The sequence below is a fragment of the Streptomyces sp. NPDC004051 genome (assembly GCF_053604275.1).
In genome coordinates, this window is sequence record NZ_JBSGHG010000044.1 from 1 (window position 1) to 55898 (window position 55898).

The 55898-nt window shown below is 70.7% G+C and carries 54 protein-coding genes and 3 pseudogenes; 23 read left to right on the top strand and 34 right to left on the bottom strand.

What is annotated here, in order from left to right:
* Positions 1 to 611: 611 nt before the first annotated feature.
* The 7 genes from ACWEQO_RS30375 to ACWEQO_RS30405 form a co-directional block, all read right to left on the bottom strand.
* Entirely contained in the window at positions 612 to 1157 is a 546-nt protein-coding gene (locus tag ACWEQO_RS30375) for a GNAT family N-acetyltransferase (RefSeq protein WP_361458593.1), read from the bottom strand.
* A gap of 327 nt (positions 1158 to 1484) precedes the next feature.
* Positions 1485 to 2078: a sigma-70 family RNA polymerase sigma factor gene (locus ACWEQO_RS30380; protein ID WP_452985953.1), complete on the bottom strand. Its 594-nt coding sequence runs from the start codon at positions 2076 to 2078 to the stop codon at positions 1485 to 1487.
* Positions 2079 to 2367: 289 nt separating this feature from the next.
* The gene (locus ACWEQO_RS30385; protein ID WP_452985954.1) at positions 2368 to 3069 is read right to left on the bottom strand and encodes a hypothetical protein; all 702 of its coding nucleotides are present in this window, start codon (positions 3067 to 3069) and stop codon (positions 2368 to 2370) included.
* A gap of 240 nt (positions 3070 to 3309) precedes the next feature.
* The gene (locus tag ACWEQO_RS30390; protein ID WP_361458587.1) at positions 3310 to 4761 is read right to left on the bottom strand and encodes a sensor histidine kinase; all 1452 of its coding nucleotides are present in this window, start codon (positions 4759 to 4761) and stop codon (positions 3310 to 3312) included.
* A complete protein-coding gene (locus tag ACWEQO_RS30395; RefSeq protein ID WP_452985955.1) occupies positions 4762 to 5646 on the bottom strand; it encodes a response regulator transcription factor in 885 nt (294 codons plus the stop codon).
* A gap of 206 nt (positions 5647 to 5852) precedes the next feature.
* Entirely contained in the window at positions 5853 to 6602 is a 750-nt protein-coding gene (locus ACWEQO_RS30400) for a CE1759 family FMN reductase (protein WP_452985956.1), read from the bottom strand.
* Positions 6599 to 7684 carry an LLM class flavin-dependent oxidoreductase gene (locus tag ACWEQO_RS30405; RefSeq protein WP_361458581.1) on the bottom strand — a complete coding sequence of 362 codons (1086 nt, stop codon included), beginning with the start codon at positions 7682 to 7684 and terminating at the stop codon, positions 6599 to 6601. The genes ACWEQO_RS30400 and ACWEQO_RS30405 overlap by 4 nt, the downstream gene beginning before the upstream one ends.
* A gap of 98 nt (positions 7685 to 7782) precedes the next feature.
* On the opposite strand from ACWEQO_RS30405, the gene ACWEQO_RS30410 reads away from it, so the two are divergent.
* Positions 7783 to 8118 carry a YnfA family protein gene (locus tag ACWEQO_RS30410; protein WP_361458579.1) on the top strand — a complete coding sequence of 112 codons (336 nt, stop codon included), beginning with the start codon at positions 7783 to 7785 and terminating at the stop codon, positions 8116 to 8118.
* 103 nt (positions 8119 to 8221) lie between these two features.
* On the top strand, positions 8222 to 8998 hold the full coding sequence (locus ACWEQO_RS30415; protein ID WP_361458577.1) for an SDR family NAD(P)-dependent oxidoreductase: 777 nt from the start codon (positions 8222 to 8224) through the stop codon (positions 8996 to 8998).
* Positions 8999 to 9055: 57 nt separating this feature from the next.
* Here ACWEQO_RS30415 and ACWEQO_RS30420 read toward each other — a convergent pair whose 3' ends face one another.
* A complete protein-coding gene (locus ACWEQO_RS30420) occupies positions 9056 to 10249 on the bottom strand; it encodes an RtcB family protein (RefSeq protein WP_452985957.1) in 1194 nt (397 codons plus the stop codon).
* 215 nt (positions 10250 to 10464) lie between these two features.
* Between ACWEQO_RS30420 and ACWEQO_RS30425 the strand changes: the two genes are divergently transcribed.
* The 3 genes from ACWEQO_RS30425 (at position 10465) to ACWEQO_RS30435 (ending at position 13996) form a co-directional block, all read left to right on the top strand.
* Positions 10465 to 11373: a DUF3558 domain-containing protein gene (locus ACWEQO_RS30425; RefSeq protein ID WP_361458573.1), complete on the top strand. Its 909-nt coding sequence runs from the start codon at positions 10465 to 10467 to the stop codon at positions 11371 to 11373.
* A gap of 158 nt (positions 11374 to 11531) precedes the next feature.
* A complete protein-coding gene (locus ACWEQO_RS30430; protein WP_452985958.1) occupies positions 11532 to 12413 on the top strand; it encodes a DUF3558 family protein in 882 nt (293 codons plus the stop codon).
* A gap of 149 nt (positions 12414 to 12562) precedes the next feature.
* Positions 12563 to 13996: a DUF2637 domain-containing protein gene (locus ACWEQO_RS30435; protein WP_452985959.1), complete on the top strand. Its 1434-nt coding sequence runs from the start codon at positions 12563 to 12565 to the stop codon at positions 13994 to 13996.
* A gap of 270 nt (positions 13997 to 14266) precedes the next feature.
* Here ACWEQO_RS30435 and ACWEQO_RS30440 read toward each other — a convergent pair whose 3' ends face one another.
* The gene (locus ACWEQO_RS30440; protein WP_361458567.1) at positions 14267 to 14752 is read right to left on the bottom strand and encodes a hypothetical protein; all 486 of its coding nucleotides are present in this window, start codon (positions 14750 to 14752) and stop codon (positions 14267 to 14269) included.
* A gap of 275 nt (positions 14753 to 15027) precedes the next feature.
* Positions 15028 to 16779: a lysine--tRNA ligase gene (gene lysS / locus ACWEQO_RS30445; RefSeq protein ID WP_452985960.1), complete on the bottom strand. Its 1752-nt coding sequence runs from the start codon at positions 16777 to 16779 to the stop codon at positions 15028 to 15030.
* 188 nt (positions 16780 to 16967) lie between these two features.
* Here lysS and argS point away from each other — a divergent pair, with 188 nt between their 5' ends.
* Entirely contained in the window at positions 16968 to 18725 is a 1758-nt protein-coding gene (argS, locus tag ACWEQO_RS30450) for an arginine--tRNA ligase (RefSeq protein ID WP_452985961.1), read from the top strand.
* 68 nt (positions 18726 to 18793) lie between these two features.
* Here argS and ACWEQO_RS30455 read toward each other — a convergent pair whose 3' ends face one another.
* Complete coding sequence (locus ACWEQO_RS30455) at positions 18794 to 19255, bottom strand: peptidoglycan-binding protein (protein WP_452985962.1); 462 nt, start codon at positions 19253 to 19255, stop codon at positions 18794 to 18796.
* 288 nt (positions 19256 to 19543) lie between these two features.
* On the opposite strand from ACWEQO_RS30455, the gene ACWEQO_RS30460 reads away from it, so the two are divergent.
* On the top strand, positions 19544 to 20398 hold the full coding sequence (locus ACWEQO_RS30460; protein ID WP_452985963.1) for a peptidoglycan-binding protein: 855 nt from the start codon (positions 19544 to 19546) through the stop codon (positions 20396 to 20398).
* Positions 20399 to 20402: 4 nt separating this feature from the next.
* Positions 20403 to 20588 (top strand): hypothetical protein, encoded by a 186-nt coding sequence (locus ACWEQO_RS30465; RefSeq protein ID WP_361458557.1) that lies wholly within the window; start codon positions 20403 to 20405, stop codon positions 20586 to 20588.
* Positions 20589 to 20638: 50 nt separating this feature from the next.
* On the opposite strand, the gene ACWEQO_RS30470 is transcribed toward ACWEQO_RS30465, so the two are convergent.
* The 3 genes from ACWEQO_RS30470 to ACWEQO_RS30480 all read right to left on the bottom strand — a co-directional run bounded on the left by ACWEQO_RS30470 (position 20639) and on the right by ACWEQO_RS30480 (position 23406).
* Complete coding sequence (locus ACWEQO_RS30470; RefSeq protein WP_452985992.1) at positions 20639 to 21505, bottom strand: SAM-dependent methyltransferase; 867 nt, start codon at positions 21503 to 21505, stop codon at positions 20639 to 20641.
* 164 nt (positions 21506 to 21669) lie between these two features.
* Entirely contained in the window at positions 21670 to 22674 is a 1005-nt protein-coding gene (hemB, locus tag ACWEQO_RS30475; protein ID WP_452985964.1) for a porphobilinogen synthase, read from the bottom strand.
* A 63-nt stretch (positions 22675 to 22737) separates the two neighbouring features.
* Positions 22738 to 23406, bottom strand: coding sequence for a TetR/AcrR family transcriptional regulator (locus ACWEQO_RS30480; RefSeq protein ID WP_452985965.1), 669 nt, complete (start codon positions 23404 to 23406; stop codon positions 22738 to 22740).
* A 113-nt stretch (positions 23407 to 23519) separates the two neighbouring features.
* Here ACWEQO_RS30480 and ACWEQO_RS30485 point away from each other — a divergent pair, with 113 nt between their 5' ends.
* Complete coding sequence (locus ACWEQO_RS30485; RefSeq protein WP_452985966.1) at positions 23520 to 24854, top strand: NAD-dependent succinate-semialdehyde dehydrogenase; 1335 nt, start codon at positions 23520 to 23522, stop codon at positions 24852 to 24854.
* Positions 24855 to 24862: 8 nt separating this feature from the next.
* Here ACWEQO_RS30485 and ACWEQO_RS30490 read toward each other — a convergent pair whose 3' ends face one another.
* The 3 genes from ACWEQO_RS30490 to ACWEQO_RS30500 all read right to left on the bottom strand — a co-directional run bounded on the left by ACWEQO_RS30490 (position 24863) and on the right by ACWEQO_RS30500 (position 27296).
* Positions 24863 to 25453 (bottom strand): hypothetical protein, encoded by a 591-nt coding sequence (locus tag ACWEQO_RS30490; RefSeq protein WP_452985967.1) that lies wholly within the window; start codon positions 25451 to 25453, stop codon positions 24863 to 24865.
* A 171-nt stretch (positions 25454 to 25624) separates the two neighbouring features.
* Complete coding sequence (locus ACWEQO_RS30495; RefSeq protein WP_452985968.1) at positions 25625 to 26509, bottom strand: DNA-processing protein DprA; 885 nt, start codon at positions 26507 to 26509, stop codon at positions 25625 to 25627.
* 154 nt (positions 26510 to 26663) lie between these two features.
* Entirely contained in the window at positions 26664 to 27296 is a 633-nt protein-coding gene (locus ACWEQO_RS30500) for a lamin tail domain-containing protein (protein ID WP_452985969.1), read from the bottom strand.
* A 514-nt stretch (positions 27297 to 27810) separates the two neighbouring features.
* Between ACWEQO_RS30500 and ACWEQO_RS30505 the strand changes: the two genes are divergently transcribed.
* Positions 27811 to 28425 carry an RraA family protein gene (locus ACWEQO_RS30505; protein WP_452985970.1) on the top strand — a complete coding sequence of 205 codons (615 nt, stop codon included), beginning with the start codon at positions 27811 to 27813 and terminating at the stop codon, positions 28423 to 28425.
* A gap of 135 nt (positions 28426 to 28560) precedes the next feature.
* On the opposite strand, the gene ACWEQO_RS30510 is transcribed toward ACWEQO_RS30505, so the two are convergent.
* From ACWEQO_RS30510 to ACWEQO_RS30520, 3 genes are all read right to left on the bottom strand, one after another.
* A complete protein-coding gene (locus ACWEQO_RS30510) occupies positions 28561 to 29046 on the bottom strand; it encodes a hypothetical protein (protein WP_452985971.1) in 486 nt (161 codons plus the stop codon).
* Complete coding sequence (locus tag ACWEQO_RS30515; protein WP_452985972.1) at positions 29037 to 29249, bottom strand: hypothetical protein; 213 nt, start codon at positions 29247 to 29249, stop codon at positions 29037 to 29039. Before ACWEQO_RS30515 ends, ACWEQO_RS30510 begins: the two co-directional genes overlap by 10 nt.
* 88 nt (positions 29250 to 29337) lie before the next feature.
* Positions 29338 to 30339, bottom strand: coding sequence for a helix-turn-helix domain-containing protein (locus ACWEQO_RS30520; protein ID WP_452985973.1), 1002 nt, complete (start codon positions 30337 to 30339; stop codon positions 29338 to 29340).
* Positions 30340 to 30691: 352 nt separating this feature from the next.
* Here ACWEQO_RS30520 and ACWEQO_RS30525 point away from each other — a divergent pair.
* A pseudogene (locus tag ACWEQO_RS30525) lies at positions 30692 to 31219 on the top strand (SMI1/KNR4 family protein).
* Positions 31220 to 31277: 58 nt separating this feature from the next.
* Here ACWEQO_RS30525 and ACWEQO_RS30530 read toward each other — a convergent pair.
* Together ACWEQO_RS30530 and ACWEQO_RS30535 are read right to left on the bottom strand one after the other, a co-directional pair.
* On the bottom strand, positions 31278 to 32081 hold the full coding sequence (locus ACWEQO_RS30530; RefSeq protein ID WP_452985974.1) for an SDR family NAD(P)-dependent oxidoreductase: 804 nt from the start codon (positions 32079 to 32081) through the stop codon (positions 31278 to 31280).
* Positions 32082 to 32115: 34 nt separating this feature from the next.
* Positions 32116 to 32994: a hypothetical protein gene (locus tag ACWEQO_RS30535; RefSeq protein ID WP_452985975.1), complete on the bottom strand. Its 879-nt coding sequence runs from the start codon at positions 32992 to 32994 to the stop codon at positions 32116 to 32118.
* Positions 32995 to 33096: 102 nt separating this feature from the next.
* Between ACWEQO_RS30535 and ACWEQO_RS30540 the strand changes: the two genes are divergently transcribed.
* Genes ACWEQO_RS30540 through ACWEQO_RS30550 form a run of 3 tightly spaced genes read left to right on the top strand, consistent with a single transcriptional unit; the run spans position 33097 to position 36395 of the window.
* Complete coding sequence (locus ACWEQO_RS30540; protein WP_452985976.1) at positions 33097 to 33501, top strand: restriction system modified-DNA reader domain-containing protein; 405 nt, start codon at positions 33097 to 33099, stop codon at positions 33499 to 33501.
* Positions 33502 to 33556: 55 nt separating this feature from the next.
* Positions 33557 to 35212, top strand: a complete 1656-nt coding sequence (locus tag ACWEQO_RS30545; protein ID WP_452985977.1) for a DUF262 domain-containing protein — start codon at positions 33557 to 33559, stop codon at positions 35210 to 35212.
* Positions 35202 to 36395 carry a type II toxin-antitoxin system HipA family toxin gene (locus ACWEQO_RS30550; RefSeq protein ID WP_452985978.1) on the top strand — a complete coding sequence of 398 codons (1194 nt, stop codon included), beginning with the start codon at positions 35202 to 35204 and terminating at the stop codon, positions 36393 to 36395. Before ACWEQO_RS30545 ends, ACWEQO_RS30550 begins: the two co-directional genes overlap by 11 nt.
* Positions 36396 to 36520: 125 nt before the next feature.
* On the opposite strand, the gene ACWEQO_RS30555 is transcribed toward ACWEQO_RS30550, so the two are convergent.
* Together ACWEQO_RS30555 and ACWEQO_RS30560 are read right to left on the bottom strand one after the other, a co-directional pair.
* Positions 36521 to 37513 carry a transcriptional regulator gene (locus ACWEQO_RS30555; RefSeq protein WP_452985993.1) on the bottom strand — a complete coding sequence of 331 codons (993 nt, stop codon included), beginning with the start codon at positions 37511 to 37513 and terminating at the stop codon, positions 36521 to 36523.
* A 90-nt stretch (positions 37514 to 37603) separates the two neighbouring features.
* Positions 37604 to 38146: pseudogene (locus ACWEQO_RS30560) on the bottom strand (helix-turn-helix transcriptional regulator); the annotation flags it as partial.
* On the opposite strand from ACWEQO_RS30560, the gene ACWEQO_RS30565 reads away from it, so the two are divergent.
* Positions 38033 to 38491 (top strand): hypothetical protein, encoded by a 459-nt coding sequence (locus ACWEQO_RS30565; RefSeq protein WP_452985979.1) that lies wholly within the window; start codon positions 38033 to 38035, stop codon positions 38489 to 38491. The pseudogene ACWEQO_RS30560 and the gene ACWEQO_RS30565 sit on opposite strands and share 114 nt — an antisense overlap.
* 130 nt (positions 38492 to 38621) lie before the next feature.
* On the top strand, positions 38622 to 39287 hold the full coding sequence (locus ACWEQO_RS30570) for a class I SAM-dependent methyltransferase (protein ID WP_452985980.1): 666 nt from the start codon (positions 38622 to 38624) through the stop codon (positions 39285 to 39287).
* 269 nt (positions 39288 to 39556) lie between these two features.
* Here ACWEQO_RS30570 and ACWEQO_RS30575 read toward each other — a convergent pair whose 3' ends face one another.
* Positions 39557 to 39979, bottom strand: a complete 423-nt coding sequence (locus ACWEQO_RS30575; protein WP_452985981.1) for an ATP-binding protein — start codon at positions 39977 to 39979, stop codon at positions 39557 to 39559.
* Between the two features lie 162 nt (positions 39980 to 40141).
* Here ACWEQO_RS30575 and ACWEQO_RS30580 point away from each other — a divergent pair, with 162 nt between their 5' ends.
* The 4 genes and pseudogenes from ACWEQO_RS30580 to ACWEQO_RS30595 all read left to right on the top strand — a co-directional run.
* Complete coding sequence (locus ACWEQO_RS30580) at positions 40142 to 40975, top strand: helix-turn-helix domain-containing protein (RefSeq protein WP_452985982.1); 834 nt, start codon at positions 40142 to 40144, stop codon at positions 40973 to 40975.
* A complete protein-coding gene (locus ACWEQO_RS30585; RefSeq protein WP_452985983.1) occupies positions 40972 to 41178 on the top strand; it encodes a DUF397 domain-containing protein in 207 nt (68 codons plus the stop codon). Before ACWEQO_RS30580 ends, ACWEQO_RS30585 begins: the two co-directional genes overlap by 4 nt.
* A 271-nt stretch (positions 41179 to 41449) precedes the next feature.
* Positions 41450 to 42178 carry a TSUP family transporter gene (locus ACWEQO_RS30590; protein ID WP_452985984.1) on the top strand — a complete coding sequence of 243 codons (729 nt, stop codon included), beginning with the start codon at positions 41450 to 41452 and terminating at the stop codon, positions 42176 to 42178.
* A gap of 598 nt (positions 42179 to 42776) precedes the next feature.
* Positions 42777 to 42975: pseudogene (locus ACWEQO_RS30595) on the top strand (nucleotidyltransferase family protein); the annotation flags it as partial.
* 111 nt (positions 42976 to 43086) lie between these two features.
* Here ACWEQO_RS30595 and ACWEQO_RS30600 read toward each other — a convergent pair.
* The 5 genes from ACWEQO_RS30600 to ACWEQO_RS30620 form a co-directional block, all read right to left on the bottom strand.
* A complete protein-coding gene (locus ACWEQO_RS30600; protein WP_452985985.1) occupies positions 43087 to 44802 on the bottom strand; it encodes a uroporphyrinogen-III synthase in 1716 nt (571 codons plus the stop codon).
* Positions 44799 to 45758: a hydroxymethylbilane synthase gene (hemC, locus tag ACWEQO_RS30605; protein ID WP_361458530.1), complete on the bottom strand. Its 960-nt coding sequence runs from the start codon at positions 45756 to 45758 to the stop codon at positions 44799 to 44801. Before hemC ends, ACWEQO_RS30600 begins: the two co-directional genes overlap by 4 nt.
* Positions 45755 to 47578: a glutamyl-tRNA reductase gene (locus tag ACWEQO_RS30610; protein WP_452985986.1), complete on the bottom strand. Its 1824-nt coding sequence runs from the start codon at positions 47576 to 47578 to the stop codon at positions 45755 to 45757. Before ACWEQO_RS30610 ends, hemC begins: the two co-directional genes overlap by 4 nt.
* Positions 47575 to 48375 (bottom strand): redox-sensing transcriptional repressor Rex, encoded by an 801-nt coding sequence (locus tag ACWEQO_RS30615; RefSeq protein ID WP_452985987.1) that lies wholly within the window; start codon positions 48373 to 48375, stop codon positions 47575 to 47577. The genes ACWEQO_RS30610 and ACWEQO_RS30615 overlap by 4 nt, the downstream gene beginning before the upstream one ends.
* 352 nt (positions 48376 to 48727) lie before the next feature.
* The gene (locus ACWEQO_RS30620) at positions 48728 to 49015 is read right to left on the bottom strand and encodes a glutaredoxin family protein (RefSeq protein WP_452985988.1); all 288 of its coding nucleotides are present in this window, start codon (positions 49013 to 49015) and stop codon (positions 48728 to 48730) included.
* Positions 49016 to 49217: 202 nt separating this feature from the next.
* On the opposite strand from ACWEQO_RS30620, the gene ACWEQO_RS30625 reads away from it, so the two are divergent.
* The 3 genes from ACWEQO_RS30625 (at position 49218) to ACWEQO_RS30635 (ending at position 52905) form a co-directional block, all read left to right on the top strand.
* On the top strand, positions 49218 to 50129 hold the full coding sequence (locus tag ACWEQO_RS30625; protein ID WP_109377658.1) for an HAD family hydrolase: 912 nt from the start codon (positions 49218 to 49220) through the stop codon (positions 50127 to 50129).
* A gap of 460 nt (positions 50130 to 50589) precedes the next feature.
* Positions 50590 to 51399, top strand: coding sequence for an ECF subfamily RNA polymerase sigma factor, BldN family (locus ACWEQO_RS30630; protein ID WP_361458522.1), 810 nt, complete (start codon positions 50590 to 50592; stop codon positions 51397 to 51399).
* A 252-nt stretch (positions 51400 to 51651) separates the two neighbouring features.
* The gene (locus ACWEQO_RS30635) at positions 51652 to 52905 is read left to right on the top strand and encodes a DUF5667 domain-containing protein (protein ID WP_452985989.1); all 1254 of its coding nucleotides are present in this window, start codon (positions 51652 to 51654) and stop codon (positions 52903 to 52905) included.
* A gap of 92 nt (positions 52906 to 52997) precedes the next feature.
* Here the strand turns inward: ACWEQO_RS30635 and ACWEQO_RS30640 are convergent, their stop codons facing one another.
* The 4 genes from ACWEQO_RS30640 to ACWEQO_RS30655 form a co-directional block, all read right to left on the bottom strand.
* Positions 52998 to 54137, bottom strand: a complete 1140-nt coding sequence (locus ACWEQO_RS30640) for a lysophospholipid acyltransferase family protein (protein ID WP_361458518.1) — start codon at positions 54135 to 54137, stop codon at positions 52998 to 53000.
* 14 nt (positions 54138 to 54151) lie between these two features.
* On the bottom strand, positions 54152 to 55216 hold the full coding sequence (locus tag ACWEQO_RS30645; RefSeq protein WP_361458516.1) for an NAD-dependent epimerase/dehydratase family protein: 1065 nt from the start codon (positions 55214 to 55216) through the stop codon (positions 54152 to 54154).
* Between the two features lie 186 nt (positions 55217 to 55402).
* Positions 55403 to 55501, bottom strand: a complete 99-nt coding sequence (locus ACWEQO_RS30650) for a 30S ribosomal protein bS22 (RefSeq protein ID WP_003948845.1) — start codon at positions 55499 to 55501, stop codon at positions 55403 to 55405.
* A 155-nt stretch (positions 55502 to 55656) separates the two neighbouring features.
* Positions 55657 to 55869, bottom strand: a complete 213-nt coding sequence (locus ACWEQO_RS30655) for a helix-turn-helix domain-containing protein (protein ID WP_157842153.1) — start codon at positions 55867 to 55869, stop codon at positions 55657 to 55659.
* Positions 55870 to 55898: the final 29 nt, after the last annotated feature.

The following is a 55898-nucleotide window of genomic DNA, read 5'->3' on the forward strand; positions in this document are numbered from 1 at the left end:
ACGGCAATACCAGGCCCGCGTCAGTCACTACAAGCGGCGCGGGCACAGTCCCTGAAACTGGTCAGCAATCAGCATAAGTACCGTTGCAGTACTAGCCCCGCTCCTCGACCGCCCCGTGTTCTCGCCCCACACCCGTGGATGGCACGCGGCGAAGTCCCGCGCCGTCGCGGCGCACTCCGGATCGTCCAGCGGCACGAGCCCCACGCCGTGTCCGGTCGGCCGGTCGTGCTCGCCGGGTGGTGACCGCCTCGCCGGTCACCACCCGGGAGATGCCGAACTGCCGTCCGCCGCGTGGAAGGCGGACGCCTCCGCGTGCACGGACGGATCACCGTCCCCCGCATACGGCGGTCGCGGCCCCGGCCACCGCCCTCGGCGAGCCCGCGCGGGCCTCCGTGAGGGCGGTGGCGAGCCAGGAACGGGCCGTTTCCTGATCGATCGACTCCATGCGGCCGGTCTCCCGTGAAGCCACGCGGTCCCGCGGACAGCGCCCCGTCGGAACCGCCACATGCCTCACGCCTCACAAGGCGAACATCGCCTGATGCGGCACCGACCTGATGGTCACCTGCGAAAGGGCCTGGGATGAAAGGCGGTTCACCCACCCCGAGCAGGCCTCACCCCGACACGGGCTCCGGGTCCGTAGCCAGGCGGGCGTGGAGTTCCACGTCGTAGCGGACGCCGTCGTATGCGAGTTTCTGCCGTTGCCGTCCCTCCACCGCGAAGCCGGCGGCGCGGGCCACCGCGCACGAGGCGGGATTGTTCACCCGGTGTCCGAGCTCCAGCCGGAAGAGTTCCGCGTCGTCGAAGGCCCAGCGGGCCGCAGCACGGCAGGCACGGGAAGCCGTACCTCGGCCACGAGCCGTCGCCGTCGTCCAGTAGGACACCCATCCGGTGGCATGCCGCCGGTCCACCGGACCGACACACACCTGGCCGAGCACGAGGTCACCGCCGTCGACGACGGCGAAGGAATGGGCGGAGCCCGCGGCCCACTGCTCATCACGAGCCGCCGTCCACCGCTCGGCGGCCCGGACGGAGTCGACCGGCTCGCCGGACTGGCCCCGCATGAGCGGATCCGCGAACGCGGTCATCACCGCCCGGGCGTCCTCGGCCCTCCATCTCCGCAGCACCAGACCGGAGGAGGCGTCCACACGATCACGCACGACGCGAGTCTTCCCCAGCCGGCATCACCTGTCACGTCGGTTTTCCGACCGTCCGGGGCACCGACGAGTCATGTCCCGCCCCGCGGCGCGGGGACCTTTGCGGTTCCCGCGCCGCGGGGCCGGGGACGGGGTCGTGCCGAAAACCGTGAGCAGTCGGCGGGCATCTGTCACCTGAGCGGTATCAGGACAGCCTTGGTCGAAGTGCTCACGGTTTCGGGACGGTGTGTCCTCCCCGGGGCATGGGCACCTGTCCCGGCGTCACCCCCATCGAGCGCCGGGCGGCACGGTCGGTCCGGCCGGCCGTGCCGCCTCCCGGGGCCTGGTTCGTCAGGCTGCCGCGCTCAGGGGTTCGGCTCGGTCGGCCTCGTGCAGGGACTGGATGAGTGCGGAGCGGGCCCGCGCGACGCGGGAGCGGACCGTACCGACCGGGCAGTCGCTGAGCTCGGCCGCCTCCGCGTAGGGCAGACCGAGGAGTTGGGTGAGGACGAACGCCTCGCGGCGTTCCGCGGGCAGCGCGTCCAGCAGTCCGGTGAGCGCGACGCCGTCGTCGAAGCCCGGCAGCCCGCGCTCCTGGGCGCACTCGGCGACGGTCCGCCAGTCGTCGGTGTCGAGGAGACGGGGGCGGGCGGACGCGTGCCGGTAGCTGTCGATCACCGCGCGCCGGGCGATGGAGAGCAGCCAGGTACGGGCGGAGGAACGCCCCTCGAAGCGGTGCAGGCTGCCGAGGGCCCGCAGGAAGGTGTCCTGGGCGAGGTCGTCGGCGGCCTGGGGGTCGGCGCTGAGGTGGGTGACGAAGTGGCGGACGTCCCGGTGCAGGGCGCGGACGAAGTTCTCCACGGCTTCCGGGTCGCCGGTGCGGGCGGCGAGTGCCCAGGTCGTGGTCGACTCGTCGAGGGCCGCCCGCTCGTCACGGGTTCTCACGGTGTGCGGCGTCGTGTCGGATGCGACAGACGATGCGGCGGTCGATGCGGCAGACAGGGCAGGACTGGTCACCTGATGTCCTTCTCGGGAGTCCGGAGGTCCGGCATGCGGGAACCCGGCGAGCAGAGCGGAGATCCGGCGTGCGGACCGGCCGCGCACGGCGCGCGGCGGATCCGGCGGTGGGGTGGGGTGGCGGACCTACGCACGGCGCACACGGCGGCGTACGTCCGTTGCCCGAGCCGCCGTCCGGGCGCGGGGCGCCCTGGGCGGTGTCGGGGAACCGGCTGTCTCAGACGACAGCGGTCCCCGCCGGCGGGCCCCGAGGAGTGATCGCGTGGACGAGGAGCAGCCGGCGCGGCCGGTGGGCCGTGCGGCTGTGGCGGGGGGTGACGCGCGGGCGGCGCGGTGGTGCGGCGGGAGCGAGCGGCAGCCGCAGCGGTGCGGCCAGCCATCCGGCGACGGCCCGCAGGATGCGGAAGGCCGCGCGTTCGCCGTACGCGAGCCACAGCCCGCTCAGGAGCGCGGCCAGCAGGTGGGCGGCGAGCATGCCCGCGGAGGACAGGGACGTCCCGTCCATGGCGTGGCCCGCCCCCGCCATGGAGTCGATCGCGTCCATGGGGACCGTCGGCTCCGCGACGGGGCCGCCATGGGCTGCGTGGCCCGTGTGGCCCATGGGGCCCATGTGACCCATCGGGTGTGCGCCGTCGGTCGTGTCGTCCGTGCTGGACGCCGGCGCGAGTTCCTGCGCGTACGAGAACCACAGGTGGAGTGCCGCCTGCGCGGCCGTCACGACGGAGGAGACGAGGACGAGCCCGCGCTCCCGGCCGGCCAGGCACCACGCAGCGCCGCCGGTCACCGCCGCTCCGGCGGCGAGGGACCACCACGGCACTCCGGTGCCCGACATCAGGACGTGCCCCAGGGCGGCGAGCAGCACGCAGACGGCCGCGAACACCGCGGCCCGTGTCGTGCGGAAGCACCACCCGGCAGTCATGGCGGCTCATCCTCGCATTCCGGCCTCGCTCTCACGAGGGGGTACGGAAACCTCCCCGGCCCGGCACTCAGCACCGTCCCGGTGATTCACGTCACCTGACACCGCATCACTTCGCGCCGACCGTGCGCAGCACCGTGAGGGTCAGGGTCCGGGCCACCGCCACCGTCTCCCGCGGGGAGACCTGCTCGCGTGGGCTGTGGGTCACCTCGATGTCCCCCGGCGCCCGTCACCCGTCGGACGTCAGGGGCCCGGTTCCGTGTCGTGGTGGGTCAGGGGGACGCCGCCCACCGTGAAGCCGATCACCGTGCCGCCGCCGGTCCGGCGTACCGCGTACGGTGCGCCCCCGTGGGCCAGGGCCACCTCGCGCACGATGGACAGGCCGAGGCCCGAACCGGGCAGGGAGCGGGCGTCGGCGGCGCGGTAGAAGCGGTCGAAGACGCGGATCAGGTCGGCGGCCGCGATACCGGGCCCCCGGTCGCGGACCTCCACCCGCACCGTGCCCGGTCGCGCGGGTCCCGCGACGGTGATGTCGATGGGCGCCGTGCCGTCCCGGTCGAACTTGACCGCGTTCTCGACCAGGTTGGACACCGCCCGGGTGAGCATCCCGGGCCGTCCGTCGGTCGTGGTGTCGCCGCTCGCACGGACGATGATCTTCCGCCCGTTGCGGCGCCGGGCCAGTCCCGCCACGTCGTGGGCGATGTCGGCGAGGTCGACGCGCCGCGGCGGCTCGGTGTCGGACTGACCGGCCGCCAGCTCGACGAGTTCGTTGACCAGGTCGGTCAGTTCACGGGCCTCCTGGGAGAGATCGGCGACGAGTTCCTCACGGGTGTCCGGCGGGAGTTCGTCGATACGCCGCAGCAGGGAGATGTTGGTCCGCAACGAGGTGAGCGGGGTGCGCAGTTCGTGCCCCGCGTCCTGGACGAGCCGGCGCTGGTCGTCCTCGGACTGGGCGAGCCGGCCCAGCATCCGGTCGAAGGCGCGGCCGAGCCGCCCCACCTCGTCCCGGCCGGCGACGGGCACCTGGATGCCGAGCCTGCGGGTGCGGGCGACGTCCTCGGCGGCGTCGGTGAGGACGACCAGGCGCCGGGTGATGCGCCGGGCCAGCCACCAGCCGAAGAGACCGGCCCCGACCACCACCGCGGCCATCAGGACGAGGGTGCGCTGCTGGAGGGCCCGCAGCAGGTCCTCGGTGTCGCTGAACTCCTGCGCGATCTGGACCGCGCCCCGGCCCTCGCCCAGGGCGACGGTCGCGACGCGGTAGACGTCGTCGCCGACGTCGACGTCCGCGTGCTCGACCACCCGCCCGGCCGTGGCGGCCCCCGCGACCGCGCGGTCGGCGTCGACCACCGGCAGCCCCGGGTCGCCCGGGTCGACGATCCGGCCGTCCGGCCCGAGCACCTGGACGTCCGTCCGGGCCGGCCGCACCAGGTCGTGGCCGGGGGCGGCGGAGGAGAAGTCGAGCGGTGTCATCCGGTTCGACCTGACCTCGTCGCGCAGGTCCTCCACGACCTCGTCGAACACGCTCTGCTGGTCCACCCGTACGAGTCTCGCGGCGGCGCTGTACGACAGGATGCCGACCAGGACGGTGACCGTGGCCGTCACGGCGGCGAACGCCACCGTGAACTTGGTGCCCAGCGACAGCAGCGGCAGCCGGCACCGCCGGGTCCGCGGCGGGGGCCGGTCCGGCGCCACTCAGTCCTCCCGCAGCACGTAACCCACCCCGCGCACCGTGTGGATCAGCTGCGGCGCGCCGGGCTCGTCGAGTTTGCGGCGCAGGTAGCCGACGTAGACGGCGAGGTTCTTGGAGCCGGGGCCGAAGTCGTAGCCCCAGATGCGGTCGTAGATGGTGGGGTGGTCGAGGACGATGCCCGCGTTGCGGATCAGCAGCTCCAGCAGTTCGAACTCGGTGCGGGTCAGCTCCAGTTCCCGCTGTCCGCGCCAGGCGCGGCGTGCCTGCGGGTCCATGCGCACCCCGGCCGCGGTGATGTATCGCCCCGGAGCGGCGTTCGGGGCCCCTCCCGGCTTCCCCTGGCCTCCCGGCTTTCCCTGTTCCCCCGGTTCTCCCTGTTCCCCCGGTTCTCCCGGTTCTCCCGGCTCCCGCGTGTCCGGCTGCCCCTGCGCCGTCGGCGCCCCGTCGGGCGCGGGGACGGGTGCGGGGGCGGGGGCGGAGGCCGGTGCGGGGGCGGGGGCGGGGGCTGCCCGGCGGAGCAGGGCTCGCAGCCGGGCGAAGACCTCCTCGACGTCGAACGGCTTGACGACGTAGTCGTCGGCGCCCGCGTCCAGTCCGGCGATCCGGTCGGCGGTCTCCACCAGCGCCGTCAGCATCAGCACGGGGGTGCGGTCGCCCTCGGCGCGCAGCGCCCGGCACACCTGGAGCCCGTCGATGCCGGGCATCATCACGTCCAGCAGCAGGACGTCGGGCCGGCTGCGGTGGGCCTGCGCCAGCGCCTCGACGCCGTCGGCGACCGCCGTGACCCGGTAGCCCTCCAGGGTCAGGGCGCGCTTCAGGGCGTTGCGGATGGCCCGGTCGTCTTCGGCGAGCAGCACGGTGGGGGTGCGGGGCGCGGTAGGGGACACGGTGCCAGTGTGCCAAGCACCGCCGTCCGGCGGACGGAGCAGTGATCGAAGGGGCGCCTTCTTACCCCGCTCTCACCTCGCCGCGGTCCGGTCGCGGGTGTCCCTTCCCGCGACCGGACCCTCGCGAACGACCGGATTCGGTCGTCTCACCCGGCGGCCGCTGTCCTGGAAGACCGCCGGGAGTCGTGGGGGTTGTGGAGGGCGCCTCAGCCGGCCGACCGCAGCGCGGCCAGCTGCTCCTCGAACGGCACCACGTTGCGCGCGTCGAACTTGTCGGCGGCGGCGCCCCCGTCGGTGACACGGATCGCGTCACCGCCCGCCTCGCCGCCGTTGCCGTTGCCGTTGCCGTTGCCGTTGCCGTTGCCGTTGAGCGTCCCGTCGCCGGCGGCCGGCAGGGCGCCCGCCAGGGCGGCCAGCTCGCCCGCCGCCCGGTCGATCCGGGCGTCCAGGCCCTTGTCGCCCCAGTCCTGGGACGCGGCGTAGACCCCGGTGGGGACGACGACCGCGCGCAGGTGGGCGAAGAGGGGCCGCAGGGAGTGCTCCAGCACCAGCGAGTGCCGGGGCGTGCCCCCGGTCGCGGCGATCAGCACCGGCTTGCCGGCCAGGGCCTCCCGGTCCCGTGCGCCGAGCACGTCGAAGAACGACTTGAACAGCCCGCTGTACGACGCCGAGAACACCGGCGTGACCACGATCACCCCGTCCGCCCCGGTCACCGCGTCCATCGCCTCGGCGAGGGCCGGAGCCGGGAAACCGCTGGTGAAGTTGTGCGCGATGTCCACCGCGAGGTCCCGCAGTTCGATCACCGGCACCTCGGACGGGGCCCGCCCGGTGGCCGCGGCGGCCAGCCGCTCCCCGAGCAGGCGGGTGGACGACGGCACGGTCAGCCCGGCCGACACCACGACGATGTTCCCGGCGTTCCCGGTGTTCACGGTGTTCACGGTGTTCAGGTCGTTCACGCCTTGCTCGCTTCCCGGCCGGCCAGCCGCGAGGAGTGCGTCGGCGCGTCCGGCACGTCGGCCGGGCGGTCCTTGGCGAACTCCTTGCGCAGCACCGGCACCACTTCCTCGCCGAGCAGGTCGAGCTGCTCGAGCACGGTCTTCAGGGGCAGGCCCGCGTGGTCCATGAGGAACAGCTGGCGCTGGTAGTCGCCCGCGTAGTCACGGAAGGACAGCGTCTTCTCGATGACCTGCTGCGGGGAGCCCACGGTCAGCGGGGTCTGCGCGGTGAACTCCTCCAGCGACGGCCCGTGCCCGTAGACGGGGGCGACGTCGAAGTACGGACGGAACTCGCGCACGGCGTCCTGCGAGTTCTTGCGCATGAACACCTGCCCGCCGAGGCCGACGATCGCCTGCTCGGCCGTGCCGTGCCCGTAGTGCGCGTACCGGGTCCGGTAGAGCTCGATCATGCGCTTGGTGTGGTCGGCCGGCCAGAAGATGTTGTTGTGGAAGAAACCGTCACCGTAGTAGGCGGCCTGCTCGGCGATCTCGGGCGAGCGGATCGACCCGTGCCAGACGAACGGCGGTACGTCGTCCAGCGGGCGGGGCGTGGAGGTGAAGCCCTGCAGCGGGGTGCGGAACTTGCCTTCCCAGTTGACGACGTCCTCGCGCCACAGGCGGTGCAGCAGGGCGTAGTTCTCGATGGCGAGGTTGATGCCCTGGCGGATGTCCTGGCCGAACCAGGGGTACACCGGTCCGGTGTTGCCGCGCCCCATCATCACGTCCATCCGGCCGTCGGCCAGGTGCTGGAGCATGGCGAAGTCCTCGGCGATCTTCACCGGGTCGTTGGTGGTGATGAGGGTGGTGGAGGTGGAGAGGATCAGCCGCTCCGTGCGCGCGGCGATGTAGCCGAGCATGGTCGTCGGCGAGGACGGGACGAACGGCGGGTTGTGGTGCTCGCCGGTCGCGAACACGTCCAGGCCCACCTCCTCGGCCTTCAGCGCGATGGCGACCATGGCCTTGATCCGCTCGCGCTCGGTCGGGGTGCGCCCCGTCGTGGGGTCGGGCGTGACGTCGCCGACGCTGAAGATCCCGAACTGCATGGCCGTTCACCCTCCAAATTGGTTGACAGTTCAACTATACCCGGGCCAACGACCCACCCTCCCCCCTTATTCCGCATCCGGTCTGCGAAGCTGCCCGCATGCTGATCGCCCGCTCCGCCGCCCTGTTCGTCCTCGCCGCGATCCTGGAGATCGGGGGCGCCTGGCTGGTCTGGCAGGGCGTACGGGAACAACGCGGCTGGATGTGGGCGACCGGCGGCGTCCTCGCCCTCGGCGCGTACGGGTTCGTCGCCACCTTCCAGCCCGACGCGCACTTCGGCCGCGTCCTCGCCGCGTACGGGGGCATCTTCGTCGCCGGGTCGATCCTGTGGGGCGCGCTCGCGGACGGCTACCGCCCGGACCGCTGGGACGTCACCGGCGCCCTGATCTGCCTGGCCGGAATGGCCGTGATCATGTGGGCGCCGCGCAACGGCTGACCGCGCGCCCGCGCTCCCGGGCGGGTCCGGACCCGCCCCGGCGGCCCGCATATGCTGGCCCGGCACGGCACCGTCCGCACGGATCCCACCGGAGGAGCACCCCATGGCCACCGCCGCACCGTCCGCAGCGTCTCGTATCGCCGTCGTCACCGGCGCGAGCAGCGGTATCGGCGCCGCCACGGCCCGCGGGCTCGCCGAGGCCGGTTACCGCGTCGTCCTCACCGCCCGCCGCAAGGACCGCATCGAGGCGCTCGCCGAGGAGATCAACGCGGCCGGCCACGCGGCGACCGCGTACCCGCTCGACGTCACCGACCGCGCGGCCGTCGACGAGTTCGCCACCGCGTTCCGGGCCATCGGCGTCCTGGTCAACAACGCGGGCGGCGCGCTGGGCGCCGACCCGGTCGCGACCGGCGACCCGGACGACTGGCGCCGGATGTACGAGACGAACGTCATCGGCACCCTCCACCTCACCCAGGCCCTGCTGCCCCGACTGGAGGCGAGCGGCGACGGCACGGTCGTCATCGTCTCCTCGACGGCCGCCCACGCCACCTACGAGGGCGGCGCGGGCTACGTCGCCGCCAAGCACGCCGAGCACGTCCTGGCCGAGACCCTCCGCCTGGAGATCGTCGGCCGGCCCGTGCGCGTCGTCGAGATCGCGCCGGGCATGGTGAAGACCGAGGAGTTCGCCCTCACCCGCTTCGACGGCGACGCGGAGAAGGCCGCCAAGGTGTACGAGGGCGTCGCCGAGCCGCTGACCGCGGACGACGTCGCCGACACCATCACCTGGGCGGTGACCCGCCCGAGCCACGTCAACATCGACCTGCTGGTCGTGCGCCCCCGGGCCCAGGCGTCGAACACCAAGGTCCACCGGGAGCCGTGACGGCCGCGACCGCGGGCAGGTCGGCCCTTCACACCAGCCCTTCGCCCAGCCCCTCGCTCAGCCCTTCACACAGACGACCTGCTTCAGCTTCGCCACGACCTCCACGAGGTCCCGCTGCTGGTCGATGACCTGCTCGATCGGCTTGTAGGCGCCCGGGATCTCGTCCACGACACCGGAGTCCTTGCGGCACTCCACGCCCCGGGTCTGCTCCTCCAGGTCCTTCGTCGAGAAGCGCCGCTTCGCCGCGTTGCGGCTCATGCGCCGGCCGGCGCCGTGCGACGCCGAGTTGAACGAGTCGGCGTTCCCGAGGCCCTTGACGATGTACGAGCCCGTGCCCATGGAGCCCGGGATGATCCCGAACTCGCCGGAGCCCGCGCGGATCGCCCCCTTGCGGGTGACGAGCAGGTCCATGCCGTCGTAGCGCTCCTCGGCCACGTAGTTGTGGTGCGCGCTGATCTCCGCCTCGAAGGCCGGCTTCGCCTTCTTGAACTCCTTGCGGATCACGTCCTTCAGCAGCGCCATCATGATCGAACGGTTCCGCCTCGCGTACTCCTGCGCCCAGAACAGGTCGTTCCGGTAGGCCGCCATCTGCGGGGTGTCCGCCACGAAGACGGCGAGGTCGCGGTCGACCAGGTCCTGGTTGTGCGGGAGCTTCTGCGCCACCCCGATGTGGTGCTCGGCCAGCTCCTTGCCGATGTTCCGGGAACCGGAGTGCAGCATCAGCCAGACCGCGCCGGTCGTGTCCGTGCAGACCTCGACGAAGTGGTTGCCCGAGCCGAGCGTTCCCATCTGCTTCGTGGCCCGCTCCTGGCGGAACCTGACCGCTTCCGCCACTCCGTCGAAGCGCCCCCAGAAGTCGTCCCAGCCGCCGGTGGTGAAGCCGTGCAGCCGGGTCGGGTCCACGGGGGAATCGTGCATCCCGCGCCCGACCGGGATCGCCTGCTCGATCCTCGAGCGCAGCCGGGACAGGTCGCCCGGCAGGTCGTTGACCGTCAGGGACGTCCGCACCGCCGACATCCCGCAGCCGATGTCGACCCCGACCGCCGCAGGACACACCGCACCCCGCATCGCGATGACCGAGCCGACCGTCGCGCCCTTCCCGTAGTGCACGTCCGGCATCACGGCCAGGCCCTTGATCCAGGGCAGGGTCGCCACGTTCCGCAGCTGCTGGAGGGCGACCTCCTCCACCGTCGCCGGGTCCGTCCACATCCGGATCGGCACGTTCGCACCCGGCATCTCCACGTACGACATATCTTCCTCATTCCCCCGAACGGCAACATAAGCGTAAAAGAGCAAAAGCCGTCGCTCAGGTCGACGAAAAGGACTCCGGACCGGCGTTCACGGCAGTGCGTGCGATACACATTGTCTGCCGGGGGAGCCCCCGTGCGGCAAGCGATTAACCAGCGGGGACACTGAGAGACCCGGCGGGCTGTGGCCCGCACCCGCCCGTCGAGAGGAGCCCGGCCGTGCAACGGAGGGCATACGTACCCGGCGTCGCCGCGCTCCTCGCGGCCCTGCTGGCCGGATGCACCGGAAGTCCGGGCAGCGGAAGCCAGTCGGACAACTCCAACCCGGGCAGTGCCGGCACCGCCTCCCCGGCGGCCCAGCCGGGCAGGTACGCCACGCTTCCCGAGCCCTGCGGCACGATCCGCACCAAGACGCTCGACGAACTCCTGCCCGGCATCAGGGAGATGGCCGACCAGACGCAGCGCGAGAAGGCGTACGCGGGCGAGCCGGCCCTCACGTACGACACCGACCGCAAGGTGGGCTGCCGCTGGAAGGTGGAGTCGTCCCAGGCCACCGATCGCCTGGTGATCGACCTCGAACGGGTCGTCTCCTACGACAACGCCGTCAGCGACGACAACCAGGCCCAGCGACTCTTCGCGACGAAGCAGGAAGCGGCCGACCTCCCGAAGCCGACGGCCACCCGGTCCGGCTCCGCCGACCCGGACACACCCCCCTCGCCCCCTTCCTCCGGCTCTCCCGAATCCCCCGACCCTTCCAACTCTGCCGGTTCCACTGATTCCACCGGCTCTTCCGGTTCCTCCGCTCCGTCCGACGCCGCGTCCTCGGCTTCCGGCTCACCGTCCGACGGCGGCTCCTCCCCCACGTCGCCGTCCGCCTCGCCCTCCGGCCTCCAGCCGCGCGTCCTGGAGGAGTTCGGCGACGAGGCCTTCATCGACGACGAACTGAGCAGCTCCGGTTCGACCGCCGAGCAGCGCACGGTGACTGTGGCGTTCCGCACGTCCAACGTGATCGTGACGATCGAGTACACGGAGCAGCCGGCGACCGTCGGCGCCGTCCCGGACAGCAAGGAAATGCAGGACAGGGCAAGGAAACTGGCCTCCCTACTGGCCGATTCGCTGAGCGGCTGAGGCGCACTCACACTCCCTCCACCGCTCTGCGCAAAGCCCCCGAAGCAAGACCACACGAACGACGCACCGCGTACGGTGACCCCTCGGACCCCTTTTCGACCACGGATTCGACCACGGGTTCGACCGCAGGGAACACGAGCGTCATGAGTGAAGGAACCATGCAGCGACGAGCACAGCGTGCCCACCAAGCCAAGCGCTTCAACCGCGTTCTTGTCTGCGCGGCAGCCGTCCCCGCGATGCTGATCGCCACCGGTTGTTCCTCGGACTCCGGCTCCGAGGGCGGCGAGGACAAGGCGGCCGACACCTCCGCGTCGGCCTCCGCGAGCCCGTCCCCGACGGTCCGGGCGGCGGTGTACACGGACCTGCCGGCGGCGTGCGACGTCCTGGCGGAGAAGACCCTGGACGACCTCGTGCCCAAGGCGAAGTCGGGCAAGGAGGGCCAGTCCGACGACATCGCCACGCGCGCCAGCTGCTCCTGGGACAGCCTCACCGACAACGGTGTGGACGGTTCGCAGTTCCGCTGGCTGAACGTGTCGATGCTGCGCTTCGACTCGGACGTCGCACGCGGCGCGGGCGACGAACTGGCCAAGGAGTACTACGCCAAGCAGGTCAAGGACGCCCAGGCCGCCGACGGCGCCAAGGGCGTCGAGGCGGAGCCGCTCTCCGGCACCGGCGACGAGGCGACGGCCGTGCGCTACGACCTGAAGAAGAAGGAAGGCACCTTCAAGCAGCAGACGGTGGTGGCGCGCGTCGAGAACGTGGTCGTCACCCTCGACTACAACGGGGCGGGCCTCGCCGGGGACAAGACGCCGAGCGCCGACGACCTGATGAAGGACGCGAAGAAGGCGGCCGCGGAAGCGGTGAAGTCCGTGACCGGAACCAAGGATGACAAGGCCGGCAAGGGCGACAAGGCCGGCGGGGACGACAAGGCCGACGAGACCGGCAAGCCCGACGGGGACGACAAGAGCGGAAAGAGCGGCAAGGACGACGGAGGCGGCGGGTCCTCCGGGAGCGGCGCGCCGCTGGAGTCGAAGAGCTGACGAACAGGCACGGAAGCGTGCGCGGAGACGTACCCGAAGGCGCACACGGGAACGTGCGGTGAGGCTCTGATACGGAACCGGCCACCCGTCCTCCGCACATATGTGCCACTCTGTTGCGCGCAACAACACGCAAGAGGAGGGGAGTACGGGTGGCCGCGCCCATTCAGCTGACACGGACGCACCGGGTTCTCATCGGCGTGGTCGTCGCCGGAGCCGTGATCATCGCCGGGATCGGCTTCGCGGGTTCGTACGCGGCCGTCCGTGAGCTGGCCCTGCAGAAGGGCTTCGGGAACTTCAGCTACGTGTTCCCGATCGGCATCGACGCCGGTATCTGCGTCCTGCTGGCCCTGGACCTGCTGCTGACCTGGATCCGCATCCCCTTCCCGCTGCTGCGTCAGACGGCGTGGCTGCTGACGGCGGCCACCATCGCCTTCAACGGCGCGGCGGCCTGGCCGGATCCGCTCGGTGTGGGGATGCACAGCGTGATCCCCGTCCTGTTCGTGGTGTCCGTGGAGGCCGCCCGGCACGCGGTCGGCCGGATCGCCGACATCACCGCCGACAAGCACATGGAGGGCGTCCGCCTCACCCGGTGGGTGCTGTCGCCGATCCCCACGTTCCTGCTGTGGCGGCGGATGAAGCTGTGGGAGCTGCGCTCCTACGAGCAGGTCATCAAGCTGGAGCAGGAACGTCTCGTCTACCAGGCCCGGATGCGCTCCCGCTTCGGCCGGAGCTGGCGCCGCAAGGCCCCGGTGGAGTCCCTGATGCCGCTGCGCCTGGCCAAGTACGGCGTCCCCCTCGCCGAAACGGCCCCGGCGGGTCTGGCGGCGGCCGGCATCGAACCGGCCGTGCTCCCGCCGGACCCCGGGCACCGGACGGCGGCCGTGGACGGCGGCCCGGCCGTGACGTCCTCGGCGCCCGCCCTGCAGCAGGCGGCCCCTCCCGCCGAACGGCGCCCCGAACTGACGGGCGACCCCGGCGCCGCGGACCCCAGGAACTCCCAGACCCCCCAGGCCCTTCAGGAGTCCCAAACTCCCCAGGCCGCCCAAGCCCTCCAGGACCTCCGCAAGTCCCCGGCCGCGCAGGAGCCCACGGCCCAGCCCCCGTCCGACCGGCAGCCCGCCCCGGACCAGAACCAGTGGCTGCACGCCCGGGACCCGCAGACCGTCGAGTACCACGGCGGCTACGACCCCGCGTACGACCCGGACGCCGCGTACGCCCAGTGGTACGCCGAGCAGGAGCAGGCCGAGCAGTACCGCCGGCAGTTCGAGGAGGCGCCCCCGCTGCAGGAGCCGTCCCCGGAGGACACCGGCACCTTCCCCATCCCGGTCGGCCCCGGCCGCACCCGTGAACTGGGCGAGGGCGGCGGCCCTCCGGAGCCCCAGGTCCAGGCCCCTGACACCGAGGAGTACTACCGGCTGTTCAAGCAGTCGATAAGCGGCGGCGGCTACCCGACTCCGCGCGAGTTCGGCGAATACGTCGAGGCGACGTACGGCCACGCCCTGCTGGACGCCGACGCCAAGCGCATGGTCCTGGACTTCCAGAACCGCCACTCCCTCGAGCTGGAGGAAGACCACATCGCGTGACCCGCACGCAGGCGAGTGCGCGGTACGACGACGGGGCGAACAACCGTGCGTCCTGCCCTGACCGTCGGCCGCCGCGCTCGGCCTCGGCCTGCTGGACGCACCGGGCTGGCACGACGTCGCCCGCAAACGCCTGCAGGCTGGGGAATCCCTCAGCCTTGCCCTGCTGTCAACGGTCTGCGAAACCGCATGAGCGAACCGCCGTCCACAAGCACAAGGCTTCTGGACGGCGGTCGCGTCCGTCAAGGGGTAAGGGGTAAGGGGCACCGGTGCCTACGGCTTCACCGGATCACCGTTCCCCATGCTCAGCCACCACACATCGTCGTCGCGGGTGAGGTCGAGCACCTGCTGCCGGCCGTCACTGAAGCGGAGTTCCACAGTGGCCAGGCCCGGTGCGACGGGGTCGGCCACGACTGCTTCGACCGGCTTGTCGGCGTGTGCGCCGAACTCGACGATCAGGCGTTGTGCGGCCTTCTCCCGGCCGGTGTACCACGGGGCACCGACCCCGGCCAGGTCCGCAGCGTCACCGCCCCGGAGGCGTTGGACGTACACCTCGAGGAGCAGTTCGACCTCGCGAGCGACCTCCTCGGCCTCGGGGTAGGTGGACTCCGCGGCGCGGACCGTCACCTTCACCTCGGGGGTGTCCCGCAAGGCGTAGGGCGCCGGTTCACGGAGCAGCCACCATGCGAGAACGCCTCCGCCCAGACACAGGGCGACGAGTGCCGCCATGAGCGACTTGGCTCCTGAGGTCTTGAGCATCAGTACCACTCCGGCCTGACACGGGGGATGTTCGCCCACGTGCTCCTCCGGCTCCGGATGTAGGTGTCGAGACGCTGGTTGGGTCTATGTCCCTTCTTCATGCTGGATCCCCCCCATTCACGGAAAAGAATAGGGAGTGCCCTGACCAGGCACCGGAAAGGCCGACGGGGTGACGGCTAGTCACTCGACCCGCACGCGGACGAGCGCGCACACGAGGACGGGGGCGCCCGGTGTCTCACCGGGCGCCCCCGTCCTCGTGCGTGTCGATGTGCCGGTCAGTGACCGAGCAGCCTCCGTACCCGGTCCTGCCCCACCGCGAGCAGCAGGGTGGGCAGGCGCGGACCGGTGTCACGGCCGACCAGCAGGTGGTACAGCAGCGCGAAGAACGACCGCTGCGCGGTCTTGATCTCCGCCGGCAGCTCCTTCGGCGTGGCGTCCGCGGGGAAACCGGCCTGCACCTTGGGCACCCCGTACACGTGGTGCGTGAGCCCGTCCAGCGACCAGTGGTCGGCCAGCCCGTCGACCAGCAGCCGCAGCGACTCGCGCCCCTGCTCGTCCAGCGACTTCAGCAGCTCCTCGTCCGGCTCCGTACGGACGATGGTCCGCTGGTCGGCCGGGACGTGGAGGGAGATCCACGCCTCGGCCTTGTCGTAGCGCGGCCGCGCCTCGTCCAGGGAACCCAGCGGGTTCCCGGGGTCGAAGTCGCTGAGGATGCGCAGCGCCTGGTCCGGGTGCCCGCCGGTGATGTCGGCGACGGAGGCGAGGGTGCGGTACGGCAGCGGCCGGGGCGTCCTCGGCAGCGCGCCGCTCGCCGTGCCCACCGCGCGGGAGTGCGCGGCGACGTCGGCGGGCAGCGCGGTGCCCTCGGCCACCTTGGCGTCGAGCCGGTCCCACTCGTCGTAGAGGCGCTGGATCTCCTGGTCGAAGGCGATCTTGAAGGACTGGTTGGGCCGGCGGCGGGCGTACAGCCAGCGCAGCAGCTGCGGCTCCATGATCTTCAGCGCGTCGGCGGGGGTCGGCACACCACCGCGCGAGGACGACATCTTGGCCATGCCGCTGATGCCGACGAACGCGTACATCGGGCCGATCGGCTGCTTGCCGCCGAAGATCCCGACGATCTGCCCGCCGACCTGGAACGACGACCCCGGGGACGAGTGGTCGACGCCGGACGGTTCGAAGACCACGCCCTCGTACGCCCAGCGCATCGGCCAGTCGACCTTCCAGACCAGCTTGCCGCGGTTGAACTCGCTCAGCCGGACCGTCTCCGAGAAGCCGCACTCGGTGCAGGCGTAGGTGAGCTCGGTGGAGTCGTCGTCGTAGGCGGTGACGGTGGTGAGGTCCTTCTCGCAGTTGCCGCAGAACGGCTTGTACGGGAAGTAGCCGGCGGAGCCGAGGCTGCCGTCGTCCTCGGCGGCGGCGCCGGAGCCCTCCGCCGCCTCCAGCTCGGCCTCGTCGACCGGCTTCTGCTGCTGCTTCTTCGCCGGGGCCGCGGCCTTCTTGGTGCGGTACTGGGCGAGGATCGCGTCGATGTCGCCGCGGTGCTTCATGGCGTGCAGGATCTGCTCGCGGTAGGCGCCGGAGGTGTACTGCTCCGTCTGGCTGATCCCGTCGAACTCCACGCCCAGCTCGGCGAGCGACTCGATCATGGCGGCCTTGAAGTGCTCCGCCCAGTTCGGGTGCGCCGAGCCCTTGGGAGCCGGGACCGAGGTGAGCGGCTTGCCGATGTGCCCGGCCCACTCCTCCTCGTCGACGCCGTCGATGCCCTTGGGCACCTTGCGGTACCGGTCGTAGTCGTCCCAGGAGATCAGGTGCCGGACCTGGTGGCCGCGGCGGCGGATCTCGTCGGCGACCAGGTGCGGGGTCATGACCTCGCGGAGGTTGCCGAGGTGGATCGGACCCGACGGTGACAGTCCGGACGCGACGACGACGGGTTTGCCCGGGGCCCGACGCTCCGACTCCTCGATGACGTCATCCGCGAAACGGGAGACCCAGTCGGTGGTCTCGGTGCTCTGAGCCACGATCGGCACGTCCTTCTTTCTGCTCGGGCAGCCGGTACGGTCGCACGGCTGACCCTTCCATTCTCCCAGCCCGGACCGCATCCGCGAAAACCGCTTTTCACCGGTGCTCCGGAGGAGCGGGCCAGGAAAACGCCGTGCCGCCCGTGGGATACTGACCAGGTCTATCTGAACCCACGAGGAGAACGGCACTCACCCCTATGGCCTCGGTCACATCGCTCACCGATCTCGTCAACCGGCAGCTCGCGTCCGCCCTCTCCGCCACCCGGCCGGAGGCGTCCGCGGACCCGCTGCTGCGACGAAGCGACCGGGCGGACTACCAGGCCAACGGCATCCTGGCGCTGGCCAAGAAGGCGAAGGCGAACCCGCGGGAGCTGGCCGCCGAGGTCGTGGCGCACATCACGACCGGTGACCTGATCAAGGACGTCGAGGTCTCCGGCCCCGGCTTCCTCAACATCACCGTCGCCGACCGGGCGATCACCGAGAACCTCGCCGCGCGGCACGCGGACGGCGAGCGCCTCGGCGCGCCGCTGAACGAGAACGCGGGCGTCACGGTCGTCGACTACGCCCAGCCGAACGTGGCGAAGGAGATGCACGTCGGCCACCTGCGGTCGGCGGTCATCGGCGACGCCCTGCGCGCCCTGCTCGACTTCACCGGCGAGAAGACGATCGGCCGGCACCACATCGGCGACTGGGGCACCCAGTTCGGCATGCTCATCCAGTACCTGTTCGAGCACCCGGGCGAGCTGGCCCCCGCGGACGAGGTCGACGGCGAGCAGGCCATGAGCAACCTGAACCGCGTGTACAAGGCGTCGCGCGCGCTCTTCGACTCGGACGAGGAGTTCAAGGAGCGGGCCCGGGGGCGGGTCGTCGCCCTCCAGTCCGGTGACAAGGAGACGCTCGAGCTGTGGCAGCAGTTCGTGGACGAGTCGAAGGTCTACTTCTACTCCGTCTTCGAGAAGCTCGACATGGAGATCCGCGACGAGGAGATCGTCGGGGAGTCCGCGTACAACGAGGGCATGCCCGAGACCGCCCGGCTCCTGGAGGAGACGGGCGTGGCGGTGCGCTCCGAGGGCGCGCTCGTGGTGTTCTTCGACGAGATCCGCGGCAAGGACGACCAGCCGGTCCCGCTGATCGTGCAGAAGGCCGACGGCGGTTTCGGCTACGCGGCCTCGGACCTGACGGCGATCCGCAACCGCGTCGTCGACCTGCACGCGACCACGCTGCTGTACGTCGTCGACGTGCGCCAGTCGCTGCACTTCAGGATGGTCTTCGAGACGGCCCGCCGGGCCGGCTGGCTGAACGACGACGTCACCGCGCACAACATGGGCTACGGCACGGTGCTCGGCGCGGACGGCAAGCCGTTCAAGACGCGTGAGGGCGAGACCGTACGGCTGGAGGACCTGCTGGACGAGGCGGTGCAGCGGGCCGCGCAGGTCGTACGGGAGAAGGCGCGGGACCTCACCGAGGACGAGATCCGGGAGCGGGCCGCACAGGTCGGCATCGGAGCGGTGAAGTACGCGGACCTGTCGACGTCGCCGAACCGGGACTACAAGTTCGACCTCGACCAGATGGTCTCCCTGAACGGCGACACGTCGGTCTACCTCCAGTACGCCTACGCCCGTATCCAGTCGATCCTGCGCAAGGCCCCCGACGGCGTACGCCCCTCGGCGCACCCGGAACTGGCCCTGCACGAGGCCGAGCGGGCGCTGGGCCTGCACCTGGACGGGTTCGCGGAGACGGTGGCGGACGCGGCGCGGGAGTACGCCCCGCACAAGCTGGCCGCCTACCTGTACCAGCTGGCGTCCCTGTACACGTCGTTCTACGACAAGTGCCCGGTGCTGAAGGCCGAGTCGCCCGAGCAGGTGGCCAACCGCCTGTTCCTGTGCGACATCACGGCCCGCACCCTGCACCGGGGCATGGCCCTGCTGGGCATCCGGACCCCCGAGCGGCTCTGATCCGCACCGACGGCACGAGCGCGGCCCGTTCTCTCCCCGAAGAGAGGACGGGCCGCGGCCGTGGGCGCCTAGTACGTGTTCACGCACCAGTTGGCGAAGGTCTTGAACGCCGCCTGGGTGCCCGAGCCGGCGACTCCGTCGATCGCGCCGGTGTAGCCCCAGCCGTTGTTCTTCAGGAAGCGCTGGAGTGCCGAGACCGTCCCGCTGCCGACGACCCCGTCGATGGCGCCGGTGTAGCCGTGGTGCGTCTTGAGCATGCGCTGGAAGGCCTTCCAGCTGTTGGGGCCGAGCTCCCCGTCGATCGAGTCGGTGTAGTTCCAGTTCGCCCGCAGCCAGCGCTGGACGCCCTTGGCCTGGGTGGCGTTCAGGCCGAGGTTGACCACCGCGAGCGGAGCGACCGCCTCGGCACTCGCCACGGCCTTGGTGTCCTGCGCCGGAGCCGCGAAGCTGGTGCCCGCGGTGGCCAGGCCGCCGGCGGCGATCCCCACAGCCGTAGTGACGCTGACGAGCGCCTTGGTCATGGCTCGCATGACTGTCCCCTTCGAATGGGCGGTGCCGACCGGAGCGGCCGGCTCGGAAACGAGACTGCCGGGTCGGTGCCGGGCCCGGCCACGATTGCCGCTGAAGTGACGACGGCACGGGACACCCCGGTACGGGACCTGCGGGGCCGTGTCCCGCCGGGACGGTGCCGCGGGACGGGGCGGGACGGGCGATGGCCGAATCGACGTGGGGGCGGGAACCGCGTCACCGGGCACACTGTGGATGCTGCCGCACAATGCGACGGGGACGGAACCGAGCACACGCGAGTGGGGGGGAGCATGTCGCGTTGGAAGGGCTTGCCCGCGGAACTCGATCCGAGCGTCCGGAACCTGGTGGTGCGATTACGGCGGCTGAAGGACCACAGCGGGCTGAGTCTGCGGCAGCTCGCGGCGAAGACCGGCTACAGCTCCTCGTCGTGGGAGCGCTACCTCGGCGGCAGGTCGCTGCCGCCCCGGGACGCCGTCGAGGCGCTGGCGTCGGTCACCGGCGAGGAGCCGACCCGGCTGCTGGCCGTGTGGGAGGTCGCGGCGGAGGCATGGAGCGGCCGCACGGCGACGGCGCCTCCGGGTCCGGCCCCGGCTGCCGCTCCGGCTCAGGCTCAGGCTCCGGAATCCGTCGCGGAACCCAGGAGTGCGGAGCCCGAAAGGGCGGAACCCGTCGAACCCGTCGATCCGATCGGTCCCGCCGCCCCCGCGGCTGAACCGACGCGCGGGCGGGCCTTCCACGTGGCGGTCGCCGCTGGGCTGGCTTCCGTCGTGCTGGCCGCGTCGGCAGTGGTGGTGCTGGTCGGCAGGACGGGCGCGGACCGCGATCACGGCGTCGCCGCGCCGTTCGCCTCGCCGCCCGCGTCACCGGGGTCCGCGCCCGCCTACACCTGCCGGGTGAAGCGGATCGACGGCCTCTGGTACGCGGGGCTGAGCGCCACGCGCGACGCGATCGTGGCGAACGGTCACGCCGGTCCGGAGGCCGCCGAGGTGCAGTGTCTGCTGGTCCGGGCGGGCTACTCCCCGGGGGACGTCGACGGCATCTTCGGACCGAGGACCGAGCGGGCCGTCAAACACCTGCAGGTGGACGCCGATCTGGTCGTGGACGGCGTCGTCGGCCCGCACACCTGGGGGGCCTTGCGGCAATGACGTCATGGGCGACCGGGTGGAGCTGACCGCGGCCGGCCCCACCCGCTCCGCCGAGATCATGGACTCCCTCGACGCGAAGGCGTACGTCTGCACCCCGAGGACGAGCCCCCGCCCCGGCACGGTCGTACGGGCCTGCTTCCACTCCGAGAGCCGGAACGAACCGGAGTGCCACGAGGCCACCGTGCCCTGAACGCTTCTTCCCTCACTCGTCACTCGTACTCGACGGAGAAGGCGCCGCCCTCACTCCTTCGTTCCCGTCGCCGCGTAGACGTTGATGTCGTCGTCCGTGACATCGTTGATGTCCGCGTACCGGATCCGCTCGATGGGTTCCAGGCTCTCCAGGTAGGCGGCCTCCGGCTGTTCGGGGGCGGGCGCCGCGTGGTCGGGGCGCCAGCGGTGCACGGGGACGACCCCCGGCTCGTCGATGCCGAGCGAATGCTCGGTGAAGAACCGCTCGATCTCCGCACGGGTGCGCAGCACGAAGGTGAACCCCCTCTCGGTGTAGGTTCGTTGTACCGCGCGGATGTTCTCCGGGTTCAGGTCCTCGGTGATGTGGCTGAGCACCACACGGCTGCCGGACGGCAGCGCTTCGACGAGTTCACGCACGATCGGGTACGCCTGCTCGTCCTCGACGAAGTGCAGCACGGCGACCAGGCAGAGAGCGATCGGCTGGTCGAAGTCCAGTGTCTCGGCGGCCTTTTCGAGTATGAGGGCGGGGTTGTCGAGGTCGGCGTCGATGTAGTCCGTACGTCCCTCGGGCCCGCTGTCGAGCAGAGCGCGCGCGTGCGCCAGCACCACCGGGTCGTTGTCGACGTACACGACCCGCGACGCGGGGGTGATGCGCTGGGCTATCTGGTGCACGTTCTCCCCGGTGGGCAGCCCGGTGCCGATGTCGAGGAACTGGCGGACGCCGTCCTTCCCGGCCAGAGCGTTCACCGCGCGCCGCAGGAAGTCCCGGTTGTGCCGCACGTCGAGATACCCACGCGGGTTCGCGGTCAGCGCGGCCGCCGCCGCGGCCAGGTCCGCCTCGTAGTGGTCCTTGCCCCCGAGGAAGACGTCGTAGACCCTGGCCGGATGGGCCTTGCTGCTGTCGATCCTCCTCCGCAGCCCGGAGGGGTCCTGGCTGAGGACGTCACCGGGTACGGCGTCTCCCTGAAGAGTCGGTGGTCAGATCGACAACGGGGCTGTGCCGCCGAGCAGTTCGACGACACAGCCCACATCATTGCCGATCAAGTCCCCCAACTACAGAGCGACTTGAGCATGCGGAGACCCTACTGCGCGTCACGCCCCAGTTTCTGCGCGACCTCGGTGGCCCAGTAGGTGAGGATGTTCTGCGCGCCGGCCCGCCTGATGCCGGTCAGGGTCTCCAGGATCGCCCGGTCGCGGTCGATCCAGCCCTTCTCGGCGGCGGCCTCGATCATCGAGTACTCCCCGGAGATCTGGTACGCGGCCACCGGCACGTCCACCGCGTCCGCGACCCGGGCGAGGATGTCCAGGTACGGACCCGCCGGCTTGACCATCACCAGGTCGGCGCCCTCCGCCAGGTCCAGCGCCAACTCCCGCATCGACTCACGGACGTTGGCCGGGTCCTGCTGGTACGTCTTGCGGTCGCCCCGGAGCGAGGAGCCGACGGCCTCGCGGAACGGCCCGTAGAAGGCGGAGGCGTACTTGGCGGTGTAGGCGAGGATCGCGACGTCCTCGCGGCCGATCTGGTCGAGGGCGTCACGGATGACGCCGATCTGCCCGTCCATCATCCCGCTGGGCCCCACCACGTGGGCGCCCGCGTCGGCCTGCACCTGCGCCATCTCGGCGTACCGCTCGAGGGTCGCGTCGTTGTCGACCCGCCCCTGATCGTCCAGGACCCCGCAGTGCCCGTGGTCCGTCGTCTCGTCGAGACAGAGGTCGGACATGACGAGCAGGTCGTCGCCGACCTCGGCCCGCACGTCCCGCAGGGCGACCTGGAGAATCCCGTCCGGGTCGGTGCCCGCCGTGCCCAGGGCGTCCTTCTTCGACTCCTCCGGAACCCCGAACAGCATGATCCCGGAGATCCCGGCCGCCACCGCCTCGGCCGCCGCCTTCTTCAGGCTGTCGCGCGTGTGCTGCACCACCCCCGGCATCGCCTCGATCGGCACCGGCTCGGTGACCCCCTCGCGGACGAAGGCCGGGAGGATGAGGTCGGCGGGGTGCAACCGCGTCTCGGCGACCATCCGGCGCATGGCGGGGGTGGTGCGCAGACGCCGGGGCCGGGTACCGGGAAAAGATCCGTACGTGGTCATACCCCCCACGCTACGCCCGCCCGCCCCGTACCTTTACCGACGTCGAGTCGGCCCGGCTCGCCGTCAGCGCGGCCCGAGCTCTCCGGACGCCAGCCCCAGCTCGGCTTCCGCGAGGGTACGGGCCATGTCCGCGATCGGGGCGGCCCGGTGCCCCACGCCGGTGTTGACGTAGGCGCTGGTCCCGTCGATCGCGACGTGGATGCGGACGGCGGACGCCCAGGGGTCGGCGCAGCGGAAGTCCCCCTCCGCCACCCCGGTGGCGACCACCCGCTCGATCCGCCGGCACCAGAGCAGGTCCTGCTCGACGACGTGCTCGCGCAGGACGGGCCGGTAACGCGCCAGGTGCCGGGCGTTGAGCCAGAGCCTGCTGACGTCGTCGAAGTCGGCGCTCGAGGTGAGCGAGAAGAGCCGCCGCAGCACACGCACCGCATCGCCGGGCCCGGGGGCGGGGGCAGGCGCAGGTGCGGGGCCCGGGTCGGCGGGCGGCTCCGGCAGCAGGCTGTCGAGCTCCGCCAGGGTGGCGCTGGTGAAGGCCTCGGCGACCAGTCTGTCGGCCGCGGGGAAGTAGTGGCCGACGAGCCCGGGCCGGACGCCGAGCTCGTCGGCGACCCGGCGCAGGGTGACGCACTCCAGTCCTTCGACCAGCCCGATCCGCGCGGCGGCGGTGACCATCTCGCTGCGGCGCTCGGCCGGCGCCTTGCGGACACGCTTTTCCGGACCCCTTGACGTCATGCCGGGGATGTTATTGAGTGAACGACCAATAAGATAATCGGGCTCTCCGGCCGCACGCCCACCGCGTGCGGCCGGAGAGCCCTACTCCCATCCCACTTCTCCCCGGAGCCCTGATGTACGCCGTCACCGACCCCACCACCGGCGAAGTCGCCGAGCTCTACCCGACCGCCGGTGACGCCGAGGTCGAGGCGGCCCTCACCGCCGCCCACGCCGCCACCGCGTGGGGCCGTACCAGCACCGTCGCCGAACGCTCCACCCTGCTGCGCCGGCTCGGCGACCTCCACGCGGAGCACCGGGCCGAGCTGGCGGCGAGCATCGTGCGCGAGATGGGCAAGCCGCTCGCGGAGGCCGAGGGCGAGGTCGACTTCTGCGTCGACATCTACCGCTACTACGCCGACCACGCCGAGGAGTTCCTCGCCGACGAACCGCTCGACGTCACCTCCGGCCCCGGCAGCGCCGTCATCCGGCGCAGCCCGCTGGGCGTCCTGCTCGGGATCATGCCGTGGAACTTCCCGGCCTACCAGGTCGCCCGCTTCGCCGCCCCGAACCTCGCCCTGGGCAACACCATCGTCCTCAAGCACGCCCCGCAGTGCCCGGCCACCGCGGCACTGCTGGAGCGGCTGTTCACCAAGGCGGGCTTCCCGGAGGGCGCGTACGTCAACGTCTACGCCACCAACGAGCAGATCGCCGGGGTCATCGCCGACCCGCGCGTCCAGGGCGTCTCCCTCACCGGCTCGGAGCGGGCCGGTTCCGCCGTCGCCGAGATCGCCGGACGCCACCTGAAGAAGGTCGTCCTCGAACTCGGCGGCTCGGACCCGTTCATCGTGCTGTCCACCGACGACCTCGACGCGGTCGTCGACGCCGCCGTCGCCGCCCGCCTGGACAACACCGGCCAGGCCTGCAACGCCGCCAAGCGGTTCGTCGTCGTCCAGGACCTCTACGACGCGTTCGTCGAGAAGTTCACCGCCCGCCTGCTCGCCGGCGCGACCGGCGCTCCCCTGTCGTCGGCCGCCGCCGCCGAGAACCTGGGCCGCCAGGTCGACGAGGCCGTCGCCGAGGGCGCCACCCTGCACACCAAGGGCGAGCGGCACGGCGCCTACTTCCCCGCCGGGGTCCTCACGGGCCTCACCACCGACCACACCGCCGCCCGCCGGGAACTCTTCGGCCCGGTCGCCATGGTCTTCCCGGCCGCCGACGAGGACGACGCCGTACGCCTCGCCAACGACACCCCCTACGGCCTCGGCTCCTACGTCTTCACCACCGACCCCGCCCAGGCCGAACGCGTCGCCGACCGCATCGAGGCCGGCATGGTCTTCGTCAACGGCGTCGGCGCCGAGGGCGCGGAACTCCCCTTCGGCGGCATCAAGCGCTCCGGCTTCGGCCGCGAACTCGGCCGCCCGGGCACCGAGGAGTTCGTCAACAAGAAGCTGATCCGCACGGTGGCCTGACGACGCCGTCAGCCATGGGCCCAGGCCCGCAACGGGCAAACGTCCCAGGAGAAGCGCCGTAATCGCGCTTGTTCGACGTGCGTGGCCGTATCCCCGTAACCGCCGTTGAGGTGACGTCCGAGGATGACGACGGCCACGCTGCCCGCACCGGCGGCCTTCAGCGCGGCGGCCGCCGACTGGGCATGGTTGCCGGTGGTCCAGGTGTCGTCGATGAGCAGGACGTTCTCTCCCCAGAGCACCGATGACGCATAACGTGCGGACGACGCGCCACGGCCGAGGGCGACTGCTGCGGGCGTCGGCCTGAGCAGGTCACGGTGGCGGTCGCGTGTGACACCGACCATGGTGGCAACCATGGTCTGCAAAGGGTGATCCGCACGACCGCTCGTGCTGGGCACCGTGGTGACGACGTCGAATCCGGGAACGGCGCAGTGCTCGGCGATGCAGACCTCGTGCAACACGAGGAAACGCCAGAGAACGGCTGCCAACCCCGTGCGAAAGTACTGCTGCTGAGGTCCTGCGGTGTTCTTGTAGCGCCACAACTCGTTCGCGTACTGCTCACCTTTGAGGGCCAAGCTGACCGGTACAACGGCATCGGCCACTCCCGTACCGAGAATCCTGCCGGTTTCACGGCACGGCCAGCACGTCGGGTACCCGACCCTGGCCGGGCCGCAGCAGGTCTGGCACACACCCGAACCGGGAAGCAACGGGTGGACGAGAAAGTTGGCGTAGCGGGCGGACAACCCGACGACAGTTGTCATCCGGTCGACCCACTAGGCCCAGGTCAGCTCGCCCGTGGCGGGGACGAGGGAGTCGAGATGGCTGAAGACTTCGTCCGGGCCGTCGATGACGGTGGTGTTCGGCCTGGCGGCGTATTCCCTCGCCCACTCGTGGATCATGAGGGAACGCATGAGGAAAACCCGGCGACCGTGCTCCAGCGCGAGACGGGCCTGCATGCGCGCACCGCTGCGGTAGGCCGCCTCGATCACGACCGTGGCCAGGCTGTAACCGCTCATCACAGCGTTCCGCATCGGAAAGGACATTTTCGACGGCGGCGCGTCCGGCCAGAACTGGGAGATGAGCAGTCCACGCTCGGCGATCTCCTCCTGAAGCCGCGCATTCTGCGTGGGGTAGGCCCGTCGCAGGCCGGTGCCGAGGACAGCCACCGTACGGCCGCCGACGGCGAGGGCTGTGGCGTGGGCAGCGGTGTCGATCCCGGCTGCCAGCCCACTGACCACCGTGACCCCGCGCTCGGCCAAGCCGCCCGCGATGGCACGGGCGTGCGCGATGCCTTCCTGCGTCGGCGTACGGGTCCCGACAACGGCGACGCGCAGGTCGTCCTCGACCGGCGTCCCACGCAGAAACAGGAACGGGGGGCGTTGGTGGACCAGTCTCAGGTAGAGGGGGTAGTCCTCGTCCAGGATCGTCACGAGCCGCAGCCCCTCACGCTCCCAGCCGGCGATTTCGGCGGCGATACCGTCCAGGTCTGCTGCGGGCCCGGTGTCGAAGAGCGCACCCTGCCCTGAAACATCGAGCAAGCTCTCGAGGACTTCACGTGCGCTGCCGACGCTCTCGATCTGGTCGGTGAGCTCGGACCAGGAACGGTCGTCGCGCCGCAACAGTGCGACGAGTGCGGCTCGCTCCAGCTCCTGGTCCATACCGTGAGTATAGAAGGGACGCCCGAGGCGCCACGCCGTTGCGCGGGCCGCGCCTCCCCTCTCGGCAGGGGCTCCTCATGGCGCTGATCCGGCCCGGGAAACGCCCGAGGGCGTGTCACGGCCGGTTGCCGTGACACGCCCTCGAGGCGTCGAGTCAGCGCTGGTGGCGCCCGTTGTCGTTACCGCGCTCGCCGGCCCGGTCGTTGCCCCGGTCACGGTGGTCGCCCCGGTCACGGTCGTGGCCGCGGTCGCGGTGGTCGCCGCGGTCACGGTGGTCGCCGCGGCCGCGGTCGTGGCCCCGGTCACGGTCGCGGTCGCGGTCATGTCCGTGACCACGACCCCAGCTCTCGGTGTCGACGACCGAGCCACGGCGGTCCGACAGGGTGGCCCGGTCGGAGTGGTTGTCCCAGATGTGCCTGTTGCGGTCCTGGTAGACGTCATGGCGGGTGTCACGGCCGGATCCCGTGTGCACCTTGACCGTCGAGCGGCCGTTCAACCGCAGGTGGCGGAAGGTGTACTTGTCACCCCTGCTGTTACGCAGGGTCCAGCCCCTCAGGTCGACGCTGTGGCGGGACCGGTTGGTGACGCTCACCCACTCGCCGTTCAGCGAACGGTTGCTGCGGGTGTCCGGGCCGGGAGCGTTGTACTGGACGTCGCTGATGACGACCTGCCGGCGGTCGGGGCCCCTGTCCTGGACGGCGGACGCCGGCAGGGCGGCGGCCGCCACGACGGAACCGGTCACCAGGGCGACGGCGGTCAGACGGCGAGCGGCGGAAGAAGCAGACATGCGGTCCCCTTCGCATTCGTGCGCCGGCCCGCCCCGGGTACGGACGGGCGGCGCTCTCCGAGTGGTACGTCCCGGCTGGCTGCCGAGGTCTCACACCCTGCCGCCCCGTCACCCCCTTTCACAGGAAGTCCTGCCACAGGTGACGCAATGCAGACATGTCCGAAACAGTCGGTTGCCAGATGCACACATATCGTTCGAATACGGGGGTCGAATCGATGCACCACCCATCGACCCGTGGCCTGTCCGGGCCCGTCACCGTTGCACCAGGCCCCCGCCCCACCACGCCACCGCACACGCCACCTTGCTGTTCCCCCGAAAGTGGGTAACAGGACCGACGGGACACAGGCCCACGCCCCGCACCCGGTCACCGCCCCGGAATCGCAGGAGCCGTCGACCGCTGCGTCGCGATGGCCCGGCGACCCGGCAACTCCTCGCCCTCGATCCTCACCTGACGCCGTCACCGGTTCCCGTACGCTCAACCCCCTGACCGCGACGTCCCGGAAACGAGGAGTCCATGAACCAGGCCTTCACACATGTTCCCCCCACCACCCTCGCCGACCTGCTGGGCCGCGCTCAGGTCATGGACATCGGCATCCGCCCGCTGTGGGACGCACCGCGCGTCGCGGGACCCGCGTACACGGTGCGGTGCGAGCCCGGCGACAACCTGATGCTGCACGCCGCGATCTACCGGGCCGAGCCGGGCTCGGTCATCGTCGTGGAGTCGGGCGACCTCGACCACGCCCTCGCCGGCGGCAACGTCTGCGCCGTCGCCCAGCGCCGGGGTGTCGCGGCCTTCGTGGTCGACGGCGTCATCCGCGACCTCGGCGAGGTGCGCGAGGCCGGCTTCCCGGTCTTCGCGCGCGGCGTCATCCCGATCCCCGGCACCAAGGAGAAGATCGGCGCGCTCGGTGAGCCGGCCCGGGTCGGCGGCGTCCTGGTGCACCCCGGGGACATCGTGGTCGCCGACGAGGAGGGCATCGTCGTCGTCCCCGCCGCACGCGAGGAGGAGATCCTCACGGCAGCCCGGACGAAGCTCGCCAAGGAGGCCGAGGAGTCCCTCGACACCTGGGAGTCAAACCACCGCGCCCGCATAGAAAAGGCCCTGACCGCCCAAGGCTTCACCGGCTGACCCGATCCGCCGCCTCGGCTGACGGCCCCCTCCGCAACACACTCGGCCCGCCCCTGGGAGGGGGCAGACCGCGGCGTGTCCGAGAAGCACAACAGCGCTCGCCGACGCGGAGTCGCCACGGTCGGGGACGGCTCGTCAGGCTGCTGCTCTGGTCGATCCGCTGCTCTTGGTGGAGCTGGTGCCCCTCCCCTGCTCCGCCGAACGCTTTCGACGCGGTGTCCCGGCATCGGTCGAAGGCACCTTTCCTCTGAGGAGCTGAGAGATGCGCTGGAACGACACGCCCAGGAAGAAGCCGGCGTCGCGCTGGCTCAAGTTCTCGGTGAGCACGGCCGCAGCGCGCTGCATCGCCTGCCGCTCGCGTTCCGCCGCCCGTCTGGTCGCCTCCTGGGCCTGCCTGGCGGCTTCCAGGGCCTCGCGGGCTTCGTCCGACAGTACGGGGTCGAGCCTCACCGAGAAGCCGTCGGACTCGGAGTCGAGCATGACGGCGATGGCCTCCCGAGCAGCCGCGTCCGCCTGCTCCAACCGCTTGACCTGACTGAAGACACCGGGCAGGTCGGGCACCTCCAGAGCCCACCACTCACCCATGCGGCGTGCGACAACGCGATAGGTCTTCACCGCCACCACCTCTCTCCCAACTCCGACTCGAGGGTCTTGCAGATGCTCTCCGCGGTGATCTCGTTCACCTCGCTGTGCTTGGGGATGACCACGAGGACGGCACCGCACGCCCATACCTCGTGGCTGCCCCGTTGACGCAGCTTCTCGAAGCGGATGTCCTTGGCTTTCGCCGCCTGCCTGATCTTCCTGATCAGGTCTCTGTGCTTCAAAGAACTAAGTCCAGTCTAAGTAGACAAGTCAAGTCAAGCTTGCATTGACTTGCATGCGTCTCGCCGGGTTGTACCGGGAGGCACAAGCTCAGGCCGCGCGGGCACCCACGCTGGTTGCCATCTGGCCGGAGCGGCAGTCGCGGCAGCGGCCCGGTTCCGGGGCGCGGAAGACCCGTTCGCAGCCGTCGCAGTCCTGGAAGGGATGCCGGCGGTGAGCGCTGCCCGTGTTCACGACCGTGGAGGGCGGCGGTGCCGGGATCGCGGGAAGGGGCGGCGGCAGCAGTTCGCGGAGGCGGTAGGCGATCACACCGGCCGGGTGCTTCATCACCCCCGGGAGGTCGGCGGTCAGGGTGCGGTGCACCGCGGCGGGGGTGGCACCTCGTTCGAGCCAGGCGATGACCCCCGGAACCAGTCTGTTCACGTCCCGGAGGGACAGGACGATGCGCTCGTCGGTGCGGCGCAGGCCCGCGAGGAGGGTGACCGCCCTCTCGTACAGCGGGTCCCGGCGAGCCGGCTCTCGCGGCAGGTCCGCGGGTGCGGCCGCGTCGGGGGCGGCTTCGGGCGCCTTGGGGGTGACCGGCTCTCCAGCGGGTTGGTCGTCCTCCTGAGGTGTTTCCTGCGGGTCGGCACCCGCTACGGAGGCCCGGGTGCGGACTCGTGCCGCCGCCGTCCGCCCAGCCGCAGGCACAGGCGCGGGAACGGGTCGCGCGACTGCCCGAGCGGCGGAAAGCGGCGCGTGATGGGCGTACGTACGCGTCGCCAGGCGGCCCGTCTCCGTGTGCTCGCGGACCCGCTCCAGGTAGCCGTGCGCCTCCAATTCCCGTAGTGCGAAGGCGATCCGGTCCCGCCCTTCGGGGAAACGCTCGGCGAGGCTGCGGATGTCGACCAGGGTGCCCTCGGGCACCGAGAAGATGTGGGTCGCCAGTCCGATCGCGGTCAGCGACAACTCGCGGTGCTGGGCGAGGTGGTTACCCACCAGCACGTACTGCCCGGACTGGTACGTGCGTACGTGCGTGACACCGGAGGGGGCGGCGCTTCGCCGAACACCCTGATTCTGACGCGGTACGGCATTAGGCTTCATCTCAGCCATGGGGAAGTCCTGTCTTCCTTCTTGGTCAGGCCCTCGCCCTGGGAGTGCTAGTCCCGGCGGGGGCCGACGTATGTGCAGGGATGGGGGAGCGGCGAGTCACCTCGCCCTCGTGCTGAGACTGCACGCCCGAACCACCGACGCGCCAGCCAATCCAGCCGGTTTCACCCGCTCGGGTGACCTACGCGAGGTTTGGTTTGGTTGGTTGGTTTTTTCCCAGGGTTCTTTGGTCTTTTACCGCCCGCAGCCCCGCCTCACGAACCGCCGCAGCCTGCGTTTCCCGGCACCGGTGAGCCGCCCACCCGGGACACCCACACGAAGGTCGCATGTCCGTGCGTGCGGCTACGGTACGCCCGTGAACGAGATGCCCGGTGACGCCCGCCGCCTTCCCCCCGCCCTCGCCGACGTGGCCCGCGTCGAGTTCGACCACGCCGACGGCGACGGAATCGACTTCGAGCCCTACGACGCCTTCTGCTCGGCCCAGGAGACCACCGACTGGCTGCGCCAGTGGACCGGAAACCCCGAACTCGACGGCGACGCCTAACGGCTGTTCGGCCAGGACGGCACCGGCGGCCTCGCGGCCGTCCGGTACGGGCGGCCCGGCCGGCCCCTCACCGAGCAACCCGTGGTGTTCATGGGCTCGGAGGGCGAATGCGGCGTGGTGGCCGGGAACCTCTCCGACTTCCTCTGGGTACTGGCCGACGGCATCGGACCACTGGAGTCCGTCCTGTACGACGAACCCGAGGCACGCCCGAACCCGGAGCTCACCGGACTCGCCGAACGCCACGCCACCACCCCGCGCCGCCCGGCCCGGGCCATCATCACCGAGGCCCGCGCCGAATTCCCCACCTTCACCGACAACATCGACGCACTCTGCCGCTGAGCCGCCGAGCAAGGCTGGCAAGGCTGGCAAGGCTGGCAAGGCACAGAACAGTCACCGTTCACCGGGTACTCGGACCGAGGCCGGCCTGCGGCTGCCCTCCGTCCACCGGCACATGGGCGCCGTTCACGGCACCGGAAGCCGGGGAGAGCAGGAAGGCGATCACCCGGGCGACCTCCTCCGCGTACAACAACCGCCCGCTCGGATTGCGCTCCGCATAAGCGGCGTACGCCTGCGGATCCCGCAGACGCAGCCGGTCCCAGCTCTTTCCCGGCAGGAGGATGGAACCGGGACTGACCGTGTTGACCCGGACCCGATACGGAGCCAGTTCCTGGCACAGCGCTCCGGCCAGATAGATCTCGGCGGACTTGGCGGCCCCGTACTGCGCGGGAAAGCGGGGCTTCCAGCCGGAGATGGAGGAGACCAGAACGGCGGAGCTGCCCGGCCGAAAATGCGGCAGTCCCGCCCGCACAGCCCGTACCGCGTGCCCGCCGTTGAGTTCCCAGGTCGTCTGCCAGTCCTCGCGCGTGGAGTCGAGAAGCCCACCGCCGCGCTTGCCGCCCACATTGGCCACCAGGCCGTCGAGCCCGCCGAACGCACGCCCGACCTCGTCCGTGAAGTCCTCCAGAGCGTCCGGCGCAAGGACATCCACCGCGCCGGTCAGCACCCGTGTGGCGCCCTCCCGCTCCAATTCGTCACCAGCGACCGCCAGTTGTTCGGCATCCCGACCACAGACGGCCACGGACGCGCCCTCTGCGGCCAGAAGACGTGCGACAGCGAACCCGAGACCTCGGCTGCCACCGGTGACCAGGAACGTCCGCCCTCGCAGTCCGTACGTGACGGCGGGCACTGTGCTCTCTTCCATCGTCCCACCCTGCCACCCGGTGCTTCCGGATCGGTCAGCGAACCAGTTTCCGGATGACGATGCCCACGATGAGCGTGGTGAACAGCAGACCGGCCGAGGCGAACGAGACGGCCATGGCCGTCCAGTGCGCGGACTTGAGCTCCGACGGCAGGCCGGTACCGACGTTCAGCCACAGGGCGAGGGCCAGCACCAGCGAAGTCGCCGCAGCCCCCGGATCCGTCACCCCCTGGCCGTCACCGCGCAACGAGCCTGCGCAGTGGAGGCCGATGGCAGTCAGAAGGACGCCCGCCACCAGGAAGCACGCGGGGTTGCGCGCTCGTACACCCCAGCCGAGGACGCCTCCGACGATGCCGCGGGAAACGGCACGCCGTAACAATGGCAGCATGGCGGCCTCGTGCTGCCGGGTGAGGTAGTAGAGCTGGTCCACCTCACGGTTCCTGTGCCGTCTGGCCAGAGCCGACCGGAGCGACTCCAGTGCCACGGCGGACACTTCGGTGAAGGAGCGCTCCAGGAAGGAGAGGATCTGGCGCCCGTTCCGGAAGACCTGCCCGGCGAGTTCCATGTCACCGACACTCGAATGTGCGTCGAGGGTGTACCGCGAACTGCCCCCGGGCAGCGCGAGGGTGTCGGTCACCGAGGATCCCCGGAGGCTGATCACCGCCGGTGCCTGCGAGGTGGCCGTCAAGCGCATGACCGTGCTGTTCTCCAACGACAGGCGGGCTGTCGCGTGCGCGCGACCGCCGTCGTCGCCGCTCACCTTGAGATCACGCACCTCCACAGGCCCGCGCACCGTGCTGTCGGCGATCGTGCTGGACTCCTCGGCCCAGGTGGCGATGCAGCCGATGCAGTGGCCGCCGACGACTGGACCTAGCGGCGGCTCGACGACGAAGTGGGCGACGGGCTCGGCGGTCACCCGTCCAGACTCGCCACGCCTGCGTCCGGGCTCGCCACCCGACCATCCCACTCTGCTACGTTTCAACTGTCACATTCTCATCTACAGAGAGGGAAAGTGAAAGTGAGCCCCACGATCCGGGTCGACAGCGAGGTGTACGAAGAGCTGCAGAAGCGGGCCAAGCCCTTCGTCGACACTCCGAACAGCACTCTCCGCCGGGTCCTCGGCCTCCCGGAGAAGGCAACACGGTCGGGGAGCGTGGTCGCCGCTCCCTCGTCGCCGGAAGCCGCGCTCCGTCCCCTTCTGGCGGACCGGCGGCTTCGCCCCGGGCAGCGGCTGGTGTGGCGGCGCCGAAATCTCAACCGGGTGCACTATGCCGAAGTGCTCGAGAACGGCACGCTCCGACTGGAGGACGGTTCCGTTCACGACACCCCCTCGGGCGCGGCAACGGCACTCGCGGGCAACTCCCAGAACGGCTGGACGGCCTTCGCCACCGAGGACGGCGTCCTGCTGAGGGACCTGCGTTGAGCACGGGCATCACGACCGCCCGGACCTACGATGGAACGGCACTCGGAGGTAGGACATGGCAGGTGTGACCAAACCCAAGGTCGGTCGTGTCGCGCCGCTGGAACTGGTCGAGTGGGCTCTGAGCGGACGTATCCGGATTCCGCGCTTCCAGCGCTCGTACCGCTGGGAAGCCTCCGACTCCGAGCGGCTCTTCGACAGCATCCTGCGTGGCTATCCCATCGGCAACCTGCTGATGTGGCGCAAGCCCGCACCAGCTGCCGAGATCACCTTGGGCGAGCTCCGGTTCGACGCGCCGGAGCGATCCGACGCGTTGTGGGTGGTCGACGGACAGCAGCGGCTGACCACGCTCATCGGCGCGCTCACGGCATCCGAGGACACGGTGGACCGCCGGTTCCGCATCTTCTACGACCTGCGGGAGAAGGACGCCCGCAAACGGTTCCTGTCCGCACCGCACTCCCGGAACGTGCGCGATCACTGGCTGCCGGTCTGGGTCGCCGGCGACAACCGGCGGCTCATCGCCTGGCAGCGTGAACGGCCGTGGCTGACCGAAGAGGAATACGACCTCTGCGACTCGGTGGCCACTGCCATCCGCACCTACGAGATTCCCATGTACGAGATCGAGGGCGACGACGAACAGGCGCTACGCGAGATCTTCGACCGGATGAACACCTTCGGCAAGACGCTGAAGAGAGCCGAGATCTTCCAGGCGCTGCATTCCGCTCCCCTCGACGTGCAGCCGTCCGATCTCGACGCGCTGCGTGACCGGGTCGGAGCACTCGACTTCGGGGACTTCACCCCCCAGCTGCTCATGCAGAGCGTGATGGCGACGCGGGGCGGGCAGGTCGACCGCGACTTCCGCCAGGAGTTCAAGGACGACAAGGACCGGCAACAGGCTTTCGCCCGGACCGAGAAGGCTCTTCGCCTGGTGGTCGACTGGTTGCGCTCCGAGGCTGGAATCCCCCACCTGCGCCTGCTCCCGTACGCCCTCTACATGCCCGTACTCACCCGTTACACCGCTCTGTTCGGGTACCCGACGGGACGAGGCAGTGAACTCCTGCGCCGCTGGGTCTGGCGGGGAGCAGCGGTCGGCGCGGCCCCGCAGGGAAACACCGTCGCCCTGCGGCGCAACGCCAGCGCTGTACATGACGATCCCGTCGCCAGTGCCACCCGGATGCTGGGCCTGCTGCCGATCGGCGGAGAACTCTGGAAACCGGATCTGACCCAGACGGCGCTGAACCGGACACAGGCGAAGATCAATGTGCTCGGTCTCCTGTCGGCCCGCCCTGTCCTCCTCGCTCCGGCCACGGATTCTGACGGGAACCACTACCCGGAGGGCACCCTGCTCGGCGACTCCCGCCTGCTGGCGGACATGCTCAACAGCGGGAACTCCCCCCTGCAGTCACTCGTCTCCGGCCGGACCATGGCCGCCAAGGTGCTGCACCCCGCGACCAGAACCGGATTCGACCTCTTCTCGCAGTGGTCGGACCCTGCTGTCCTCCGGTCGCACTGCATGGACGAACGGTGCGTGGACCTGCTCAACGCGTTTACCGACGAAAGCACCGACGACTTCCTGGCCTACCGCGCCCGCATCATGACCACGGTCGTCTCGGATCATGTGCAGCGCATGGCGCTGTTCGGATTCTCCGACGGGCCCGAGGCCGAGGCCCTGTTCGACGAGAACCTCTGGGGAGACAGCACAGATGCAGCGTGATGTGACCGCGACGGTCTACCTGGGGGACCGCCGTGTCGGCGTGCTGGGCTACCACAAGGGCAACACGTGGTTCGAGTACACGGACCTGACAGCCGTTCACCCGATTCTCGGGCAAGGATTCGAACGTGACCCGCGCAAACGCCGGACAGCGAGTGGCAGTGTGCCGGAGTGGTTCGCGAACCTGCTTCCGGAACAGGGCAGCGGGCTCCGGCGTCTGGTGGCCGCCGAGTTGGGCAAGCCGCGGATTCACGACTTCGTACTGCTGAACCATCTCGGTGAGGATCTGCCTGGTGCGGTACGCGTGGTCCCTGACTCTCCGCTGGACGGTCTTCCCGACCATGACCAGCCCGAGACGTGCAGCCACGAGCACGCCCTGCGCTTCTCGCTGGCCGGCGTGCAGCCCAAGTTCTCGATGCGTTTCTCAGGCAAGGCTCTGGTGCTTCCGACCACCGGGAGCGGCGGCGACTGGATCGTCAAACTCCCCGACGAACGCTTCCCCTCCGTCCCCGCCAATGAATACGCCATGCTGCACTGGGCGGCTCTCTCGGACATCGATGTGCCCGACGCCGCCCTCGTCCCCGGCTCGGAGGTCAACAATCTGCCCGATGGGCTGGCCGATCCCTCGGAGCCCGTACTCGCGGTCCGTCGCTTCGACCGGACGCATGAGGGCCGAGTCCATCAAGAGGACTTCGCCCAGGTACGCGAAGTCGCCGCCGACTCCAAATACGACCGGGCCCATTACGCCGGCCTCGGCCGCGTGATCAACGCGACCTGCCCACCTGAGGACGTCGTCGAGTACGTACGCCGGCTCGTCGCCATGATCGTCATGGGAAACGCGGACGCACACCTGAAGAACTGGACGCTGCGCTACCCGACCGGAAGACAGGCCCGGCTCTCACCCGCATACGACCTGGTCTGCGTCGCCGCCTACCCGAAGGCCGACCAGAAGCTGGCTTTCCCTCTGAGCGGAACCACCGACTGCGCACGCGTCACTCTCGACAGCTTCCGCGCCTTGTCATCGTCGCTGATGCTGCCCGACGAACAGATCGCCTCGACGGTGCGGGAGAGCGTCGCGGCCCTCGCCACCTCCTGGCCTCAGGTGAAACGGGACTGCCCCGTTCCCGACATGGTGGTCAGGACCATCGACGAACGTCTCGAACAGCTTCCGCTGATGCGCGCCTGATGTGATGACCACGGAGATCCCGGACGACGCGAAACGGCGGCGTGCGCCCGCCACGGCGCACCCCGCCACTCCACGTCACTCGTACTGCGGCCTCACGTCCTCGACCGGCGTCTGCGCGCCCCGCGCTACCCGCCTCCGGTTCGGTGCCCGTCGGCGAGGACCATACGCCCCAACTCGCGCACCCCGCCGACATGACGGTGTGAGCGGTGCAGCTCTTCGACAATCGCTCGCATACTCGGGCGGTCCCGCACTTCGGAGGGCGTCACACGGAACGCGGCCAGCAGGGACTGTACGGTCTGTTCGGGCTTTCTCCATTGCCACCAGGCGCGGGCCATGTCGGTGTGCAGACGTCCCTTGCGTTCCGCGGTGGCGAACTGCTCCTGGCGGAGCTGTCCACCAGCCCGGATCGCGGCTCCGGCGTCACCGAGTGCCCAGTGGACACCCACTTGGTACAGCCGTACGGATCCGGGCGTGATGGCGAAGAGACGACCGACCGGCGCCACGGTGGGCAGGTCCCGGGCAGCTCGCGCGGCCTCCTCGATCATCGACAGCGCCTCGTCATGGTCGCCCGCGCGAGCCGCCGTGTACGACGTGGTGCAGAGCAGTTGCGCGTACGCCGCTGCCTGCGCCTGGGTGTTCAAGCCGGTGGCCTCGATGCTGGAGGCCGCCTTGAGGACGAGCCGCTGCGCCGTGTCCACCTGATTCTGGTGACGCAACACGATGCCCAGCTCACGGGCCGCCGCCGCCGAGGCCAGCGGAGAACCGGACAGATCCGCGTAGAGGCTCGCACGATCGGCGGTGAGCCGCGCCTGGTCATACCGCCCGATCTTCACCAGCACCTGAGCCGTCAGCGAGTAGCACGCGGACAGGCGCGCATAGTCGATCTCCGCACGCTCATGGATACAGGCGTGGGCCGTGGCGAGGAGGTCCGGCAGCACCTCCAGGAGATCGCCGTACCGGCCGGTGTCGAAAAGCGCACGCGCACGAGCCAGACGCCCGTCGAGAGGCACCGGCGAGCCCGAAGGAGCGGGCATGTCCGCAAGGGCCGTTTCCACGCCGAGTAGAAGAGACGTGGGCACAGCCAGCCCGGCCGCTGCGAGCAGCGTACGACGTCGCATCGGGTCCTCCTCGGTGTGGCGTGGACCATTCGGCGCAACACTAGTGGCTCGCAGGCCCGTGAGACCCAGCGCCGCTCCCAGGACGTCCGGTGGTACTCCGACTTCGCGTGCGGCTCGCTGCAACAGACGCAAATCGCTGACCCGACCAGATTTCTCCAGCCGGGAGACGGTCGACGCCGAGCAATCGAGCCGACGTCCGAGGTCGACCTGGCGCCAGCCGTGCCAGGCCCGGCCAAGTCTGATCAGCCCTCCGGGATCACACCGTTCCATGAGCAAGCGGACCCTGGACGAGTTCCACAACGGGTCGATGGTGCGCTGCATCGCGCCTCCCCCATGGCAGGAGCAGGACCGTCTGTCCACGGTAGGGGGTGCGGGGCGGCGCGCCCAGAGGACGTGCACCTTCTGCACACGGCTTGCGTGGGCCGCGAGTTGAAGACGTTCAGGGCCGATGCCGTGGTGCCGTGGTGATGCGGCCCGCCGGCAAGGAGCGGGTACGCGGCACACGGGAGGAGAGCCACGATGGCGACAGCCCTTGAGAGCACACCGAAGACGGCTCCCGCGATGCGGGAGCCCAGGCAGTACGTCGAGCCGGAGGTCTGGGAGAGGGAGATCCAGCTCCTGATGCGCGACCATCCGTTCGACGAGGTCATGGCCGAGCGGCTGTTCGCCGCGGCGGTCACGTACCTGGTCACGGCGATGGAGAAGTGGGGTCAGGGACTGGAGATGTGCTGCGGTCGACTGGTCGACATCGCCGTCCACGTCTTCATCCTGGACACGAAGAACTACCGCGAGTTCTGCGCCCGGCACTTTGACGGCAGGTTCCTGGAGCACATCCCGGAGGTCGAGTTCAAGTACGACGGCTCGGTGGAGCGCACGGCCCACATCATCGCGGAGAACGGCTTCCCCGTGGACTGGAAGCTGTGGGAGCGCGACTTCGCGAAGTGCGGTCCGTGCAGGCCGGGCGAGAACTGCCACTGAGTCGGTCGCGTCCGACCAGGTCCGGGTGTCCTCGGCAGGCACCCGGACCCGGTCATGTCTTCGTGGCGTGTCGCGGGTGTGCCATGGCTACGGTGCTCCAGCACCGTGCCCGCTCCTCTCAAGGACGCCCATGCCTCGCACGTCACACGATCCCGTCCTCTTCTGGGACCGCTACAAGCCGGACCGGGACGGCCCGCCGCCGCCTCCCGACGTGCCGGCTTTCGAGTGGACGCAGTACGAAGGTCATGGCCCGGGAGCCGAACTGCTCGGCCGACCGCGTACCGCGCTGGAACTGGGGGCGGCCGAGTGCCGTGAGGCGTCGTGGCTGGCACGCCGGGGAGTACGCGTCACGGCGCTGGATCTGTCCCCCGTGCAGGTCGAGCGGGCACGCAGGTGGTGGAAGGACGTTCCCGGCCTGACGATCGAGGAGGGGGAGGCGTGCTCCTTCCTCCGAGCGTGCGACCAGACGTACGACGCGGTCTACTCGATCTGGGGAGCGGTGTGGTTCACCGAGCCCAAAGAACTCTTTCCGCTGGTGGCCGAACGGCTTTTGCCGGGCGGGGTGTTCGCCTTCTCGCACGGCGAGACCCCTCAGCGCCTCCACGGCCGCCGGCCCATGTACGGGAAGGGCCCGGACGGCAGGGAGACGACCGTGGACCGCTGGTGCCATCCCCCCGAGACATGGGCCGATCTGGCACGCGAGCACGGTTTCCGTGACGTCCGGGCACGGTGTCTTCCCGCGCCCACCGACCAGGCGCTGGGCACGATCATCGTCGAAGCTCGGCTCCCTGCCTGACCCCACTGCCCCGTGTCTGGTCTCCGCCTGCACCGAGCGCGGCGTGACGCACTCCACCCAGGCGCGCGTCGCGTCCCAGCCCCGGTCCTCAAGATCGGCACCGATGCGCTCGGCCCCCTCGCCCGCAACCATGGGGGCATGGCTACCCACCTCACCCCAGGAACGCATGCGAGCAAGGTACGCAGCAGATTACGCGCCCTCGCCGTTGCCACGTGGCGACGGACGGGTCACCGACCCAAGGACGACTCCCTGCACAGGAGGGCGAGAGGTCACCTGCCCAGATCCAGCTCCGCCCACACGGTCTTGGAGGGCACCGGGCCGTCTCGTACACCCCAGCGATCGGCCAACTCCTCGACCAGCAACAGCCCATAGCCGGACTCGGCGGGTTCCGAAGGGACGTTCCGGCGTGCGGGCAGGTTCTCGCCCCGAGTATCGGTCACCTCGATGCGCAACACCCCGTGCGCGGTGACGGTGAGACCGAGCCGGAAGCTCCGACCGGGGACCCTGCCGTGCACGGCGGCGTTCGTCGCGAGTTCGGCGACGATCAGCCGGGCCGGGTCCAACGGGAGTTCCCAGGAGCGCAGTTGTTCCGTGGCGAGGAGGCGGGCGAGACGGGCACCCCGACGGGTGGCGGAGAGCGGCACGGTGAACTGGCGGAGCGAAGTGCCCGGAGCGGCGATTTCCTGATTCACATCACCCAGCGTGTTCACGCGTGCGTACCGTGTGAAGGAGGGCGGCCCGTGCGACCAGCGGCTGTCCGTGAGGCGTCCGGTTCCGTCCGCCCTGCCCGGGGTGACCGGGCGCAGGCGGCCGGAGTTGGTCCGGGGAAGGGCGCACGACGGGAGGCAACGGACATGAGCGGGTGGGAAGCAGGGCTGGACGACCAAGAGGCCGGGGCCGTGATGCGCACAGTCACACGGCAGTTGAAGCTGTGGCGGGAGGCGGCCGGCCTTACGCAGGCGGAGTTCGGGGCGGCGATCAAGTACGGAGAGGAGACGGTCTCCTGTGTGGAGCGGGGACGACGGATCCCCCGACCGGAGTACTTGGACGCGGCGGACGAAGTCCTGGGCGCAGGCGGCAGGATCGCCGCGATGAAGAGGGACGTGGCGGAGGTCCGGTACCCGAAGAAGGTGCGGGACGTGAAGCGGCTGGAGTCGGAAGCCGTCGAGATCTGCTCCTACAACAACTCGGTCATCGACGGGCTGTTGCAGACCGAGGGGTACGCGCGGGCAGTGTTCGGCTCACGGCGTCCACCGTTCGCGGAGGACGAGTTGGAGCAGCAGGTGACTGCGCGAGCGGCGCGTCAAGAGATCATGGACAGCGCCGCCACGCTGCCGGTCTTCAGCTTCGTACAGTGCGAGTCGACCTTGCGGCGCCCCTACGGGGGCACAATGGTGATGCGCAGGCAACTCGAACAACTGTTGCGGTTGGGCGGGTTGCGAAACGTCGACCTCCAGGTCATGCCTCTTGGGCGCGAGGGAAACGCTGGGGTCGATGGCCCGTTCCGGGTGCTCAGACTCAAGGACGGCACCACCGTGGGATACAACGAGGTACAGCTCACCAGTCGTTCGATCGTCGACCCTAAGCTCGTTCAGATCCTTGAGATCCGTTACGGGACCATCCGGTCCCAAGCCCTCACTCCCGAAGAGTCCCTGGCCTTCATCGAGAAAATGCTGGGAGAGCCATGAGTTTCAAGCCCGCCTCCAGGGACGAGACAGTGCCCAAGTGGATAAAGAGCAGCTACAGCGGTGCAGACACCCCCTCCTGCGTCGAGGTCGCCACCACTCCTGAGACCATCCGTATCCGCGATTCCAAGAACCCCGACGGTCCCCGTCTTGCCCTCACCCCCACAACCTGGACGGCCTTCTTGCCGTACGTTTCCGGGCACTGAGGAAGTGGACGCGCGTGGCCCGTACCCGAAGCCACGGGTGCGGGCCACCTCTGCAGATGTACCCACAGCGGCGTACCCGCCTGGCCATGTCCTCACCGTACGCCCGGGCCCCGGACGGGCCGGAGACTGCCAGGGCCGCGAGTTCCCCCGATCCGGCCGGCGGGGGTGTCGAGGGGTACCCCTTGGGCGGCCGGCGTTCGCCCGGCCCGTAGTGTGCGAGGGAAGTACGGGGGCGGACGGGTCACCCCGGGGCAGTGGGCCGGGGGTGCACGTGACGACGACCCTGATCACCGAGGTGGCGCTGATCATCGCGCTGGCGTCGTTCGCGCAGGCGCTGAGCGGCTTCGGGTTCGCGCTGGTAGCCGTGCCGCTGCTGGCCCTGCTGACCAGCCCCCAGAACGCCATCGTCGTGGTCACCTCACTGGGTCTGGTGCTCTCGCTGACGGTCTGCGTCCACCAGAGGGACCACGTCAATGTGCGCACCGCGAGCCTGGTGAGCGGAGCGGGCCTCGTGGGCATGCCGCTCGGGCTGCTCGCGGTGACGGTGCTCAGCGCGGGTGCGCTGTCCGTCCTCATCGCCGGTGCCGTGCTGGTGTTCGCCGTCCTGATCGGCCGTGGCATGACCTTCCGGCGCGGGACGGGCCCCACGGTTGCCGCGGGTTTCGCCAGCGGGGCGCTACTGACCTCGACCGGGATGAACGGGCCACCGTTGGTCGCCGCTTTCCAGGCCATGGGGCTGGCGCCCCGTGAGTTTCGGGCGACGCTCCAGGCCACGTTCTGCGTACAGAACGTCCTGGCACTCGCGGGATTCTTCGTCGTCGGCCGGCTGACCGCGGACAGTCTGCTGCTGGCCGGCGCGGGGCTCCCCGGCCTGCTGGCGGGCTGGTGGTGCGGGGACCGCGTCTTCGCCCGTACGGATCCGGCACGCTTCAAGAAGATCGTCCTGGGGGTGCTGGTCGCCAGCGCCTGCGTGTCGCTGTACCAGGCCGCGCTGAGCTGACGCGCAAGGCCGGCACACCGCCGACCGCTCCGGCGTCCGGCCCCGAGCCGGATCCGGGCCGGGCCCCACCGCCACGCGTGTCTGCCACCTCGATGCGAAGGACGACGGTCGCGACCACTCGGTGGACGCGGCCTCGCGGTGTGCGGTGTCCAGGCGGCCACTCGTCCCCCGGGTGGGACCACCCGTCCAGAAGCGTGAGCACTTCGGCCGCTCCTGTCCACATGGCGCTCATCTGAGCGCTTACGCAACACTTTCCCGCCAACTGCTCACGCTTTCCGACGAGGCACTCCCCACCAGCCGTACACGTCGCCGTCAGGTTCCCCTCGACCCAGGCGGCGACGCAGCCGACGCAGCGGGCGTCGACTCCTGAACCGGCATCAGTGCGCAGCCGGACTCGCGGGGGCGTCGCCCTCCTTCCCGCACTACGGTCGATGGTCGCCCCGTGTGCCGGCCGGCTCGATGCGGAACACCACCGGTACGGCAAGCACGAGGGCAAGGGAGAGCCGCAGCAGCGCGGCAGGGGACACGGCCGTGCACGGCGGCATTCGTCGTGAGTCCGGCGACGATCAACAAGGCCGGGTCCAACGGGAGTTCCCACTGCTGCCTGGGCGTGCGCCTGAAGCCCGGTGGCCGGTGGCCGGTGGCGCGTCTATGCGCCGCACGGACTCTCCGACGTGTTCCGGCTCGTCGTGCGCCCCCACCCGGTTCTCGCGCCGCGCGCCGTGTACGAGGCCAAGACGGCACGCTGGCGTCGGCAGTGGCCCGAGCTGACCGTAATGGAGTGGCCCGCGGCCTGAGTCAGGACGAGCGGGACGTTCGTCAGGGGCCGCACGAGAAGTGGCGGGGTGCGCCCCTCAGGGCACACCCCGCCACCAGCTCACGCGTACTGCCTCACGCCGTCGCGCGGCTCACGTCGTCGACCGGCGTCTCCGGGCTCCCGGGCGGCGTTCGCTCGGGCGGGTGACCGGGTCGCCCGCCTCGATCGCCGCCAGCCGGCGCCGCGCGCCGAAGTCGGCCAGGGCCGCCGCCAGCTTGTGCACCGACGGCTCCGGGGCCATGACGTCGACGCGCAGCCCGTGCTCCTCGGCCGTCTTCGCCGTCGCCGGACCGATGCAGGCGATGACCGTCACGTTGTGCGGCTTGCCCGCGATGCCGACCAGGTTCCGGACCGTCGACGACGACGTGAACATCACCGCGTCGAAGCCACCGCCCTTGATGGCCTCCCGCGTCTCCGCGGGCGGCGGCGAGGCGCGCACGGTCCGGTACGCCGTGACGTCGTCGACCTCCCAGCCCAGCTCGATGAGACCCGCCACCAACGTCTCGGTGGCGATGTCCGCGCGCGGCAGGAACACCCGGTCGATCGGGTCGAAGACCGGGTCGTACGGCGGCCAGTCCTCCACCAGCCCGCGGGCCGACTGCTCGCCGCTCGGGACCAGGTCCGGCCGCACGCCGAAGTCGATCAGCGCCTTGGCCGTCTGGTCGCCGACCGCGGCGACCTTGATCCCCGCGAAGGCGCGGGCGTCGAGGCCGTACTCCTCGAACTTCTCCCGCACCGCCTTGACCGCGTTGACCGAGGTGAAGGCGATCCACTCGTAGCGGCCCGTCACCAGGCCCTTGACCGCGCGCTCCATCTGCTGCGGGGTGCGCGGGGGCTCGACGGCGATGGTCGGCACCTCGTGCGGCACCGCGCCGTAGGACCGCAGCTGGTCGGAGAGCGACGCCGCCTGCTCCCTGGTGCGCGGCACGAGCACCTTCCAGCCGAACATCGGCTTGGACTCGAACCACGCGAGCCGGTCGCGCTGGGCGGGGGCGGAACGCTCACCGACCACGGCTATCACCGGCCGGCCACCGTCGGGCGACGGCAGCACCTTCGCCTGCTTCAGCGTCTGCGCGATCGTGCCGAGCGTCGCCGTCCAGGTCCGCTGCCGGGTCGTCGTACCGGCGACCGTCACCGTCAGGGGGGTGTCGGGTTTGCGACCGGCGGACACCAGTTCGCCCGCCGCGGCGGCCACCGAGTCCAGCGTGGTGGAGACGACCACCGTGCCGTCCGACGCCCCGACCTCGGTCCAGCACCGGTCCGACGCGGTACGCGCGTCCACGAACCGCACGTCCGCGCCCTCGGCGTCCCGCAGCGGCACACCGGCGTACGCGGGCACGCCGACCGCGGCCGCGATACCGGGGACGACCTCGAAGGTCACCCCGGCCGCCACGCACGCCAGCATCTCCTCGGTGGCGTACGCGTCGAGGCCGGGATCACCGGGCACCGCACGCACGACCCGCCTGCCGCCCCGCGCGGCCTCCATGACAAGATGTGCGGCATCCCGCACCGCGGGGGCGCCGACGGTTGTTGACGTGCCGTCAACGACCTTCAGCTGAGGCGTGCCCGTGCCCGGAGCGGACGGCGCGGAGGGATCCGCCGCGTCCGTGTCCGTCGGCACCTCGGCGACGCCCTGCCTGGCGTGCCGGCGTACGACGTCGAGCACATCGTGCTCGGCGACGAGAACGTCCGCGTTCGCCAGCGCCTCCACGGCGCGCAGAGTGAGCAGTCCCGGATCCCCGGGTCCGGCACCGAGGAAGGTGACGTGCCCGTGTTCCGGAGGGGGTGGAAGGGTGGTGGGGCTCAATGTGCTCGCTCCCCCATCAGACCGGCCGCGCCCTGCGCGAGCATCTCGGTGGCGAGTTCGCGACCGAGCGTCATCGCCGCCTCGTGCGTCTCGGGCACGGGACCGGTGGTGGACAGCTGCACCAGCGTGGTGCCGTCGGTCGTGCCGACGACGCCCCGCAGGCGCATTTCCTTGACAATCGGCCCGTCCGCCAGCAAGTCGGCCAGCGCCCCCACAGGGGCGGTACAGCCGGCTTCCAGGGCGGCGAGCAGTGACCGCTCCGCCGTCACGGCGGCCCGGGTGAGCGGGTCGTCGAGTTCGGCGAGCGCGGCGGTCAGCTCCGTGTTGCGCACGGTGCACTCGACCGCCAGGGCCCCCTGGCCGGGAGCGGGCAAAATCGTGTCGACCGACAGGAAGTCGGTCACCTCGTCGCTGCGTCCGACCCGGTTCATCCCGGCGGCGGCCAGCACGACGGCGTCCAGCTCACCGCTCTTGACGTACCCGATCCGGGTGTCGACGTTGCCGCGGATCGGCACGGTCGTGATCTCCATGCCGTGGCCGCGCGCGTACGCGTTCAGCTGGGCCATGCGACGCGCCGAACCGGTGCCGATGCGGGCACCGCGCGGCAGGTCGGTGAACTTGAGCGCGTCCCGCGCGATGATCACGTCCCGCGGGTCCTCGCGCTCCGGTACGGCGGCCAGGACCAGCTCGTCGTGGGGTGCGGTCGGCAGGTCCTTCAGCGAGTGCACCGCGAAGTCCACCTCGCCGCGCACCAGTGCCTCGCGCAGCGCGGCCACGAAGACGCCCGTGCCGCCGATCTGCGAGAGGTGCTCGCGTGACGTGTCGCCGTACGTGGTGATCGGAACGAGCTCGACAGGCCGTCCGGTCACCTGGCTCACGGCATCCGCCACCTGCCCGGACTGGGACATGGCGAGCTTGCTCCGCCTGGTCCCGAGCCTCAGTGCCTTCTCAGTCATGCCGGCCCTCGGTTTTCTGCGTCGCCCGCCTTCTGCGCGGACTTCGCGTTCTTCGCGTTCTTCTCAGTGCTTTCCCCGGCGCGGGAGACGGAGGCCACCGTCTCCGGGTCGAGGTCGAACAGGGTGCGCAGCGCGTCCGCGTAACCGGCGCCGCCGGGTTCGGCCGCGAGCTGCTTGACCCGCACGGTCGGCGAGTGCAGCAGCTTGTCGACCACCCGCCGCACGGTCTGGGTGATCTCCGCACGGTGCTTGTCGTCCAGGCCGGGCAGCCGCCCTTCCAGACGGGCCAGCTCACCGGCCACCACGTCCGCGGCCATGGTGCGCAGGGCGACCACGGTCGGCGTGATGTGCGCGGCCCGCTGTGCCGCCCCGAATGCCGCGACCTCATCCGAAACGATACGCCGGACCTGGTCCACATCGGCAGCCATCGGAGCGTCCGCCGACGCCTCCGCGAGCGCCTCGATGTCGACCAGCCGCACCCCGGGGATGCGGTGCGTGGCCGCGTCGATGTCGCGCGGCATCGCGAGGTCCAGCAGGAAGAGCACCGGCTCCGGGCGCGGCGGCTCGGCCACCGGCTCCGGACGGCGCCGCTCGGGGATCCGGCCGGCGCTCGCCGCGGTCGCGGCCAGCGCGCCGATCAGCTCGCTGTCCGCCTCGGGCCCCGCACCGCGCCGGCCGCCCTGGCGACGGTCGACGGTGCCGCTCACGGCCCAGGCCGCGTGCTGCTCCAGCGTCGCCGCGTCCATGCCGGCGACGGCCGCCTCGCCCATCACGGAGAACCCGGACGGTACGGAGGCCAGGTCCAGCGGGCAGTCCTCGTCGGTGCTGGTGGCGGCCATGGGGGCGGGGGGCAGCGGCGTCGTCCGCGCGGTCGGTGCCTTGCGCGCGTCGTGCGCCGACGCCTCCACTGCTCCGACGGCCCCGGCGCGTACCGTCTCCGGCTGCCGCGCGACGCGGCCCTCGACACCGGCGGCGATCGCGTCGGCCGTCAGGACGAGGCCGGTCGCGCCGGTGCAGGAGACGACTATGTCCGCACGTGTCAGTTCGTCCGCCACCGATCCCATCGGCACCGCGCGGGCCGACAAGCCCGTGTTCTCGGCGTTCTCGGCGTTGTCGGCGTTCCCGGCCTCGGTGAGGATCTGCACGAGGCGCTCGGCGCGGTCGGCGGTGCGGTTGGCGATCGCGATCTCGGCGACACCGGCCCGCGCGAGCGTGGCCGCGGCCAGCGAGGACATCGATCCGGCGCCGATGATCAGTGCCTTCTTGCCCTGCGCCCAGCTGTCGACGGGCGCGCCGGCGGCCAGCTGCTCCAGGCCGAAGGTGACCAGGGACTGCCCGGCGCGGTCGATGCCGGTCTCCGTGTGGGCGCGCTTGCCGACCCGGAGCGACTGCTGGAACACGTCGTTCATCAGCCGTCCGGCGGTGTGCAGTTCCTGCGCACGCGCCAGGGCGTCCTTGATCTGGCCGAGGACCTGCCCCTCGCCCACCACCATCGAGTCCAGTCCGCAGGCCACCGAGAACATGTGGTGGACGGCGCGGTCCTCGTAGTGCACGTAGAGATAGGGCGTGAGCTCCTCCAGGCCGACCCCGCTGTGCTGGGCCAGCAACGTGGACAGCTCGGCGACACCGGCGTGGAACTTGTCCACGTCGGCGTACAGCTCGATGCGGTTGCAGGTGGCGAGCACCGCGGCCTCGCTGGCCGGTTCGGCGGCGACCGTGTCCTGCAACAGCTTGACCTGCGCCTCCACGCTCAGCGAGGCCCGGTCCAGCATGCTGACCGGTGCGCTGCGGTGGCTCAGTCCGACGACGAGAAGGCTCATGTCGGCATCACCGCGGGCACGTCCCCGTCGGGCCCCTGGTCCGCGGCGGGCTCCTGTCCGTCGGCGGACGCCCGGCGCGCGGCGACGGGCTCCGGGCGGGAGCCGACAGGCGGGACGACGGCCCCGGCGGCCACCTCGCCGGCCTTGCGCTGCTCGTGGAAGGCGAGGATCTGTAGCTCGATGGAGAGGTCCACCTTGCGCACGTCGACACCGTCCGGGACGGTCAGCACGGTCGGCGCGAAGTTCAGGATGGAGGTGACGCCGGCGGCCACCAGCCGGTCGCAGACCTGCTGCGCGGCACCGGCGGGGGTCGCGATCACGCCGATCGACACGCCCTCGCCCTGGATGATCCCCTCGAGCTGGTCGGTGTGCTGCACCGGGATGCCTGCGACGGGCTTTCCGGCCATCGCGGGGTCGGCGTCTATGAGCGCGGCGACCCGGAACCCGCGGGAGGCGAACCCGCCGTAGTTGGCGAGCGCGGCACCGAGGTTGCCGATGCCGACGATCACAACCGGCCAGTCCTGGGTGAGGCCGAGTTCACGCGAGATCTGGTACACGAGATACTCGACGTCGTAGCCCACGCCCCGGGTCCCGTAGGAACCCAGGTAGGAGAAGTCCTTACGAAGCTTCGCGGAGTTGACGCCCGCGGCCGCCGCCAGCTCCTCGGAGGAGACGGTGGGCACCGAGCGCTCGGAGAGCGCGGTGAGGGCGCGGAGGTACAGCGGAAGCCTGGCGACGGTGGCCTCGGGAATCCCTCGGCTACGGGTCGCCGGTCGGTGAGATCGGCCAGTTGCCACGGTGCTCCTGCGGGTAGAGCGGGGCTGCAGGCGGTCATATGTCCCCGGACCGCCCCGTCGGATGCAGGCTATGCCTTTGTGAACGCGTGCACAAAGATGGTGTCCGATTTGCCCACCCAACGTGACCGGGGTCACGCGCCTTCGGCGCAGCCGTGCGGAACCGGCGCATGAGCACCACCGCTCCCTTTGTTCTGGGGGCAAAACGGCACACCCTCCTCCGTGTATCCCGCCCCCGAGATCAAGTCGCCATCGATTCTAAGCGACTTTCCGCCATTTTGGACTGGTTGGTCAGTTATGGATCAGTGGTCCTGGCCACCCTCCCGACCGGCCGCCCGTCCGCCCGTCCGGCCGGTCAGCCGGTCAGGGCCTCCCGAAGGCGGCCCTCGTCGACACGCCAGAACGTGTGCTGGCGGCCGTCGACGAGGACGACGGGAATCTGCTCCCAGTACTGCTCGTGCAGTTCCGGGTCCTCGGTGATGTCCTTCCCCTCCCACGCGACCCCGAGATCACCGCACACCTTCTCCACCACGGCCTGTGCGTCGTCGCACAGGTGGCAGCCGGGCTTACGGACGAGGGTGACGAGGGTGGCGGGACGATGCTGCGGGGCCTTGCGGCGGAAGAGCGGACTCATGTCAGCCATTCTCGCCCCGCGGCGGCGCAGGGGAACCCCTCTGCGCCCACCGTGACGCCGAGTGCCGCACGAGGCCCGCGCCCCGGGGCCCCCGCCCGGAGCCGGCCCCGTCCGCCGGGAGGGGTGCTTTAACGACACGGACGTGCAGAGTTCACGGTGTTCGAACCTCACGGGTCCGGAATCGCCGACCGGAATGGCTATGCTCAGCGCCATGGCCGCTCTCGGATGGCTCACCCCCCGTAGGCGCTCCGCCACGGCGCGAAGCGTGTTGGCAGGCGAGGCCTCGGCGGAGGCTGCCCGCAAATCCACTCAGGAAATTTCCGCCCGCGAACCGGAGTTCCCGGTGCACGGCGACGACCGGGCCGCCGCGTTCTTCGACCTGGACAACACGGTGATGCAGGGCGCTGCCCTGTTCCACTTCGGGCGGGGCCTGTACAAGCGGAAGTTCTTCGAGACGCGCGACCTCGCGCGGTTCGCGTGGCAGCAGACGTGGTTCCGGCTGGCCGGCGTCGAGGACCCCGAGCACATGCAGGACGCGCGCGACTCGGCGCTCTCCATCGTCAAGGGCCACCGGGTCTCCGAGCTGAAGTCCATCGGCGAGGAGATCTACGACGAGTACATGGCCGGGCGGATCTGGCCGGGTACGCGGGCCCTGGCCCAGGCGCACCTGGACGCCGGGCAGCGGGTGTGGCTGGTCACGGCGGCGCCGGTGGAGATCGCCCAGGTGATCGCGCGGCGCCTGGGCCTGACCGGGGCGCTGGGGACGGTGGCCGAGTCCATCGGCGGCGTGTACACCGGCAAACTCGTGGGCGAGCCCCTGCACGGCCCGGCGAAGGCGGAGGCCGTACGCGCGCTGGCCGCGGCGGAGAACCTGGACCTGGACCACTGCGCCGCGTACAGCGACTCGCACAACGACATCCCGATGCTCTCGCTGGTCGGCCATCCGTACGCGATCAACCCGGACTCCAAGCTGCGCAAGCACGCCCGCGCGATGGACTGGCGCCTGCGCGACTACCGGACGGGCCGCAAGGCGGCGAAGGTCGGCATCCCGGCGGCCGCGGGCGTGGGCGCGGTGGCCGGCGGCACGGCGGCGGCCATCGCGATGCACCGCCGCCGGCGCTGAACCGGCTGCGCCGAACCCGGCTGCGCCGAATCCGACGGCCCTGAGCCCGGCGGCGCCCCCGCGCACACCGGGTGACCAGTCAACTCGGCGGCGACGGACACCCGTACGGCCGCAGGCCTGATCAGCGGGGACCAAAAGTGGCGCCCCACCCGCAACCCGGCCAATCCGACTGCCGTACCCCGCAACCCCGCTGTCCAGTCCTCTTGGCTGCACACGGCCACAACATGCCCCGTACCGAACCGGGAAGCGAAGCTTTTCAGTCAAAATTCAGTCAACATCGGTTACTTGAATGTGTGTCAACAGGCCACGGAAGCGACGTAATCGATGATTTGAGCAACTCGGTGTAGCAGCGCCTGCACGAAGCGTTATTCTCCTCAGACGCATTCGGGTACCCCTCCGTCGCTACGACGGGTGAACGTCCCGTACTGCACGTGATGGAAGCTCTGCCTCTGGGAGTCCCGTGTACCCACACGTCGGGGTTGACGACTCGGGCCTGACCGCACTGCGCACCGCAGTCGTCACGGCCCGGGAGTTGTTGCGCGGCTTCGTCCCCACCGCGTACGCCGTCCCCGCTTTCGCCACCGCCACCGTCGGCCCCTGCTACGCCCTCGCCGACCCACCCGTCGGCCCCAGCTACGCCCTCGCCGACGAGAGTGCCGCGGCGACCAGGCGCGGACGCTCCTCCGGCGCGACCACCGCGCGCCGCCCCGCCGCGGACAGCGACAGCGCCCGGATGATGGACCTCGTGGAGCGCGCCCAGGCCGGCGAGGCCGACGCCTTCGGACGGCTCTACGACCAGTACAGCGACACCGTGTACCGCTACATCTACTACCGCGTGGGCAACAAGGCGACCGCCGAGGACCTCACCAGCGAGACCTTTCTGCGGGCACTCCGCCGCATCGGCACCTTCACCTGGCAGGGGCGCGACTTCGGCGCCTGGCTCGTCACCATCGCCCGCAACCTGGTCGCCGACCACTTCAAGTCCAGCCGCTTCCGCCTCGAAATCACCACCGGGGAGATGCTCGACGCCAACGAGGTCGAACGCTCCCCGGAGGACTCCGTCCTCGAATACCTCTCCAACGCCGCCCTCCTCGATGCCGTACGACGGCTCAACCCCCAACAGCGCGAATGCGTCACGCTCCGTTTCCTCCAGGGCCTCTCCGTCGCGGAGACCGCCCGCGTGATGGGCAAGAACGAGGGGGCGATCAAGACCCTCCAGTACCGGGCCGTCCGCACCCTCGCCCGGCTCCTCCCGGAGGACACCCGCTGAGCGAAACGGTCCCGCACCGACGACGCACCTTCCGTGACAGCCAACTCACCTTCGGTGATACTCCGTTGACTCCCTCAACCGATCCTCCGGCGCGCGTAACCCAAGTACCGCGCCGCTCGTTGTGCGGGATACAGGCTCCCTGTGGTCACTCCCCACCGACTCCGATCACCCGATCGTGTGGACATGGTCGGGGAGCGGAACCCTCAGGATCCCCTGGGGAGTCGATCGTCATGACGAGAGGAGGTGCCGCCAGTGATCGCGAAGGTATCGGCGCACCGGCGGGCGAACGCCTTCGCCCAGGCCCTGGAAGAACAGTCCGACCGGGTCACAGCGGCCGAGCAGCCCGAAGGACCGGCGCCGGGACCGGCCGCCGCGGAGACGGAACAGGGGCGGCTGCTCACGCTCGCCGCCGGTCTCGGCGCGCTGCCCAGGCCGGAGCTGGATCCCGAGGTGAAGGTCGTCCAGCGGGCCCGGCTGGTGGCCGCCTTCGAGGCCATGCTCCAGGAAGGGACCGCCGCGGGCGAGGCAGCGGACGCGTCCGCACCCGAACAGCGTTCGCACCGTGCCCGGGGCACTCACCGGGCGACCCCCCTGGGAAAGCTGAGACCGCGTTCACGACTGGCCAAGGGGCTCACCGCGGGCGGACTCGGCATCACCGTGGCCGCCGGCGCCCTCGGCGGAGTCTCCGCCGCCAGCTCCGACGCCCTGCCCGGTGACTCGCTCTACGGCCTCAAGCTCGGCATAGAGGACGTCAAGCTCGGCCTGGCCGACGGCAACGACGAGCGGGGCCGCGTCCTCCTCGACCACGCCTCCACCCGGCTCAGCGAGGCCCGCCGGCTGATGGAGCGCGAACGCAGCGGCTCCCTCGACCACGAATCGGTCGGCGAGATCCGCCGCGCCCTGTCCGGCATGCGGCACGACGCCTCCGAGGGCCATCGGCTGCTGCGCGAGGCGTACCGCCTCGACCCGGACTCCCTGGGTCCCATGCAGGCCCTCTCCTCCTTCTCCCACTCGCACCGGCAGACCTGGGGTTCCCTGCGCGAGAGGCTCCCCGCGCAGCTCGGGGACGTCAGCGAGCAGGTGTCGTCGGTGTTCGACGCCATAGACGAGGACGTCGCGCCGCTGCAGTCCCTGCTCCCCGAGCCACCGGTCCGGGACAGCGGCAACAACGGCGAGCCGGAGAACGAACCCGGTGCCACCCCCGGCGCCCCGTCCGGTGCCGACCGCTCCCAGGCGCCCGACACCGGCACCGGCGACGACAGTCCCGAGCAGGACAGCACCGGCAGCAGCGCCCCCACCCGGTCCGCCGACTCCGAGGAGGAGAGCGACAGCCTGCTCGGCGGCAACAGCGGCGGGCTGCTCGACCCGCTGGAGGAGACCGGCGCCGCCACCCCGCCGCCGTCCGCCGGCGGCACCACCCCGCCCGCCCGGCCCGACGTCACCCTCCCGCCCCTCCTGCCGGGCCTGCTCCCGGGGCTGGGCATCGACAGCGAGACCGTCGAGTAGAGCGGACTGAGCGGCAGGCCCCGTACGCGGTCGGGGCGCCCCTGTGCGACAAGGGGCGCCCCGGCCACGTACGCATGTGTCCGTCCGCGTCTCTAGAAGAACACCGACCTCCGCTGGACCAGCAGCTTGTAGAGGGTGTGCTGGATCTGCTCCCGGACCTGGTCGGTCAGGTTGAACATCAGCATCGGGTCCTCGGCCGCCTCCGGCGGATAGTTCTCCGTGTGGATCGGCTCGCCGAACTGGATCGTCCACTTCGTCGGCAGCGGGATCGCGCCGAGCGGACCGAGCCACGGGAAGGTCGGCGTCAGCGGGAAGTACGGAAGGCCGAGCAGTCGGGCGACGGTCCGGCCGTTGCCGATCATCGGGTAGATCTCCTCCGCCCCGACGATCGAGCACGGGATGATCGGCGTCCGCGCGCGCAGCGCCGTGGACACGAAGCCGCCGCGCCCGAAGCGCTGGAGCTTGTAGCGGTCGGCGAAGGGCTTGCCGAGGCCCTTGAAGCCCTCCGGCATCACCCCGACCAGTTCCCCCTGCTCCAGCAGTCGTGCCGCGTCCTCGGCGCAGGCCAGGGTGTGGCCGAGCTTGCGGGCGAGTTCGTTGACCACCGGCAGCATGAACACCAGGTCCGCCGCGAGCAGCCGCAGATGCCGGTCGGCCGGGTGGTTGTCGTGGACGGCGACCTGCATCATCAGGCCGTCCATCGGCAGCGTCCCGGAGTGGTTGGCGACGATCAGGGCGCCGCCCTGTGAGGGGATGTTCTCGATGCCCTTCACCTCGACCCGGAAGTACTTCTCGTACACCGGGCGCAGCAGCGACATCAGGACCTGGTCGGTGAGCTCCTCGTCGTAGCCGAAGTCGTCGACCGCGTAGTCCCCCGTGAGGCGGCGGCGCAGGAAGGCCAGGCCACTGGCGACGCGCCGGTCCAGGCCGCCCCCGCCGCCGGTGTGCGGGCGTGCGCCGTCGTCTGCGTCACCGCCGCCGGTGGCCGGCTCCCGGGGCCGTTGTGCCCGGGGTTCACGGTGCTCATCGGGCGCCGGAGCGTCGTCCTCGGCGGGCGCCCGGCCCGGCAGGGGCTGGACCTCGCCCATCGAGGCGGTCCCGGCGCCCTTGCGCCGGCCGGCCGCGCCACGGCGGCGCGCCGGGCGCTGCGCCGCGCCCCCGGCACCGCCGGCGCCCCCCGCACCGCCGCGGGAACGGTCGTCGTCGAACGGAATGACCTTGGCGTCCGCCATCGTTGCTGCGCTCCTCAGTTGGCGCTCTGCTTCGGGGGGTGACCGCCGCCCGGCAGGGGCAGTGCGGCGATCCGGTCGACGGTCCTCGCGAGGACCTCCGGCGGAAGCAGTCCGGGGCCACGGCTGCGCACGAAGTCCGTGAACGTTTCTGCAGTCGTGTACTTCGGTGTGAAGCCCAGTGTCTCGCGCATCTGGTCCGTCGCCACCACCCGGCCGTGTGTGAGCAGCCGGATCTGCTCCGGTGAGAAGTCCGACATCCCCAGCGTACGCACCAGCGAGCCCGCCCAGGTGACCGCCGGGAGCAGCAGCGGCACGGTGGGCCGGCCGAGCCGCCGCGCGCACTGGGACAACAGCAGGACACCGTCGCCGGCGATGTTGAAGGTGCCGCTGTTGAGCGTGGAGCGCCGGGGTTCGCGCGCGGCCAGGCGCAGCACCTCGAGCACATCGTCCTCGTGCACGAACTGCAGCCGCGGGTCGTAGCCGAACACCGTCGGCAGGACCGGCAGCGAGAGGTACGAGGCGAGCGGGCTGTCCGCGGCGGGGCCCAGGATGTTGGCGAACCTGAGCACGCACACGGCGACGTCCGGGCGGCGGCGTGCGAAGCCGCGCACATAGCCCTCGACCTCGACCGCGTCCTTCGCGAACCCCCCGCCGGGCAGGGACTTGGGCGAGGTCGTCTCGGTGAAGACCGCCGGGTCGCGGGGCGCGGAGCCGTAGACGTTCGTACTGGACTTCACCACCAGACGTTCGACGCGCGGGGACTTCTGACAGGCACCGAGGAGCTGCATGGTGCCGATGACGTTGGTCTCCTTGAGCGCCGTCGGACTGCTGCCGCCGCCGAGCGGCGTGCCCGTCACGTCCAGGTGCACGACGGTGTCGGCGCCGGCCTCCGCGAGCACGCGCGCGACGGTGGGCTGCCGGATGTCGGTCTGGACGAAGTCGGCGTCGCCCAGAGGGTGCGCGGGCCGGACCGCGTCCACGGCGACGACCCGTTCCACATCCGGGTCACGCTGGATCCGTCGGACGAAACGGCCTCCCAAAGGGCGGGCCACTCCCGTCACGAGCACGACCTTTCCCAAGACCAGTGCCTTCCTCTTGCCTGCGTCCTGCCCGCCAACCTAGCGGGTGGCGGTCGCTCTGCGGTGCCCGCTCGACACCTGGGGTGACGGCGACCGGGGAGAAGCGGACAGACCCGGCCGGACGTAACGACAGTGGCCCCCCACCTCATCGGTGGGGGGCCACTGGACACGGTTCCGCGACGCCGCTTACTTCTTGTTGCGACGCTGAACGCGCGTGCGCTTGAGCAGCTTGCGGTGCTTCTTCTTGGCCATCCGCTTGCGCCGCTTCTTGATAACAGAGCCCACGACTACCCTCGCTCACTTCTCATCACTCGGTGTTTGGGCGCCATGGGCCCACACGACCTACGAGGGGCCAGCCTACCTGTCTGAGCGCTGAGGTCGTAATCGAGGAGATCGGGGAGGCCCGCGAGTGTCCGGTACGGGCCCTCCCCGGTCCGTCGTCAGGCGGTGTCCACCCCCACGTAGCTCTCGCGGAGGTACTCGTGAACCGCTTGCTCCGGGACGCGGAAGGACCGCCCCACCCGGATCGCGGGCAGATGACCGCTGTGCACCAGTCGGTACACGGTCATCTTCGACACTCGCATCACCGAGGCGACCTCCGCCACGGTAAGGAACTGAACCTCGTTCAGAGGCCTTTCGCCTGCTGCAGCCATGACACACCTGAACCTTCCGCACTCGACGG

Coding starts and splice junctions, on each gene's coding strand:
- ACWEQO_RS30465 (WP_361458557.1), top strand. CDS start 20,403: ATGGGCGACCGGGTGGAGCTGACCGCGGCCGGCCCCACCCGCTCCGCC.
- ACWEQO_RS30485 (WP_452985966.1), top strand. CDS start 23,520: ATGTACGCCGTCACCGACCCCACCACCGGCGAAGTCGCCGAGCTCTAC.
- ACWEQO_RS30480 (WP_452985965.1), bottom strand. CDS start 23,406: ATGACGTCAAGGGGTCCGGAAAAGCGTGTCCGCAAGGCGCCGGCCGAG.
- ACWEQO_RS30610 (WP_452985986.1), bottom strand. CDS start 47,578: ATGAGCCTTCTCGTCGTCGGACTGAGCCACCGCAGCGCACCGGTCAGC.
- ACWEQO_RS30460 (WP_452985963.1), top strand. CDS start 19,544: ATGTCGCGTTGGAAGGGCTTGCCCGCGGAACTCGATCCGAGCGTCCGG.
- ACWEQO_RS30550 (WP_452985978.1), top strand. CDS start 35,202: ATGCAGCGTGATGTGACCGCGACGGTCTACCTGGGGGACCGCCGTGTC.
- ACWEQO_RS30455 (WP_452985962.1), bottom strand. CDS start 19,255: ATGCGAGCCATGACCAAGGCGCTCGTCAGCGTCACTACGGCTGTGGGG.
- ACWEQO_RS30655 (WP_157842153.1), bottom strand. CDS start 55,869: ATGGCTGCAGCAGGCGAAAGGCCTCTGAACGAGGTTCAGTTCCTTACC.
- ACWEQO_RS30430 (WP_452985958.1), top strand. CDS start 11,532: ATGCAGCGACGAGCACAGCGTGCCCACCAAGCCAAGCGCTTCAACCGC.
- ACWEQO_RS30565 (WP_452985979.1), top strand. CDS start 38,033: ATGGCGACAGCCCTTGAGAGCACACCGAAGACGGCTCCCGCGATGCGG.
- ACWEQO_RS30520 (WP_452985973.1), bottom strand. CDS start 30,339: ATGGCTGAGATGAAGCCTAATGCCGTACCGCGTCAGAATCAGGGTGTT.
- ACWEQO_RS30500 (WP_452985969.1), bottom strand. CDS start 27,296: ATGTCTGCTTCTTCCGCCGCTCGCCGTCTGACCGCCGTCGCCCTGGTG.
- ACWEQO_RS30440 (WP_361458567.1), bottom strand. CDS start 14,752: ATGCTCAAGACCTCAGGAGCCAAGTCGCTCATGGCGGCACTCGTCGCC.
- hemC (WP_361458530.1), bottom strand. CDS start 45,758: ATGACTGAGAAGGCACTGAGGCTCGGGACCAGGCGGAGCAAGCTCGCC.
- ACWEQO_RS30570 (WP_452985980.1), top strand. CDS start 38,622: ATGCCTCGCACGTCACACGATCCCGTCCTCTTCTGGGACCGCTACAAG.
- ACWEQO_RS30545 (WP_452985977.1), top strand. CDS start 33,557: ATGGCAGGTGTGACCAAACCCAAGGTCGGTCGTGTCGCGCCGCTGGAA.
- ACWEQO_RS30385 (WP_452985954.1), bottom strand. CDS start 3,069: ATGACTGCCGGGTGGTGCTTCCGCACGACACGGGCCGCGGTGTTCGCG.
- ACWEQO_RS30420 (WP_452985957.1), bottom strand. CDS start 10,249: ATGTCGTACGTGGAGATGCCGGGTGCGAACGTGCCGATCCGGATGTGG.
- ACWEQO_RS30530 (WP_452985974.1), bottom strand. CDS start 32,081: ATGGAAGAGAGCACAGTGCCCGCCGTCACGTACGGACTGCGAGGGCGG.
- ACWEQO_RS30580 (WP_452985982.1), top strand. CDS start 40,142: ATGAGCGGGTGGGAAGCAGGGCTGGACGACCAAGAGGCCGGGGCCGTG.
- ACWEQO_RS30555 (WP_452985993.1), bottom strand. CDS start 37,513: ATGCGACGTCGTACGCTGCTCGCAGCGGCCGGGCTGGCTGTGCCCACG.
- hemB (WP_452985964.1), bottom strand. CDS start 22,674: ATGACCACGTACGGATCTTTTCCCGGTACCCGGCCCCGGCGTCTGCGC.
- ACWEQO_RS30505 (WP_452985970.1), top strand. CDS start 27,811: ATGAACCAGGCCTTCACACATGTTCCCCCCACCACCCTCGCCGACCTG.
- ACWEQO_RS30620 (WP_452985988.1), bottom strand. CDS start 49,015: ATGGCTGACATGAGTCCGCTCTTCCGCCGCAAGGCCCCGCAGCATCGT.
- ACWEQO_RS30640 (WP_361458518.1), bottom strand. CDS start 54,137: ATGGCGGACGCCAAGGTCATTCCGTTCGACGACGACCGTTCCCGCGGC.
- ACWEQO_RS30415 (WP_361458577.1), top strand. CDS start 8,222: ATGGCCACCGCCGCACCGTCCGCAGCGTCTCGTATCGCCGTCGTCACC.
- ACWEQO_RS30405 (WP_361458581.1), bottom strand. CDS start 7,684: ATGCAGTTCGGGATCTTCAGCGTCGGCGACGTCACGCCCGACCCCACG.
- ACWEQO_RS30410 (WP_361458579.1), top strand. CDS start 7,783: ATGCTGATCGCCCGCTCCGCCGCCCTGTTCGTCCTCGCCGCGATCCTG.
- argS (WP_452985961.1), top strand. CDS start 16,968: ATGGCCTCGGTCACATCGCTCACCGATCTCGTCAACCGGCAGCTCGCG.
- ACWEQO_RS30625 (WP_109377658.1), top strand. CDS start 49,218: ATGGCCGCTCTCGGATGGCTCACCCCCCGTAGGCGCTCCGCCACGGCG.
- ACWEQO_RS30585 (WP_452985983.1), top strand. CDS start 40,972: ATGAGTTTCAAGCCCGCCTCCAGGGACGAGACAGTGCCCAAGTGGATA.
- ACWEQO_RS30495 (WP_452985968.1), bottom strand. CDS start 26,509: ATGGACCAGGAGCTGGAGCGAGCCGCACTCGTCGCACTGTTGCGGCGC.